At 35.3% G+C, this 57,671-nt stretch carries 42 protein-coding genes, 1 tRNA gene and 1 pseudogene (2 of these 44 cut by a window edge); 18 read left to right on the forward strand and 26 right to left on the reverse strand.

Annotated elements, in window-relative coordinates; genetic code table 11:
- From fabF to ASE21_RS15015, 7 genes are all read left to right on the forward strand, one after another.
- Positions 1 to 717, forward strand: partial view of a beta-ketoacyl-ACP synthase II gene (gene fabF / locus ASE21_RS14985; protein ID WP_057123496.1) — the 3' portion only. 528 nt of this gene lie to the left of the window's left edge; the window shows 717 of its 1,245 coding nt (coding positions 529-1,245); its start codon lies beyond the left edge, outside the window; its stop codon occupies positions 715 to 717.
- A 263-nt stretch (positions 718 to 980) separates the two neighbouring features.
- Positions 981 to 1,745 (forward strand): MlaE family ABC transporter permease, encoded by a 765-nt coding sequence (locus ASE21_RS14990; protein ID WP_057123497.1) that lies wholly within the window; start codon positions 981 to 983, stop codon positions 1,743 to 1,745.
- Positions 1,742 to 2,521 carry an ABC transporter ATP-binding protein gene (locus ASE21_RS14995; protein ID WP_057123498.1) on the forward strand — a complete coding sequence of 260 codons (780 nt, stop codon included), beginning with the start codon at positions 1,742 to 1,744 and terminating at the stop codon, positions 2,519 to 2,521. Before ASE21_RS14990 ends, ASE21_RS14995 begins: the two co-directional genes overlap by 4 nt.
- Positions 2,522 to 2,544: 23 nt before the next feature.
- The gene (locus ASE21_RS15000; protein WP_057123499.1) at positions 2,545 to 3,384 is read left to right on the forward strand and encodes an MlaD family protein; all 840 of its coding nucleotides are present in this window, start codon (positions 2,545 to 2,547) and stop codon (positions 3,382 to 3,384) included.
- Positions 3,385 to 3,398: 14 nt separating this feature from the next.
- Positions 3,399 to 6,233: an AsmA family protein gene (locus ASE21_RS15005; protein WP_057123500.1), complete on the forward strand. Its 2,835-nt coding sequence runs from the start codon at positions 3,399 to 3,401 to the stop codon at positions 6,231 to 6,233.
- An 11-nt stretch (positions 6,234 to 6,244) separates the two neighbouring features.
- Positions 6,245 to 6,736, forward strand: a complete 492-nt coding sequence (locus ASE21_RS15010) for a low affinity iron permease family protein (RefSeq protein ID WP_057123501.1) — start codon at positions 6,245 to 6,247, stop codon at positions 6,734 to 6,736.
- A complete protein-coding gene (locus ASE21_RS15015; RefSeq protein WP_057123502.1) occupies positions 6,733 to 7,932 on the forward strand; it encodes an NAD(P)/FAD-dependent oxidoreductase in 1,200 nt (399 codons plus the stop codon). The genes ASE21_RS15010 and ASE21_RS15015 overlap by 4 nt, the downstream gene beginning before the upstream one ends.
- A gap of 162 nt (positions 7,933 to 8,094) precedes the next feature.
- On the opposite strand, the gene ASE21_RS15020 is transcribed toward ASE21_RS15015, so the two are convergent.
- Entirely contained in the window at positions 8,095 to 9,045 is a 951-nt protein-coding gene (locus ASE21_RS15020) for a bifunctional helix-turn-helix transcriptional regulator/GNAT family N-acetyltransferase (RefSeq protein WP_057123503.1), read from the reverse strand.
- Positions 9,046 to 9,376: 331 nt separating this feature from the next.
- A complete protein-coding gene (locus tag ASE21_RS15025) occupies positions 9,377 to 10,399 on the reverse strand; it encodes a helix-turn-helix domain-containing protein (RefSeq protein ID WP_057123504.1) in 1,023 nt (340 codons plus the stop codon).
- 181 nt (positions 10,400 to 10,580) lie between these two features.
- Here ASE21_RS15025 and ASE21_RS15030 point away from each other — a divergent pair, with 181 nt between their 5' ends.
- Both ASE21_RS15030 and ASE21_RS15035 read left to right on the forward strand, forming a co-directional pair.
- On the forward strand, positions 10,581 to 11,063 hold the full coding sequence (locus ASE21_RS15030; RefSeq protein WP_057123505.1) for a DNA-deoxyinosine glycosylase: 483 nt from the start codon (positions 10,581 to 10,583) through the stop codon (positions 11,061 to 11,063).
- Between the two features lie 290 nt (positions 11,064 to 11,353).
- Positions 11,354 to 11,788 carry a DUF6526 family protein gene (locus ASE21_RS15035; RefSeq protein WP_057123506.1) on the forward strand — a complete coding sequence of 145 codons (435 nt, stop codon included), beginning with the start codon at positions 11,354 to 11,356 and terminating at the stop codon, positions 11,786 to 11,788.
- A 39-nt stretch (positions 11,789 to 11,827) separates the two neighbouring features.
- Here the strand turns inward: ASE21_RS15035 and ASE21_RS15040 are convergent, their stop codons facing one another.
- Positions 11,828 to 13,003, reverse strand: a complete 1,176-nt coding sequence (locus tag ASE21_RS15040) for a hypothetical protein (protein ID WP_057123597.1) — start codon at positions 13,001 to 13,003, stop codon at positions 11,828 to 11,830.
- A gap of 326 nt (positions 13,004 to 13,329) precedes the next feature.
- Here ASE21_RS15040 and ASE21_RS15045 point away from each other — a divergent pair, with 326 nt between their 5' ends.
- The gene (locus tag ASE21_RS15045) at positions 13,330 to 14,244 is read left to right on the forward strand and encodes a hypothetical protein (protein ID WP_057123507.1); all 915 of its coding nucleotides are present in this window, start codon (positions 13,330 to 13,332) and stop codon (positions 14,242 to 14,244) included.
- A gap of 158 nt (positions 14,245 to 14,402) precedes the next feature.
- Here the strand turns inward: ASE21_RS15045 and ASE21_RS15050 are convergent, their stop codons facing one another.
- The 6 genes from ASE21_RS15050 to ASE21_RS15075 all read right to left on the reverse strand — a co-directional run bounded on the left by ASE21_RS15050 (position 14,403) and on the right by ASE21_RS15075 (position 24,183).
- On the reverse strand, positions 14,403 to 16,427 hold the full coding sequence (locus ASE21_RS15050; protein WP_057123508.1) for a glycoside hydrolase family 97 protein: 2,025 nt from the start codon (positions 16,425 to 16,427) through the stop codon (positions 14,403 to 14,405).
- A 25-nt stretch (positions 16,428 to 16,452) separates the two neighbouring features.
- Positions 16,453 to 17,697, reverse strand: coding sequence for a glycoside hydrolase family 71/99-like protein (locus ASE21_RS15055; protein ID WP_057123509.1), 1,245 nt, complete (start codon positions 17,695 to 17,697; stop codon positions 16,453 to 16,455).
- A 224-nt stretch (positions 17,698 to 17,921) separates the two neighbouring features.
- The gene (locus tag ASE21_RS15060) at positions 17,922 to 19,427 is read right to left on the reverse strand and encodes a RagB/SusD family nutrient uptake outer membrane protein (protein ID WP_057123510.1); all 1,506 of its coding nucleotides are present in this window, start codon (positions 19,425 to 19,427) and stop codon (positions 17,922 to 17,924) included.
- A gap of 24 nt (positions 19,428 to 19,451) precedes the next feature.
- A complete protein-coding gene (locus tag ASE21_RS15065) occupies positions 19,452 to 22,451 on the reverse strand; it encodes a SusC/RagA family TonB-linked outer membrane protein (RefSeq protein WP_082603486.1) in 3,000 nt (999 codons plus the stop codon).
- A 119-nt stretch (positions 22,452 to 22,570) separates the two neighbouring features.
- The gene (locus ASE21_RS15070; protein WP_057123512.1) at positions 22,571 to 23,653 is read right to left on the reverse strand and encodes a hypothetical protein; all 1,083 of its coding nucleotides are present in this window, start codon (positions 23,651 to 23,653) and stop codon (positions 22,571 to 22,573) included.
- 8 nt (positions 23,654 to 23,661) lie between these two features.
- A complete protein-coding gene (locus tag ASE21_RS15075; protein ID WP_057123513.1) occupies positions 23,662 to 24,183 on the reverse strand; it encodes a DUF5004 domain-containing protein in 522 nt (173 codons plus the stop codon).
- A gap of 474 nt (positions 24,184 to 24,657) precedes the next feature.
- Between ASE21_RS15075 and ASE21_RS15080 the strand changes: the two genes are divergently transcribed.
- On the forward strand, positions 24,658 to 26,256 hold the full coding sequence (locus tag ASE21_RS15080) for a DUF6377 domain-containing protein (protein ID WP_057123514.1): 1,599 nt from the start codon (positions 24,658 to 24,660) through the stop codon (positions 26,254 to 26,256).
- A gap of 214 nt (positions 26,257 to 26,470) precedes the next feature.
- Here the strand turns inward: ASE21_RS15080 and ASE21_RS15085 are convergent, their stop codons facing one another.
- The 9 genes from ASE21_RS15085 to ASE21_RS15120 form a co-directional block, all read right to left on the reverse strand.
- Positions 26,471 to 27,694 carry a sterol desaturase family protein gene (locus ASE21_RS15085; protein WP_057123515.1) on the reverse strand — a complete coding sequence of 408 codons (1,224 nt, stop codon included), beginning with the start codon at positions 27,692 to 27,694 and terminating at the stop codon, positions 26,471 to 26,473.
- A gap of 133 nt (positions 27,695 to 27,827) precedes the next feature.
- A complete protein-coding gene (locus tag ASE21_RS15090; protein WP_242410284.1) occupies positions 27,828 to 29,114 on the reverse strand; it encodes a Glu/Leu/Phe/Val family dehydrogenase in 1,287 nt (428 codons plus the stop codon).
- Positions 29,115 to 29,558: 444 nt separating this feature from the next.
- Complete coding sequence (locus ASE21_RS15095) at positions 29,559 to 30,410, reverse strand: DMT family transporter (protein WP_057123517.1); 852 nt, start codon at positions 30,408 to 30,410, stop codon at positions 29,559 to 29,561.
- A 164-nt stretch (positions 30,411 to 30,574) separates the two neighbouring features.
- The gene (locus tag ASE21_RS15100) at positions 30,575 to 32,038 is read right to left on the reverse strand and encodes an AAA family ATPase (RefSeq protein ID WP_057123518.1); all 1,464 of its coding nucleotides are present in this window, start codon (positions 32,036 to 32,038) and stop codon (positions 30,575 to 30,577) included.
- 88 nt (positions 32,039 to 32,126) lie between these two features.
- Positions 32,127 to 33,245: a vWA domain-containing protein gene (locus ASE21_RS15105; protein ID WP_057123519.1), complete on the reverse strand. Its 1,119-nt coding sequence runs from the start codon at positions 33,243 to 33,245 to the stop codon at positions 32,127 to 32,129.
- 106 nt (positions 33,246 to 33,351) lie between these two features.
- Positions 33,352 to 33,726, reverse strand: a complete 375-nt coding sequence (locus ASE21_RS15110) for a YchJ family protein (protein WP_057123520.1) — start codon at positions 33,724 to 33,726, stop codon at positions 33,352 to 33,354.
- Positions 33,719 to 33,958 carry a hypothetical protein gene (locus ASE21_RS15115; RefSeq protein WP_057123521.1) on the reverse strand — a complete coding sequence of 80 codons (240 nt, stop codon included), beginning with the start codon at positions 33,956 to 33,958 and terminating at the stop codon, positions 33,719 to 33,721. Before ASE21_RS15115 ends, ASE21_RS15110 begins: the two co-directional genes overlap by 8 nt.
- Before the next feature lie 71 nt (positions 33,959 to 34,029).
- Positions 34,030 to 34,179: a hypothetical protein gene (locus tag ASE21_RS22045; RefSeq protein ID WP_165871962.1), complete on the reverse strand. Its 150-nt coding sequence runs from the start codon at positions 34,177 to 34,179 to the stop codon at positions 34,030 to 34,032.
- Positions 34,179 to 34,721 carry a hypothetical protein gene (locus ASE21_RS15120; protein WP_057123522.1) on the reverse strand — a complete coding sequence of 181 codons (543 nt, stop codon included), beginning with the start codon at positions 34,719 to 34,721 and terminating at the stop codon, positions 34,179 to 34,181. The genes ASE21_RS22045 and ASE21_RS15120 overlap by 1 nt, the downstream gene beginning before the upstream one ends.
- Before the next feature lie 84 nt (positions 34,722 to 34,805).
- On the opposite strand from ASE21_RS15120, the gene ASE21_RS15125 reads away from it, so the two are divergent.
- The 6 genes and pseudogenes from ASE21_RS15125 (at position 34,806) to ASE21_RS15145 (ending at position 38,954) form a co-directional block, all read left to right on the forward strand.
- Positions 34,806 to 35,054: a hypothetical protein gene (locus ASE21_RS15125; protein WP_057123523.1), complete on the forward strand. Its 249-nt coding sequence runs from the start codon at positions 34,806 to 34,808 to the stop codon at positions 35,052 to 35,054.
- 165 nt (positions 35,055 to 35,219) lie between these two features.
- Positions 35,220 to 35,660: a KTSC domain-containing protein gene (locus ASE21_RS15130; protein ID WP_057123524.1), complete on the forward strand. Its 441-nt coding sequence runs from the start codon at positions 35,220 to 35,222 to the stop codon at positions 35,658 to 35,660.
- Between the two features lie 259 nt (positions 35,661 to 35,919).
- Positions 35,920 to 36,681: a DUF4369 domain-containing protein gene (locus tag ASE21_RS15135; protein ID WP_057123525.1), complete on the forward strand. Its 762-nt coding sequence runs from the start codon at positions 35,920 to 35,922 to the stop codon at positions 36,679 to 36,681.
- An 18-nt stretch (positions 36,682 to 36,699) separates the two neighbouring features.
- Positions 36,700 to 37,086 (forward strand): annotated as a pseudogene (locus ASE21_RS22470) (peroxiredoxin family protein); the annotation flags it as partial.
- 186 nt (positions 37,087 to 37,272) lie between these two features.
- Positions 37,273 to 37,356 (forward strand) — tRNA-Tyr (locus tag ASE21_RS15140).
- Between the two features lie 290 nt (positions 37,357 to 37,646).
- The gene (locus ASE21_RS15145) at positions 37,647 to 38,954 is read left to right on the forward strand and encodes a site-specific integrase (protein WP_057123526.1); all 1,308 of its coding nucleotides are present in this window, start codon (positions 37,647 to 37,649) and stop codon (positions 38,952 to 38,954) included.
- A gap of 351 nt (positions 38,955 to 39,305) precedes the next feature.
- Here ASE21_RS15145 and ASE21_RS15155 read toward each other — a convergent pair whose 3' ends face one another.
- From ASE21_RS15155 to ASE21_RS15165, 3 genes are all read right to left on the reverse strand, one after another.
- Positions 39,306 to 39,578, reverse strand: coding sequence for a helix-turn-helix domain-containing protein (locus ASE21_RS15155; protein WP_057123598.1), 273 nt, complete (start codon positions 39,576 to 39,578; stop codon positions 39,306 to 39,308).
- A 376-nt stretch (positions 39,579 to 39,954) separates the two neighbouring features.
- Positions 39,955 to 42,447: a S8 family peptidase gene (locus tag ASE21_RS15160; RefSeq protein WP_057123528.1), complete on the reverse strand. Its 2,493-nt coding sequence runs from the start codon at positions 42,445 to 42,447 to the stop codon at positions 39,955 to 39,957.
- A 5-nt stretch (positions 42,448 to 42,452) separates the two neighbouring features.
- Positions 42,453 to 43,406: an AAA family ATPase gene (locus tag ASE21_RS15165; RefSeq protein WP_057123529.1), complete on the reverse strand. Its 954-nt coding sequence runs from the start codon at positions 43,404 to 43,406 to the stop codon at positions 42,453 to 42,455.
- A 217-nt stretch (positions 43,407 to 43,623) separates the two neighbouring features.
- Here ASE21_RS15165 and ASE21_RS15170 point away from each other — a divergent pair, with 217 nt between their 5' ends.
- The gene (locus tag ASE21_RS15170; protein ID WP_057123530.1) at positions 43,624 to 46,503 is read left to right on the forward strand and encodes a hypothetical protein; all 2,880 of its coding nucleotides are present in this window, start codon (positions 43,624 to 43,626) and stop codon (positions 46,501 to 46,503) included.
- A gap of 373 nt (positions 46,504 to 46,876) precedes the next feature.
- On the opposite strand, the gene ASE21_RS15175 is transcribed toward ASE21_RS15170, so the two are convergent.
- From ASE21_RS15175 to ASE21_RS15195, 5 genes are all read right to left on the reverse strand, one after another.
- The gene (locus ASE21_RS15175; RefSeq protein ID WP_057123531.1) at positions 46,877 to 47,164 is read right to left on the reverse strand and encodes a putative PEP-binding protein; all 288 of its coding nucleotides are present in this window, start codon (positions 47,162 to 47,164) and stop codon (positions 46,877 to 46,879) included.
- Entirely contained in the window at positions 47,161 to 52,491 is a 5,331-nt protein-coding gene (locus tag ASE21_RS15180) for an NACHT domain-containing protein (protein ID WP_057123532.1), read from the reverse strand. Before ASE21_RS15180 ends, ASE21_RS15175 begins: the two co-directional genes overlap by 4 nt.
- A 213-nt stretch (positions 52,492 to 52,704) precedes the next feature.
- Positions 52,705 to 54,546 (reverse strand): UvrD-helicase domain-containing protein, encoded by a 1,842-nt coding sequence (locus ASE21_RS15185; protein ID WP_057123533.1) that lies wholly within the window; start codon positions 54,544 to 54,546, stop codon positions 52,705 to 52,707.
- A gap of 4 nt (positions 54,547 to 54,550) precedes the next feature.
- The gene (locus tag ASE21_RS15190) at positions 54,551 to 56,551 is read right to left on the reverse strand and encodes an ATP-dependent nuclease (protein ID WP_057123534.1); all 2,001 of its coding nucleotides are present in this window, start codon (positions 56,549 to 56,551) and stop codon (positions 54,551 to 54,553) included.
- A gap of 252 nt (positions 56,552 to 56,803) precedes the next feature.
- A protein-coding gene (locus ASE21_RS15195; RefSeq protein WP_057123535.1) for a YaaC family protein crosses the window boundary here: on the reverse strand, positions 56,804 to 57,671 show its 3' portion. 242 nt of this gene lie beyond the right edge of the window; only the last 868 of its 1,110 coding nucleotides appear in the window; the start codon falls outside the window, past its right edge — the gene reads right to left on this strand; its stop codon occupies positions 56,804 to 56,806.

The following is a 57,671-nucleotide window of genomic DNA, read 5'->3' on the forward strand; positions in this document are numbered from 1 at the left end:
ATTCGCTGGGGCAAAGCAGATATGATCATCAGCGGTGGTTCTGAGGCTTCTGTTACAGAATCTTCAATTGGCGGTTTCAATGCGTCAAAAGCACTTTCTACATCAAATGATGATTACAGTACGGCTTCACGTCCTTTTGATATTACAAGAGACGGATTTGTTTTGGGCGAAGGTGCCGGTGTTATTATATTAGAAAGCTATGAGCATGCTGTAAAAAGAAATGCTGTAATATTGGCTGAAATTGTAGGCGGAGGATTAGCTGCAGATGCTTATCATTTAACAGGGACACATCCGGAAGGCGAAGGTGCAGTTTTAGGAATGGAACTTGCTCTTGAAGAAGCTGAAATTACACCAGATAAAATTGACTATATCAATGCGCACGCCACTTCTACTCCAACTGGCGATTTAAGCGAACTTAAGGCAATGGAAAAAGTTTTTGGTCCGCATTCAAATGCCAATATCAGTTCTACAAAATCAATGACCGGACATTTACTCGGGGGTGCCGGAGCCATAGAAGCCATTGCGTGTATAAAAGCGGTACAGGAAAATATAGTCCCGCCAACAATAAACACTAAAACAGTCGAACCTGAATTTGCAGATAAATTTAACCTAACACTTGAAAAAGCCCAATCGAGAATTGTTAACTATGCCATGAGCAATACTTTTGGTTTTGGAGGTCATGTTGCAAGCTCGATTTTTAAAAAATTTAAAGAGTAAAAAAATAAAGAATAAAGCGCCATAATTGAGCTGTTTTTCAAAATCCCTTTTCGCAATGAAAAGGGATTTTTTTGTGTAGGGAAAAGCCTAACGTCAATGTTAAAATTATATTGTGCTTTTATGAAAATTATATAAGGCTCAAAAAAAGTTCTGTAAAGTATTTTAACAAGTATAGAAGTAACTTTCAGTTATAATTTAAAAACTGACATCAATTGTTAAATAATTGATTTTCAAATTACACCTAACCTAAAAACGAAAACATTTTGATTCTCACCATTAAAAATACATTCGCACAAATTGGAGATGCAGCACTGTTTGCCAAGAGGTTTTTTAAGGAAGTCTTTGTTCCTCCTTATGAGGTAAAAGAGTTTTTGAAACAATGTTACATCATTGGATACAAATCACTGCCCTTGGTCGCTATTACAGGTTTTATCATGGGATTGGTACTTACACTTCAGTCAAGACCAACTTTGGTAAAATTTGGTGCAGAAAGCTGGCTTCCCGGAATGGTGGCACTTTCTTTAATTAGAGAGATCGCTCCCGTTATTACGGCATTAATTTGTGCCGGAAAAATTTCATCAGGAATTGGTGCCGAATTAGGTTCCATGAAAGTGACAGAGCAAATCGACGCTATGGAAGTTTCTGCCATCAATCCTTATAATTATTTAGTCGTAACCAGAATATTAGCCTGCACCTTAATGGTTCCTATTTTAGTATTCTTTGCAGATGCTATTGGAATTGTTGGCGGGTATGTTGGCATAAATATTCATGGAGATGTTAATTTCTACCGTTATTTAAACCAGATTATTCAGTCTCTGGAATTTTCAGATCTTATTCCGGCAACGATCAAAACTTTCTTCTTTGGTTATTTCATTGGAATGATTGGATGCTATAAAGGATTCAATGCCGCAAACGGAACAGAAAGTGTAGGACGAGCTGCAAACTCAGCAGTAGTTACAGCCTCTTTAAGCATATTTATTATCGATATGGTCGCAGTACAATTAACCGATTTAATTTATTTAAAATGATTAAAGAAGACAAAAATACCGAACCAAAATCAAAAGATACAAAAAAGACTCCAATCATTGAGATTAAGGACCTGCGCAAAACTTTTGGTAAAGATAATGAGGTTTTAAAGGGCGTTAACCTAAGCGTAAATAAAGGAGAAGATTTAGTGATTTTAGGCCGTTCCGGTTCTGGAAAATCAGTAACGATAAAATGCATTGTCGGGTTAATTGAACCGGATCAGGGTGAAATAACTGTTTTTGGAGAAAATGTACTGAATCTACCAAAAAATCAATTAAACGAGATAAGAGTCAAAATTGGTTTTTTATTTCAAAGCGGGGCGTTATACGATTCAATGTCTGTTAGAGAAAACCTAGCTTTTACATTAAAAGCACACAAGAGGGAGTTAAGTGAAGAAGAAGTTCAGACAGAAGTGGTCGAAGCACTTGAAAGTGTTGGTCTTGCCGATGCAATAGACAAAATGCCATCTGAGTTATCCGGAGGTATGAGAAAGAGAATCGGCTTAGCCAGAACCTTAATATTGAAACCGGAAATCATTTTATATGACGAACCCACAACAGGATTGGATACGATTACTTCGAGAGAAATCAGTGAATTAATTCTTGATATAAAAAACAAACAAAAAACATCATCGATCATTATTACTCATGATATGGCCTGCGCCAAAATGACGGCAGACAGGATCATGGTTTTAAAAGACGGCGTAATTCACGCTGAAGGAACATACGAAGAATTAGAAAAAGACGAAGACGAATGGGTACGCTCATTTTTTGAATAAAGCAAAATAAAATATTAGAAATCATGGAGAAGCAATCTGGATATACTTGGAAATTAGGAATGTTTGTAACAATTGGGCTGCTGCTTTTTATAATAGCCGTTTATTTTATCGGAAAACAAAAAAACTTATTTGGTTCGACATTTCACATTACCTCAAAATTTAAAACGGTCAGTGGTTTAGAAGTTGGAAACAATGTCCGTTTTTCAGGTATCAATATTGGTACAGTTGAAGAAATCAGGTTAATAAATGATTCTTCTGTAGTGGTATCGATGGTGATAAAAGATGAAGTACGCGAATTCATTAAAACAGATGCCCGCGCCAGCATTGGCTCTGACGGATTAATGGGAGATAAAGTACTGACTATTACACCCGGCGTAAAATCTACAAAAGTAATTGAGGACAACGGCGCCATCGCTTCTATCAACGGAATAGAAATGAACGATATCATGAAAAGTGTCAAGAAAAGTGTTGATAATGTCGGCGTAATTTCTGAAGAGCTGGCTATTTTCAGCCACAGTATGAATAACGGAAACGGAGCCTTGGCACGATTAGTACGCGACGATAAAATGGCGAACAGCGTTTCGAATACACTTTCGAACCTGGAAACAGGAACAAAAGGTTTCAGTGAAAACATGGAAGCAGCAAAAAGCAATTTCCTTTTCAGAGGTTATTTTAAGAAAAAAGAAAAGGAAAAAGAGAAAAAGAAGGAAGAGCTAAAAGAGAAAAAAGAAGAACAGCAGGAAAAAGCCGCTAAAGAAAAAGAGGCCAAAGCCAAAGAAGAAAAAGAAAAACAGGAAAAAGCTAAAGAAGAAAAAGAAAAGCAAAAAGCTGAAGATGCCAAAAAAGAAGCTGACAAGAAATAATGTAACGCTGCGCCATGAAAACTTCATTTAAAAATATAAGCCTTAAAATACTAAAATGGACAGGAATTGTAATAGCAGGAATCCTGCTGTTACTTTTTTTGATTCCGCTACTATTTCCCGGAAAAGTCGCTTCAGAAGTTAAAAAAATTGCAAACGAACGTCTGGACACCAAATTAGATTTTTCGAAGTCCAGACTTTCATTTTTTACCCATTTTCCTTCTCTTACTGTTTCGCTTGATGATTTGTCCATGACTGGTTCTAAACCTTTTAGCAACGATACTTTGTTAAAGGCCGAGCAGGTTGCTTTTGGAATAAATTTAAAAAGACTGATTTTTGACAGCGAAGTCAAAATCAATAAATTATACGTTTCAGATGCTTTAATAAATGTAATGGTAAACGAAAAAGGACAGGCCAATTACAATATTTATATCGCACCGGAAGATCGAAAAGACGAAAAAAAAGATCCTAATGCACCAGAAGAAGGTACAGCAATAAAACTGGAACAAATCGATCTTGAAAATTGCCATGTTAAATACAATGACCGTTCGGCTAAGATTTTAGTCGATGCAAAAGGTTTTAATTATGTTGGAAAAGGAAATCTTAGCGATGATATTTTTGACCTGAATACAGATGCCAGAATTGATACGGTAGATTTTTATTATAACAGAACAGCATATCTTAGAAAAAAAGCCCTTCGTGCCGATTTGATTACCAGAATCAACACCCATGCACTTTCTTTCATTCTTCAAAAAAATGAATTGCAGATCAATAAACTTCCTTTAAAATTTACCGGTTTATTTACTATTTTAAGAGACGGTTACAAGATTAATATCAAAGCTGCTTCACAAAATACAACCGTTAAAGATTTACTTTCTGTTATGCCGCCGGAATATTTAACGTGGCTTGATGAAACGGAAATTTCCGGAAAAAGTGATTTAGTTCTTTCTTTTAAAGGAGATTATAATGTCTCCAAAAAGCAAAAACCAAATTTGGCTTTCAATTTAAAAGTTAAAGACGGCGCAATTAATTACCAAAACGCACCGGTTCCTTTAACCGATTTTCAAATGGATTTAAATGCAATCCTTCCGTCGCTTGATACAGAACAATTATTGGTAAACCTGAGAACAATGCGATTTAAAGTTGGCGAAAAAGATTATTTCAACGCTTATCTGCATAGTAAAGGTTTAAGTGAAATGACGATTGACGCCAGTGTAAAAGGCGCTTTAGATCTTGCTGTTGTTGATGCTGCAATAGGGCTGGAAAAAATCGATTTAAAAGGAATTTTAAAAACTAATATTCAGGCAAAAGGAATTTTCAGCACTTCAAAAAAATTGTTTCCTAAAACAATTGGCGGTATTTCGCTTAGAAACGGATCGCTGAAAACAGATTACTACCCTAACCCGATTACAGATATTACTTTTATCGCCAATGTGCTGAACAAAGCCGGAACTTATGAGGATTTAATTGTGGCTGTTGCGCCTGCATCTTTTGTTTTTGAAGGAAATCCAATGTACATAAATGCTGCTTTATCTGATTTTAATGATCTGTCTTACAATGCAAAGATTAAAGGCGAACTTAATGTGGGCAGAATTTATCAGGTTTTTTCTCAAAAAGGCCTTGATATCACCGGATACGCAAAAGCCGATTTGTCCCTGAAAGGAAAACAAAGCTATGCTGCAAACGGACAGTATAATAAACTTGATAATCGCGGTACAATTCTGCTGAAAAACATTAAAGCCACTTCAGAATTATTTCCGAAATCATTTTTTATCAAACAGGGAAATTTCCGTTTTCAGAATGAAAAAATGTGGTTTGAAAAATTTTATGCTTCTTATGGAAAATCAGATTTTGATATTAACGGCTATCTTTTAAATACAATCAATTATTTTCTGGAATCACACGGAACACTTAGCGGAAATTTCAACATGAAATCTAAACTGATTAATGTAGATGAATTTATGGCGCTTGAAAAAGGTGAAAATAAAGACCGAAAACTGGAAGTGGAATATGCCAAAGAAGATCATCCAAAAATGAGCGGAGTTGTGATGGTTCCTAAAAATTTAAATGTTTCGCTTAACGCAAATGCAGATAAAGTACAATATAACGGATTAAACTTAAACAAACTTTCAGGAAAAATCGGAATTGCAAAAGGCGGTTTCTATTTAGAAAATACCACATTTAATATAATTGACTGCATCCTAGGAATTGATGCCACTTATAAAGATGAATCTCCGACATCTGCGCATTTTGATGCTCACTTTACAGCTAAAGATTTCAGCGTACAGCGTGCGTATAAAGAAATCCCGATGTTTCATGATATGGTTACGGCAGCAGAAAAAGCAGAAGGAATTATTGGTGTTGATTACAAAATAAAAGGTGATTTAAATGGAAATATGGGGCCAATTTACGAATCACTTGAAGGAGACGGGACAATTAACCTTCGTGATGTAAAAGTTAAAGGCCTAAAATTATTTGAAAGCGTAAGCTCCCATACCGGACAAAAAGGTCTTGATGATCCTAAAATGGAAGGAATTGAAATTAAATCGAATATAGATAATAATTTAATTCACATTCAGCCATTTACTTTTAGCGTAGCAAGTTTTAAACCCACAATAAAAGGCACAACCAGTTTTGACGGCTTATTGGATTTACGTATGCGTCTTGGGCTTCCTCCGGGCGGAATCATTGGTTTTCCAATTGTAATAACCGGAACGCACGAAGACCCGAAAATTAAAATTTTCAGTAAAACCGGTCAAAAAATTGAAGACGCCGTTTATGATGAGAAAAACAATAAAGTCATAAAAAAAGAAAAAGTAGAAAAGAAAAAAGAAGAAAAGAAGAAATCCTAATTTATACTGCAATGAAAAAGAAAAAACAAAATGGCGGAAGTGCATTTGAAAGATTTGCTTCAAAAGTTTCAAAAGCCGCAGGAAGTACTACAGCTTTTATAGGTGCTTTTGCAATTGTGGTGGCATGGGCAGTTTCAGGGCCAATTTTCGATTATTCTGAAACCTGGCAATTGGTTATTAATACCGGAACAACCATTATTACTTTTTTAATGGTGTTTTTAATTCAGAAAGCCCAAAATAAAGATTCACTGGCAATACAATTAAAACTAAACGAGCTGGTTGCTTCAAACGAGCTCTCCAGCAACAGTCTTGTTGATATTGAAAACATGACTGAAGAAGAAATGATTATTGTTCAAAAATACTATCATCACTTAGCAGAACTCGCTAAAAAAGATGAAACCATACGAACTTCTCATTCTGTTGCCGAAGCACACTCACAGCATGAGTATAAAGATAAAAATAGAAACAAACATCGTGCAGAACGAAATACAGGTAAAAAATGAAATTACGCTCTACAGAAACTTTCTGGCCATTGATCAGTGCCATGAATACCAGTTATCCATCTATTGATGCTGATATTAAAACTGAAATTTTAATTATTGGCGGAGGAATAACAGGCGCTTTAATGGCTTTTAAATTAATTACACAAGGAAAAAAAATAGTACTCGTTGACAGACGGGACGTATGCAACGGAAGTACTGCCGCAAGTACCGCTTTACTTCAATATGAAATTGATGTGCCGCTCCATGAACTAATAAAACTTAGAGGAGAAAAATGTGCCGTTGACAGTTATAGAAACGGTAAAAAAGCAATTTTTGACATCAGAAATATTATTGATACAGTAGAAAGTGACTGTGGATTTGAATTTAAAAAAAGCATTTATTTTACAAATTATAAAAAAGATATTCCGTTTTTAAAGAACGAATTTAAAACCAGAAAACAGCATGATTTTGATGTAACCTGGCTCAATAAATACGATTTGGAAAAAATGGGACTAAACGCCATTGCTGCAATCGAATCTAAAACAGCAGCTGTAATGGATCCGTTTAGACTGGCAGGCGATTTATTAAAATACTGTCACGAAAACGGCATGCAGATTTTTGACAGAACCAACATTACATCTGTTGAAAATCAAAAAGGAAAATGCATTGCCCATACTGAAAATAAATTTACCATAACGGCCGATCATATAGTACATTGCAGTGGTTATGAAAGCGTAGAAACTGTTCAGGAAAAAATTGTGGACTTAAAAAGTACTTATGCAATTGCATCTGAAAGTATTCCTGAAATACCTGTAATTTTAAAAAATGCTGTTATGTGGGATACTTCTTCTCCTTACTATTATTATCGCGCCACGACAGATAACCGAATTATTATGGGCGGAGGTGATGAAGATTTTATAGATGCTAAGAAAAGAGATAAATTAATCCCTAAAAAAGAAGCATCTTTAATGCGCCAGTTTAAAAGAAGATTTCCCAGCATAAACTTCAAATTAGATTATTCCTGGGCCGGAACTTTTGGAGAGACAAAAGACGGACTTCCCTATTTTGGAAAACCAAATCCCAAAAAAAATGAGCATTATGTTTTAGGCTTTGGAGGAAACGGCATAACTTTCAGCGTTATGGCAATGAACTCCATAGTGGATTCCATAAAAAATAAAAAAAATCAAGATCTGGAGTACTATCGGTTTGGGCGTTGAAATTCTGAGATACTAAGATTCTGAGGTACTAAGGTTCTGAGACTCTAAAGTGCTAAGATTCTAAGGCTCTGAGATTCTAAGACTCTAAGTGCTAAGTACAAAGTTTTTTTCTCAGTATCATAAATCTTAGCACCTTAGTACCTTAGAATCTTAGTCTCTTTTTTAAAGAACCAACTCCATCTGTATATTACAACGTTTGTAAGGAGTTTCTAACCCAAAAACCTTTTCAAAGCCCAGTTTGTAATACAAATTTATAGCTGGTTTTAAGATCGTGTTACTTTCCAGATATATTTTTTTTGCGCCGAGTTCTTTGGCAGAAGCCACAATAGCCTGACCTAACAACCAGCCAATATTTTTCCCCTGAGCTTTTGGTGAAACGGCCATTTTTGCCATTTCAAAATCATACTCTGGATTGTTCGTTTTTATGAGAGCACACACACCAACAGGTTCGCTTTCATATAAAGCAACAAGGATTTTTCCACCTTTTTTTAAAATATAATCTTCCGGATTGTCGAGTGCTTTATAATCGGCTTCTTCCATTTCAAAATAGGTCGAAATCCATTCTTCGTTTAAAGCTTTAAAAGCTTCTTTGTATTGAGGCGTGTACTCGACAATTTTAACGTCTTTGCTTTCGCGAAGCTTTTTCTGATCGCTTACTCTTTTAAACATTGATTTTTGTTGCAATAAAAATTCCCATTCTTCAAGCGCGGCCCAAAGATTATGTTTTGATTCAGAAATTAAATCATCTATCGCAATATCAATGTCTTTGAGCTGGTGCTGGATATTTTTTGCCAGCAAAAGTCCTTTTTGCGATAAAACAACATTGTTTTTTCGCTTATCATCTGTTTTTAGATTTTCCTCCACTAGTCCCGCTGCCATCATTTCCCGAATAATTTTACTCACAGACGGCTGAGAATGACCAATTTCATTCGCAATTTCAGTAATTGTTAATTCTCTGTCTTCCGTCAATGTATAAAATACAGGAAACCATTTTGGTACAAAATCTGCACCATACAATTCGTATATTTTTGAAGCATCATCTGTTATAACTGCTGTCATTAAACGCAAACGGCTTCCTAAAGCTGCTTTGCCTACTTTGTTAAAAAAATCCATAATATAATTAATTATATAACCAGTTATACAAATGTATAAAAAAAATCTTTTTTGCAAAATTTTTTTTAAGGTGAACTGATTGTTTCAAACGAACAAAGTTCAAAACTTTAAATTTACTTATAAGAGTTTTACTCTAACCTCCACCCTTTGTTCATAAAAAAACTAAGATTCTAAGTTTGGAGCTTCTATTTAATAGAACCTCAGCGACTCAGAATCTTAGCATTTTGGTATATATCTTGCTTAAAGCTAACGACATTATTTTTTAGAGATTCTAAGATTCTAAGTTTTCTTCTTAGCTTCTTAATATCTCAGTATCTCAGCAGCTTAGAAATCAAGCTGTAATAGCCAGTGGATTTAAATTGAATTTATATTCTTTAGGACTGCAGTTAAATTTTTGTTTGAATATTTTAGAAAAATAACTTCTGCTGGTAAAACCAATACAATAAACAATTTCAGAAATATTTAAATCAGATGTTCTAATTAAAATTTCGGCTTTTAAAACACGCATGTGCGTAATATAATCGTTTACAGTTCTGTTGTGGATCATTTTAAAACCTTCCTGAAGTTTATTTGGAGAAAGACCTGATTTTTTACTTAGCGATTTGATTGTAAAAGGCTCTTCCGGATTTGCTTTTATGGCTTCTGAAAGTTCTTTTATTTCTTCCATTTCCCTTAAAGTTAAGCAGTTTGCTTCTTTAGAAAATGAATTCAAATCATCTGTATGCTGCTGGATTTCCATTGCCAGGATAATTCTCAAAATTCCTTCTTTTAATAAATTTCTAACAATTCCGGTTTGTGTCACGGCATTTAACTGCTCGATTTTTTCACCAATTTTTAAATTATATGAACCGGCATAAAAGAATTCTTCGTTAAGGTTTTCCTGAAAAAATGTTTCGCGAACCATTTTGTTTAAAGAATTAGCATGATCTGGTTCGGTTTGAGTTCCAACAATTATTAAAGTAAATTTTGTCTTTTTATCTTTTTCAAAATACAAAACATTATCTTGTTTTAATTTTGAAGTCACAATAGCAGTTTGAAACGTTTTTAATTTTCTTTGTTCACCATGAATTCCAAAACTGTGTGAAAGATTACCTTTAGAACAATATGCAAAATACAAAGGCGATGAAATTCCGTTAATAATATTCAGTTTTAAATCTACTGAAAAAGTCATATCAAACTGAACATAAGAAATATTATCATTAAACGATGCCCCGCTTATAGATCCTTTTGCAAAATTATTATTTACTTCAAGTTTATATTCATCAACGTCAAAAGTTACTTGTCCGCCGAAGTTTTTATTCAATTCTTCAAATATGTTTTGAATTTTCTCTGTATGTATAGTAACTATTTTCATTTTTTTTCGATTTAAATTCTGTAATTTTAATGAGATTCTTAAACCGCATTATTACGTTTAAAATGTAGATTCAAAGTTCGCTTAATCGTAAACCAAAAATGTTATATAATTTTCTGCAATTGTTTTATAATTACTTATCACTATAATTTTAACTCAAATAAAATATTTCTTGATTCAATAAATGAAAAGCTACTCTTTCTCCCCAATAAGTTCAGAAGACTCTAATGTGTTGATTTTAGGCACGATGCCCGGAACAAAATCATTAGAATTGAATCAATATTACGGGCACAATCAAAATAACTTCTGGAAGTTTTTGTTTACAATTTTCAACGAAGAATTCTCAACCGATTATGAAACCAGAAAAACGCTTTTACTTAAAAATAAAATTGCGCTTTGGGATGTTTTACAATATTGTGACAGAGTGGGAAGTTTAGACAGTGCGATCAAAAATGAAATTGCAAATGATTTTGAAACTTTTCTAAAACTTCATCCAAAAATAAATACCATTTTATTTAACGGACAAAAGGCTGCGGCATTTTTTAAAAAATATGTTCACTTAAAAAAATCCTATACATTAATTACACTGCCGTCTACAAGTCCCGCAAATGCTGGCAAAACATTCCAGTCCAAATTGGATGAATGGAAAATTATTGGCACTTTATAATATAAAAAAAGCGAAATATTGAAATAATGTAAATTTTGAACTTTAAAATATAACACGAAATTTCTCAACTTAGTATAATTTTACAATCAAGAAATCAAAGCCAGATTTAGGAAGGTTGCAATAAAATGAAGAGGAGGCTTTTTTAAATTACAAATACTACTAAGACAAACTTTTTAGAAGTTTATATTATAAAGAGAACATTGGTTATGTTAGTTTATTTTTGAGAAAAAAGCTATTCTAAATTATTAGGGTAGCTTTCTTTTTTTAGCTTTAACTTAAATATTCCAATTATGAAAATCCAGACTTACTATAATCACATTCGATTTTACACACCTCACCACTTTGTATATTATCCGGTTTTAACGGCCTTTTTAGCATTCAGTATTTACTTTGCGTGGACAACAAACCAATGGCTTATCTGGTCTTTTATCAGCGTTGTTTTTGTGTTTTTGTTTGCTCTTGCTTTTATGCTCCGACAACATTATGCGCTTACTCTACAAAACCGAATAGTGCGTTTAGAACTCCGTTACCGCTACTTCACCCTGACCGGAAAAAGATTAGAAGAATTTGAACACAAATTAACCGATGATCAAATCTTTGCCTTACGATTTGCACCAGACGATGAAATTCTCCCTTTGCTCGAAGATGCATTAAAAAACAACCTCACCGGAGACGCTATAAAAAAAGCGATCGTACACTGGCGCGCTGATTATAACAGAGTTTAGTGCAAAGTTTAATAACCTTGCAGAAAAGGCTGAGTACTATTAATCAGGTTTATTTTTCTTATAATTAAATAAGATATAAAACAAGAATAAATCTAGCCACACCAGAGCCAATACAACAAAAAATACCAAAGTAATATTTGGATGCAGGTAATTTGGATTGTAAAAATAACGATCAAGCGCTTCAAATTTTTCGTTCAGGGCTTTTCTGTCAAAGTAATTTTCGATTCCGTTTAAAGACCTTTCCTGATTCTTAGCATAATAAAAAACCTGCGAAGTCAGTTTCTGCGGAACAATTCGAGATTCAATATTGTATTTCTTTAATAAAGTATCCAATTTTTGAAACCTGCTTTTCAGCGAATCCTGTTTAAATTTATACAACAGATTATAGCGTTTTACTGCAGCCTCATATTGTTGTTTAGCAACTGGTTCGCCAATTACAGGTTTATAAAGCGATTTATTTTCAAGAAAAACACAAATATCTTTATCGTATTCCGGACTTACTTCGAGACCTTTAAAAACGATTTGCGTGCTGTCTCCAATAATTGTTTTTTTAATGATTCTTTCTTTAAGAATATTGACATCCAATCCTGTAAAATCAAAAACCGAATCTGTTTTTTGAGAAACTTTGTTATACGTTTCAGTCAAAACTTTCAGTGTATCAATGCTGTAGTAAGTCGTTTCGGTATTAAATTGATCGTGAAAAATTAAAACCTGTTTTTCTTCCTTAATTACAGGATACGGTTTTGGATATAAAATATTCTCATAATTAAACAGTTTTTCAGAATAGTATGAAGTATAATTATACAAAAACGGATTCAATACATTCAACAATTCCTTGTCGTCATTATATTTTTTTTGAGACAATTCTCCTCTTAATTTTGCATTCTGCCCAAAACTAAAGCTGATAAAAAAAGTTAAGGAGGCAAAAGAAATAAGCAGCAGAAAAAAGCCAATCTGAATAATTTTAGAGAATGAATATTGCTGTCTGGCGTGGTTCTTCAATAAAAAAAACAAAAAGAAAAACAAAAATATACAGCTTACAAAAAAGTGCGAAATCGAAACATCATCATAAAACTTAAACCTGTAAAACTCCGAGTAAATATCAATATTCTTAATTCCTTCAAAAGTAAAATAGCCATACAAAAAATAAGCTAAATGAATAAATGCCAAAACAATAAAAGACTTAATGAGGTATTTTTTCAGGTTTTTGTTCATAGTAAAAGGTTTATATTCAAATATAACAATATCAATTTGAGGATGAAAATAAATTCCTTCATTTTTACATTTACATTCAGGGCGTGCCACCATTTAAAAAAATCCCCGATGCATCTTTGCGTTCATTGGGGATTTTTTTAAATGCTGTCGGGCTATCCGCGCTGCTTCGGCAGCCTGCTCCTATCCCTCACGCAGGAAGACTTAAACAAAAAACAACCATATCTTATTGAAAATCAAAATAATAAACTAAACAAAGTCAATTTTGAGTGATTTTTTTTGTTAACTTTAAGTATCAAAATTCATTAATAAACCTAAACATCAATTCCATGAAAAAATTAGTTTATTTATTGATAATTCCCTTCTCCTATTTATCGGCAAATGCACAGACAACAGCCGAAATAACAGCTGAAAATCCCGTAATGAATGCAAAAAATAATTCAGATGAACTGCAGAATTATATCGCTGAGGATCTGCCCTGGCGCGGAAGAAGGTTTAAAGTAACAGCCGGTGCTTTTTTTCCTTTCAACAATACCGAAGTTGAAGTTAACGGAACAAATGGAAACATTGGAACTGACATTGACTTTGAGCGGGACTTAGGTTTTCAAAGCAATACTGTTTCCTTTTTTGGAGCATTTGAATGGCGCGCTTCCCGAAGATCGCGTTTTAATCTGGAATATTTTTATTTAAAAAGAAATTCAGAAAAAATACTCCAAAAAGAAATTGAATTCCAAGATCATACTTATCCGGTCGATGCCAGGATTTCGGCTTTTATGAATAACGAAATTATTCGGTTTGCATACGGATATGCAATAGTTTCCAAACCTAAATACGAATTAGGTTTACTAATAGGTGCGCACGTCATGCTTGCTGATGTCGGAATCAGATTTGTAGCCAATACAGCGGAGGCAGAATATCATGACAATGTAGACTTTACCGCTCCTTTACCAGATATTGGAATCTGGGGCGAGTTTGTTCTCGGAAAAAAAGTAGGTTTGTATGCAAATGTAAATTACTTCGCACTCAAAATAAACGACATCGACGGCCGGATTATCAGCTATAATTTATCGATTTTATATAATGTTTATAAAGATTTCAGCCTAACGGCCGGATACACAGGCTTAAACTTCAGACTTGACGCAACCAGACCCCGACTCGACGGTTACTTCAAATGGGGATACAATGGACCTAGTCTGGCAGCAACTTACAGTTTTGGAAATCATGTGAAGTTTTACAGACATTGAGTTTTTGGTTTTTTGTTTCAGGTTTCAGGTTTAACTCTAACGTTTAATTCAACCGCAAACCATTTAAAGTTTATAAAACCTGAAACAAAATTAAAAAACAAACCCGACATCTTTTTGAGGATATCGGGTTCATTCAAGCAAACTTAACTCAAACTAACTTATTTTTCGATTGGAGTAAATTTTACAGCTGTTCCTCCGCCAGCTGCCAATTTGATATTTAAAACGGTTTGGTTATTTACCTTTTGTTTTGAAATCGTAACAGGATATGGATTGGTTTTATAGTTGGCTCCGGCTCCATCGGCATAAATTTCGGCTTCATATTCTTTCCCTTTATCCAGGAAAGATAAAGTTACTTTAAGATCTCTTGCGTCTTTGTTTGTGATAGAACCTAAGTACCAGTTTTTCTCGTCCCAGTCTTTACGAACAATGGTAGTATATTCTCCAATTTTAGAATCCAAAACCTTAGTATCAGACCAAGTGCACGGAACATTTTTAATGAATTGAAATTCTGGTTTATCAACATAATTTTCCGGTAAATCTGAAGCCATTTGCAGCGGACTAAAAATAATGACATACAAAGCAAGCTGATTGGCCAAAGTAGTTTGTACACGTGCGCCCGAAGGCGTTTTATAATCAAAATTGAAATTTCCGGGTGTGTAATCAAATGGTCCGGAAAGCATTCTTGTAAAAGGCAGAGTCGTTAAATGCTGCGGTGTATTTCCGCCGTCTACAGACCACGCATTATATTCCTGACCTCTTCCGCCTTCCTGAGACATAAAGTTTGGATAAGTACGCTGAATTCCTGTACCTTTTATCGGCTCATGGTTATCAATCATAATATGATATTTGGCGGCCGTTTCGATTACTTTTCTGTAATGACGGGATGCGTACTGGCTGTCGTGCCATTCTTTTTTATCCAGATACTTGTTTACATAACCCGTTTTAACAGAATTAACTCCCATTTTCTGATACAATTTAAATGCATCTTCAAGCTGGCTTTCATAATGTTTAGAAGCGCCGGCAGTTTCGTGATGTCCAATTAAGCGGACATTTTTCATTGCTGCATATTTTGTAATTTCTTCCAGATTAAAATCGGGATAAGCTTTTACAAAGCTAAAAGCATTTCCGTCAGCGGTCCAGTCACCGTCCCAGCCCTCGTTCCAGCCTTCAACCAGAACGCCGTCAAAATTGTTTTTCGCAGCAAAATCAATATATTCTTTTGTGTTTTTTGTTGTAGCACCATGTTTTGGGCCTTGTCCCCAAGTGAATTTTTCCAAATGCATTCCCCACCAGATTCCGATATATTTAGAAGGTGTAATCCAGGAAAGGTCTTCAATTTTTGAAGGTTCGTTCAAATTCAGCATAATGGTTGAAGTCGCAACATCGCCGGGCGTTTTTCCTACAACAACTGTTCTCCAAGGTGTTTTAAAAGGTGTTTCTGCATATACTTTTACACCATCTGCCCAAGGCACTAAATCACTTTTGTATTGTTTATCACTTGTTTTTAAAAGTGTCATTGAAGCAAAATCAGTTAAATTGGCTTCGTGAATCGCAACGTATAAATTCTCTTTTGTTTCAAAAGTTGCCGGAGTATTTATGGTATCGGTTTTGCTGATTGATGTTTTGCGGTATTCACTTTCGTAATAACTGTTTTCGCGGTGCACCGGAATCCACCAGACATCATTATTAGATTTAAAAGTAAACTGAGTAATTTCGTTTGAGATTTTCACTTTTCCTAAATGCGGCTGTTTTGGAAATTCATATCTAAATCCTAAACCGTCATCAAAAACCCTGAAAATAATATCAACCAAACGTTCTTCTCCCTTTGATTCTTTTAAGTGAACAATCAATTCGTTATGATGATCGCGGACTTTTTTGAATTCTCCCCAAGGCTGTTCCCAAGTTTCATCAGCCGATTTTTCTTCGGTGGAAACCACTTCAAAACCATCTGTCATTTTTTGAATTCCCTGAAATTCAAATCCTAACAGAGAAGGTTCTATAACAGATTTTCCATTAGAAGTAAAACTGTATTGAGGCTGCCCTGAAACAGTTAATTCAAAAACTAATTCAGCTTTTTTTCCGGGAGAAGTAATTTTGTATGTTTTTTTAGTACCAGCACTGCAGGCGTAAATTAATATTGACGCTAAAGCAATTATACAGTATCTATATCTTATGTTTTTCATTATTTAATTGTATTAATTACAACTCTTATTTTATTTCGTTTATTAACTGTTTTGCTTTTGCGGGCTGCATGGAAACAAAATAATTAAAAGCCTGATCCAGTTTATTCTGAGCATCTGCATTGCCTTTCTTTTCTATACGCAGATTATACATTTTGCTGATATCCGGAAACACAGATTCGGTACTTTTTACTCCGGCAAATGCTTTTACTTTTTCGATATACGTGTAACCAAATTCAACTGTTGGTTCAAACATTGTTCCTTCACCAAAGTCGTTCCAGGTAATTAACTGCAGGTAATTTAAATTGGCATTTTTAGCTAAAGAAAGTGTTTCATCAAGCGTTGCTCCATTGTTATGGTCAATAGTCCAGCCAATTGCCGCTCCGCCTCCGCCTTCGGCATAAAAATCTTTAAACCCGGGATAAGCACTTCCAATTGCTGCAGAAAGTTTTGGTTTTGTATTGGTATAAAAATTCGTTAGATAGGTACTGTTTTTATAAACCCAGGCATATTCTCCGGATGCATTTGCTCCGGCTTCTACAGACTGGTCCCAAAGTGTCAGGAAAGTTGGTTTTGTAGTAATACTGCTAAAAACATTTGTCCATTCGGCTGGTGTCTGCAATACAATTGGACCAAAATTTAGCAACAGCGGTTTTCCATTTACTTTGATGTAGTTTTTATCATCAAAATAATTCTTTTCCATATACGCTAAATCGGTTTTCGCAGCGCTGGTTACAGAAATTGCTTTTCCGGCGTTTACCACATTAGTTGTTACTCTGTCTTCGTAAACAATGGCATATTCCAGTCCAACTTTATCCAGCATTGCTATAATTTGTTCTGTGTTTTCTTTTACCATTCTGTAATCGTTAACATCGTAAGTTCCGTACCAATCGATCAAAACACCATCAATTCCTGAATATTTCATCAATAATAAATGATTTTCAATCACATTTTTATCTCCGGAATGATATGGCCCAATAAGAGGATAATAATACGAAGCGATTTCCCTGCGGTTATTTGCGCCTATAGTATTCGGATTTTTGTTTGCCATTGTCCAGTGGTATCCCCATTTTTTATCGGCACTGCTTTCATTGGTTTCAAACCAGGGCATGTAATGAACATAAATTTTGGTGCTGTTTGTTTTTTCAACTGCAACAGGCGCAAGCACTTCTGGTTTTACAGGTTCTTCGGGACTTTTGTCATCGCTGCTGCATCCGGAAACGACTACAATGCTCATTATCCCAAAAAACAATAATGTGATATATCTTTTCATATTGATGTTTTGTTATTTTATTTTTTGCCACAGATAAAAGCAATTAAAAATTGAGAATTAAAAATTAAAAATCTGCTGTATTTGCATAAAAAAATTACTCAGAATATTATGATTCTTAAAATATTTTTAATTTTTAATTCTCAATTTTTAATTTAAAAAGTTTCTATGTTATAAATATGCCAGCCTTCCACGACTAACCAACATGGAAGACTGACATTGAGAACCTAATACCCAGGATTTTGTACCAGGTTTTTATTTGTTGTTAAAACTGTGCTCGGAATTGGGAAAATTGCTCTGTAGGCAGGAGTTGTTCCTTTTTCCCACCATGGCTGGAAGAATGTTCCAAAACGGATATTGTCTGTTCTTCTTCTTCCTTCAAAAGTAAATTCCTTAAGCAGTTCCTGATCGATAAAGTTCAGGTCGATTACTGCCGGCATTTCTTCTCCGGCACGTGCAGTTACCTGCTGTACAAATGGTTTTGCTAAATCTGCAGACCCTAAACGAACATAACATTCTGCCTGCATCATTAAAATTTCGGCATAACGAATTACTACTAAATCGTGATCACGCTCCCATGTTTCTCCGGCTTTCATTTCGTATTTACCTAAACGAACACCCTGGTTTTCTTTAGCATCGGCAACACTTGTAACTTCTTCTGTATAGGTTAATGGCTCTCCGTTATCCATTGTAATTACAGTTCCGGTTGCTAAATTGATCTGATCTCCGGCGATCATGCATTTTTTTCTTTTGTCTGTATCGGCAAAAGCAGAATAAACTCCCGGCTGTGCACACATTCCGTTTGCACTCCAAGGGTAATCTCCAACTGGAGAAATCGTTAATTTATGAAGATAATGACAAGACATTGAACTCATGTAGTTTCCAACAGTTCCTGCTTTTGAATCGTAAGGAATAGCGAAAATAATTTCAGGTGATTTCTCATTTTGAGTGGCAAAATTGGCAAAGAAATCCGGAGCCAGTGTATAACCTGAAATTTTTTGGCACATGTCGATACAATCCTGCCAGCGAGCTGTTCCTATAAAAGCTTGTGAGTTAAGATATAATCTTGCCAAAAGTGCGTATGCTACATTTTTTGTCATTTTAGAATACACCACATTTGAGGTTAAATGCGGAATGGCGTCTTTTAATTCTTTTTCAACAAAATCATAAACTTGTTTTCTTGTAGAATTGGAAGGCAGCGCTGTATCTGCAAAATCTATAACAATTGGCACATTTCCGAATAAATCTAAAAGATTATAATAGTAATAGGCTCTTAAGGCTTTCAACTCAGCATAAATGGGTGCTTTTGCATTATCAGTCAATGACGATTTATCAATTTGATAAATGATGGAGTTGATTTTTGCAATTCCGGTATAGTTGTAACGCCACGCCGAAAGAATCATACGGTTATCTGCTTTCCAGGTATGTTTTTGTGCATCCTGATATTGCCCGCCATCGTACCAGTTTGTTCCTCTGGTAGGGATTGTAGCTTCATCAGAAACGGTTTCATTCAAAAAGAATACGTATTCGCAGGTTGGATAATTGTTTGAAATTCCATCGGCGAAACCTCTTAACGATGAATACGCCCCGCCAACTAATGCATCAATTTCTTTTGGAGTATTTCCAAAATTTCCATCTTCTACTCTATCATATAACTGTTCGTCCAAATCGGTACATGATGATATCGTAAAAAGCATGCTTACTAATATTGCTGCTGTTATTTTGATTTTCATTTTTTATATTTTTGAGTTAATCGCTTAGTTATTCAGCGTGAAATTTAATCCAACAGAAATTGTTGTCGGACGAGGATAATTGTTGTACTTATCGATACCAGGCGCTGCTAATCCTGTCTGGTCAACACCGTCTTGTGCATTTAAACCAATCTCCGGATCTACTCCTTTGTATTTTGTAAATACAGCAAGGTTTTCTCCCATGATGTACATTCTCAATTTTGAATTTTTAAAGCCTAATGGCATTGTGTATCCAAGTGAAAGTGTCTGTAATCTAAAGAAAGACGCATCTTCGATCCAGTAATCTGAATATTTTGGAGAAGACGTAATTCCGCTTCCTAAGAAATCATCCGGTACATTGTAAGATGGTAATCTTGTAGGATCGTTCAGCATCATGTTTGTGGCGTTTAAAGCTTTTTGTCCAAACATTCCGTAACCTGTAACACCAAGATCAAAATTTCCGTAAGTAAAATTCATTCCAATACCCATAGTCAAATCTGGCTGAATGTTTCCTAAATCTGTTTTATCAGCATCGACTAAAGCACTTTCTGCTACAACATTTCCTGCTGCATTATAGTACTGAATTTTCCCGTTTTCATCAAGACCTGCATTTCTGAATCCCCAGAAAGTTCCCACCGGATATCCTTCGGCAATAACCTGAGAATATTGTCCTGACATACCTGCTAAACCGTGCAATGAACCACTGTAAATAACATCTGTTTTATAGGTTGGATTTGATAATTTTTCAATTTTCTGAACGTTGTGTCCTAGTGTTAAATTAGCATTCCAGGTAAATTTATCTCCTCTTACAATATCAGCATTTAAAGTAAGTTCAACTCCTTTGTTAGACATTTCTCCAACGTTTGCCAGCATAGTTCCAACCAGGTATGGCGGCTGAGGAACTTCATAAGTATATAATAAATCGTGTGTATTTTTTTGGTACCATTCAAATGAACCTGTGATTCTGTCAAAAAGACCAAAGTCAATACCAATGTTCAATTGTCTTGTAGATTCCCATTTTAAATCCGGATTTGGGTTTTGTTTTGGAGAATAAGCCAAACTCCACGTTCCTGTAACCGGATCGTAGTAACTGTCGTTTCCAACTCCTAAAATAGAAAGTGATTTGTATTCACCAATTCCGTCCTGATTACCCGTAACTCCGTAACCCACTCTTAATTTTAAAGATCCTAACCAGTCTTTTGTACCGCTCATAAAATCTTCGCTAGAAATTTTCCATGCTGCAGAGGCAGATGGGAAAGTTCCCCATTTATTATTTTCTCCAAAACGGCTAGAACCATCACGTCTTACTGTCGCTGTAAGCAGATATTTTCCGTCGTAATTGTAATTGGCACGAGCATAAAAAGAAACAAGGTTTGATTTTCCTTTATAAGAATAAACATCTCCTAAACGATAATTGTAACCTGCACCTAAGTTATTGTATCCAAAAGCATCTGTTACGAAACCGCTTCTTTGTGCTCCAAATCCCTGATAAATATTTTCAAGATAAGAATAACCGGCAAGTGCACTGATTGTATGTTTATCAATTACTTTAGAATAATTTACATAAAGTTCTCCTTGTGCATTTGTATATTCTGCATATGTTCTCTGTGCATATCCTGCCTCCGTTCTTCCTTCCATAATAGCATAAGTTGGTTTGTAAGTTCCGCCTGCTACTGCATTATGTTCTAACGAAATATTGGCAACTGCCTGAAAATCGTTTAAGAATTTAACCTCCGTTTTAAAATAACCTAAAAGTCTGTGTCTTTCGTTATCAACTGTTCTGTTTGTCAAAATTTCAACCGGGTTTTCATAGATATTTCCTCCTACAGAAGTAAAATTTCCATTAGCATCATAAACCGGAATTGTTGGGTTTAAGTTGTATGCACGTTCAAAAATTCTGTAATCAATTGGATGCCATTTATCGATATTGGCAAATAAACCCATATCAAATTTTACATCTTTGTTGTCTCCAAGATATTGATAAGCGCTAACATTTCCGCTGATTCTTTCTAAACCGGATTTTTTAATAACGCCTTCATTATTTAAATATGCGATTGAAGCTCTAAAACCGCTGTCTGCTTTTCCAGAATTAATACTTAAAGTATGTGATTGTGAAATTGCAGTCTGCTCGATTGCTTTCTGCCAGTTTGTGTTTCCGCCGTAGTCAACAGCGTCCATGTTTCCTGACTGACGAACGTAACCTCTCCATTGATTGGCAGATAAAAGATCTAAATTATCAGCCACATAACCCACGCTTGATAAACCGCTGTAAACAACAGAAACTCCTTTTGTCCCAGATTTTGTTGTAATAATGATAACTCCGTTTGCTCCTCTCGAACCATAAATAGCTGTCGCAGAAGCATCTTTAAGAACGTCAATTGATTTAATATCTGAAGGCTGAACCACATTAATATCTACACCTGCAATTCCGTCAACTACAATAAGCGGACTATTGCTTGCTGTTAATGACGTTCCTCCACGTAAACGAAGTGTTGCACCCGCAGCAGGATCACCTGAAGGACGAATGATATTTAATCCGGCCACTTTTCCCTGTAAAACCTGTTCAGTAGAAGAAATTGTTCCTTTTACTAAATTATCTGCCGTAACAGTTGAGATAGCTCCGGTTAAATCAGATTTCTTCTGCGTTCCGTATCCAACGGAAACCACCTGAACTTCTGCCAATTGATAACCGTCGTTCTGCAAACGAACTTCTAATTTTGAAGAAGCAGCTGTTATCTGTACTTTTTGAGTTGTTGATCCGATGAAAGAAACTTCGATTGAACTTCCTACGGCTACCTCAAGACTGAATTTCCCGTCAAAATCTGTAGTCGTTGCATTTCTTGTTCCGGATTCAATTACCGATGCGCCCGGCAACACCGTACCAGAATTGTCGTAAACGGTACCTGTTACCAGCTTTTTTCCCTGAGCAAACATTCCTGCCGAAAGAAAAAGCATGAAAATCATGAATACCAGCGATTTAGTAGTCCACATTTGATGCAGGACTATTTTTTTATTTTTACTATTCATATGTAGTTATTTATTGTTTTTCTATCAGTCATATGTAATTCGCATATCCAATATTTGTTCAACGACTAATTTAGGATTATGCTTATTTCATTAGAATGATGTTTTAATTTGATAGTGAATTATTTGTCTAAGGTTTTAAGAGGAATTGTCGTGTCTGAAATCGTTTTGTCTTTATTGTCTTTTACCAAAACATGAATTTCACTTAAAACAGGAGAATCCTTAAGTTCTGAAACCAAATTCACAAATCCTTTTATCTCTGCAGTTCCTCCGCTAAATTCACCAGAAATTGTTTTTGCACCGGCTGTAATAGTGTAAATTAATTTGTTTACTCCCGGTTCGTTGTTTTTTCTGGACATTCCTAAGAAGTCTTTCTGGCTGATTTGCAAAGGGAAAAATCCAAATACCGGTGCTGGCGGCGGTTCGTAAGCTCCAGCATATAAAACCTGATCCGGAATTGTTCCTGCCCAGTCATCTTTTACCATAAGGAAAACTAAATTTTCCATTACATAACCGTCTGGTGCATTGTAGTATGTTTTTGGAACTAAATCCATTTTGTAGAATCCGTTTCCTAAATCTTTTAATTTGGTTTTTTCAACAATATCCGGTAACCATGACTGGTATTCTTGTTTAATATCCCAATTATTCAATCCGCTATGAATATGCACACTCGTTGCACCCGCAAATCCAGGAGCTAAATTGGCATTAAATAAGATACTTACTCCTTTATCTAAAGTTGGTTTTGTCGGATAAGCCCTGATTAATTCATTTGCAGTGTAGAAAGAAGAAAAATCAGTATATGGCATATTCGCCACATCACTTTGTTTAGAACCGTTTTTGTTTTTCAGACGAAACCAAAATCCTGCGCTTGCTGCAATTTCTTCCGGAGTTTTAGAAAAATATAAAGTTGGAGTTAAAGTAAAGCTCCACATTTTGTTTCCTTCATATTTTAGTTTGGCAAAATCAGATGAGTTTTCCCAGTTTCCTGCATCCGGCTCAGACGGAGACCAGATCCAGATGTATAAATCTTCGTTTTCTGCAAACGTAGTTCCGGAAAGATCAAAGTACCATGTAACTTTTTCATCATATTTGTAAACAACCGGAAATGATGACATAGGTCCCACAGCTCCTGCGGCTTCTTGTGCCTTAGTAAAATTAGGAGCCATCAAAAGGGCAAGTAAAATTGTATATAGAAATTTTTTCATATTACTTTTTAATTAATAGCATTTAATTTGAATACATAAGTCACAAATGGAGTTCCTCCTGAAGAATGCACTAACTGAAATTCCATTTCGTCATTACTTCCCGGAACTGATGTTACTCTAAGTTCGTCTGTTTTTTGAGTTTTTGCAGCGTCGCTGTACAGGTAGATTCTTACTGCGCTGGCATTTGTCTGTTGAAAATCTGAGCTTAATTCCCAGTAGCCTTTTGGAGCAAATAAAGGAGGAACATTGCCTGTCACTTCATAACTTGTAGGTCTGTTTTTTTCGTCTACGCTGAAATTGATTTTAAAATCTTCGTAGTTAAAAAAAGTACTCAGGTTTTCTTCGCTTGGTTCGATCTTATTTGCTTTTGCAAATTCGTCAACCATTTTCAGATTTGTTAATCCCCAATTTCCATTTACTTTTTCATAAATCGTAATCGGATCAACGTAGCTTCCGTCTTCTGTATTGTCGCAGCTAATCGCGAAAAAACACATCAATAGAGCTAACCAATAATAACTTTTACTTCTCATAAATTTTTGGTTTTTGTTAGTTTTTCATCCTCTAAAAAGGACAGTACGAAACTAGATGTTAAATAAATCTAAAAAAAAATATCTGCTAAAAATCAAGATATAATTCAAACGTTTTCGTAATTAAATAATTGATTATCAATTCATTAAATTTTAATAAAAAAGATAAAAATCAAGGTCTTGTTTAGATCAAAATACGCTATTAATAATGGTAAATATGACAATATGAAAATTTTATGTGATTATTTTTTCACTATATATATATATAATTGCTTTTTATTGTATAATTGCAAATTAATAGAGTACTTTTAACATTTTAAGACTGCTTAAAGACTTACACAGCAGGATTATAGATGAAACCGTAAAAATCTGCTCTCAATATTCTTAAAAACCGCTAATCATCATTTTTAAGTAATTTTGCTTTAAACGAATTAACTCAAAACCATAATTATCTTACCCTAAAACCACATTACAACCATGCAAAAAATATTTGTTCTATATTTTTTCATTGCGGGTTTTTCTCTAACTGCGAAAGAGACAAATCCAATTCTTGAAGAATTAGATAATGTACTGCTAAAAAAAGAAGTTTACTTAAAACAGAAATATCGCAAAATTGAAGCTTTAAAAAGAAACGTTTCAAAATATACGGTCAGCCAGAATAATGAAGAGCTGTACAATACTTATATGGCATTATTTGAGGAATATAAATCATTCAAATACGACTCGGCTTATTATTATTTAGAAGAATCAAAAATCAAGGCCAAAGTTTTAAAAGATCCAAAATATTTAGCCAAAAGCCGAATCAAAGAAGGTTTCGTTTTACTTTCTTCAGGACTTTTTAAGGAAGCAATTGATACTTTGAATGTAATTGACGATCAAAAACTGGATCAAAAAAACAAATTTGAATATTATAATATAAAAGCCCGAGCGTATTATGATCTTGCCGATTATAACCGTGACCAGCGTTTTAATATTCATTATGTGCAGCAGGGAAATCATTTTCTAAAAAAGGCTTTAGAATTAATTGGAACCAATACCAATGAATATTGGGCTGCCGAAAGCTTAAAACGTCTAAAACAGCAAGACTGGCGCGGTGCCGAATTTGCTTTTAGCTACTGGATCAACAATTACAATTTACCTCCTGATTATTACGGAATTGCAACCTCAAGTCTTGGTTATATTTATTCTGAAAGAGGTTATACAAAAAAAGCGATTCAATATCTCGCACTCGCCGCTATAGCCGATGTTAAAAACGCAACGAAAGAAACTGTTGCCCTTCGAAATCTGGCCAATGAACTCTTTAAAATGGGATATCTGGACAAAGCAAACGAATATATTAATATCGCAATGGACGACGCCACTTTTTACAACGCCAGACATCGCAAAATTGAAATTTCGTCTATATTGCCTATTATCGAAAAAGCGCAGTTAAATAACGTAAAAGATAAAAATGATAAACTGGAAAGGATTATTATTTTGCTGACCATTTTAACGCTTATTATTATTTTGTTTTCGATTATTATTTTCAAGCAATTAAAAGAGAAAAACAAAGCGAGAAAAATAATGGCGTCGTCGTATGCGCAGCTTCAGGAAATGAATATTAGCCTGAGCGAAGCAAATGCTATTAAAGAGGAATATATTACGTATTTTATTAAAGCGACTTCGGCTTTCATTAATAAGATTGACCATATTCAGAAAAGTACGCTTCATAAAATCATTACTAAAAAAACAGATGAAGTTATTGCGAGCCTCAAACGCTACAATGTAAAGGAAGAAAGGGAAAATCTTTTTCACCAGTTTGATGAAATCTTCCTGAAATTGTTTCCCACTTTTGTGACGGATTTTAATAATTTATTTCCAAACGATCATAAATGTATTGTAAAAAAAGGGGAACTTTTAAATACAGAATTACGCATTTTTGCCCTTTACCGACTGGGAATTCAGGACAGCAGCCAAATGGCTGAATTTCTGGAACTTTCTGTAGCTACCATTTACACCTACAAAACCAGAATTAAAAGTAAATCAGACTTTAAAGATACTTTTGAAGAGAAAATTATGGCGATTAAAACTATATAAGGTGCTAAGGTGCTAAGGTGCTAAGGTGCTAAGGTTCTAAGATGCTAAGGTTCTAAGTTTTTTTATATTTTGCACAATCTTGTCATTTCGACGAAGGAGAAATCTCCGTAAGTAGCTCTGCAACGAGAATCTAATCTTTGTAGAGTTTGTTGCGGAGATTTCTCCCTCGTCGAAATGACAAACAGGCGTTAAATCACTATTAAATATTGTCTTTTTATTCTGCAGACTCCAATTGTAAAATCATATTTTGATAATATCTGCTCAACGAAAATAATTGTTCTGCAAAAATCATAACCGCAAGCGGAACAAAGAAAAATATGGCTAAGTCTCTTTCGTAAAGAAAATAAGTGGTAATCATAAAAATGCGGGTATATTCAAGATAATAAATCCAATTTCGCTGCTCTAGTATTGCGCCGCAATTTATTAAAGTGATTATAATAACTGATAAAACAAAGACTTTATCGTAAGTTTCCAGAATATCAAAATAATACGTAAAAACAGTTAATAATAAGGTACAAATTCCCAATTGTATATAAAGATAGTTTCGAAAGCGAAGTCTTTGATGCGGATTGCATTTGTCCTGAAGAAAACGTTTTTCTAATGTAGGCCGGATATCCTGATCCATATTTGCAGGACTTCCAAAAACGGCTTTCCATCTTGCTTTAAAACCTTTTGAGCGTCTCCACAATTCGTATATTTCAAAATAATAATGAAAATGCTGCCAAAGAAAACTGTAGCTTTTTAAAGGATGTGTCAATCCGTATTTGGGTTTTTCTTCCTCTTCCTGGAAAGTTCCAAAAAGACGATCCCAAAATGTAAACATATCGCCGTAATTTTTATCGAGGTATTTTTCGTCAGATGCGTGATGAACACCATGCACTGAAGGTGTTACAAAAACATATTCCAGCCATTTTATTTTTCCAACGAGCTGTGTATGAGTAAAGAAAGAATAAGCACCATGAACAACCAGCATTGTGATAACCATTGTAGGATGAAACCCGGCGAGAGGAAGTACACACCAAAATCCAGTCCTTATTATGGCCTGAAAAGTTGTAATTCTGGCTGCGGCCGTAAAATTAAATTCTTCACTATGATGATGCACAATATGTGCTGCCCAGAAAAAATTGACTTCATGTCCTAATCTGTGGTACCAGTACCATACAAAATCTGTGGCGAGAATCAAGGCAATCCAGACTAAAAAATTACTCGGAATATTGAAAATCCTGTAATTATCATAAATCAAATAATACAATTGATAAAAGCTTGCAGCAACAAACAAATTAATCAATCGTTCTGCAATTCCAATACTTATATTAGAAACAGAACTTTCATAATTAAAAATTTCAGGTCTCTTTTTTCGTTGTGCCAGCTTATATTCCAGAAATAAAAAAATAAAAAAAGCGGGCATTGCAAAGGCAAGAAAATTAATATTTTTCATTTTTAAAAATTACTTTTCGATTTAAAAAACTAAATGACAATCAATTAAACTAAAAAAGACATTTTCATCAATCCAATATCAAATAGAAATACATTAATATTAACCGATGAAAATAGTCTGAATTTTTATTAATCTAGTTTTGTTTATAATTATCAGCTTCTAAAGTCACTTCTTTAACAGATTGTGTATCAGCCACTTTTTTCAAAGCGATAATATAAGCAGCAATTCGCGGCGTTACATTGTATTTGGCAGCAGTTCTAAATACCGTTTCAAAACCTTTTTCTAATATGTCTTCTAAACGTTTGTTAATTTGATGAATTCTCCAGGATTCCAATAATGAATTTTGAAGCCATTCAAAATAAGAAACTGTCACACCTCCTGCATTTGCCAGAATATCCGGGACAACTAAAACATTATTGTCATGCAGAATTTTATCAGCATCTGAAGATACCGGGCCATTTGCAGCTTCAATAATTATTTTAGCGCGAATGTCTTTTGCATTTTTCTGCGTAATAACATCTTCTTTTGCAGCCGGAATTAAAACATCAACATCCAAAAGCAATAAATCTTCATGTTTGATGGCAACAGAATTTGGATAACCTTTAATGTTTTTGTTATTCAGATTGTAATATAAAATCAACTCCGGAATATTAATTCCGTCCGGATTATAAAATGCTTCAGAAACATCACTTACGGCAACTATCTTAACTCCTTTTTCATATAAAAACAAGGCCGAATGCAAGCCAACATTTCCAAATCCCTGAATGGCAGCTGTAGATCTTGCCGCTCTGATTTTTAACTTTTCAAGTGCAAGCAGAGTAATAATGCTCACTCCTCTTCCTGTTGCTTCTACTCTGCCCAATGAACCTCCTGAATGCAGGTGTTTTCCGGTTACAACAGCATGAATTGTTTTGCCGTGAACCAATGAAAACTCATCCATCAGCCAGCCCATTTCATCAGGGCCTGTTCCCATATCCGGTGCCGGAACATCTTTTTCAGGACCAAAAATATCAGCCAGTGCTTTTGTGTAAGCTCTGGTAATTTTTTCTAATTCTGTTTTGGAAAGTTTTTTCGGGTCACAAATAATGCCGCCTTTTGCTCCTCCAAAAGGAATTCCTGTTACGGCAGATTTCCAGGTCATCCAGGCTGCCAATGCTTTTACTTCATCAAGATTAACAGCATTGTCGTAACGAATTCCGCCTTTTGAGGGACCTAAAGCCGTGTTGTGAATTACGCGATATCCTTCAAAATTTTGCTCGGTTCCGTTATCTAATGTTATAGAAAAATTGACCACAATTTGTTTTTCAGGACGCTGCAGCTTTTGCCTGATAGATTCATCTAATTTCAGAATATCGGCTGCTATATTAAACCTGTCAATCATCGATTGAAAAGGATTCTGTTTTATAATTTCTGCACTCATAGTATTTACTTTTTATTTTTTTGGTTTATCGATTTGGACTTAATGAAATGTATTTCTGAATAAAAATCAGCAGCAGCACATGCAACACGGAATTTTCATCTGGCAGCAATGCATCATGCTATGTGTGTTTCTATTCGATCTCATTTTTATTTATTTTTAAATAGTTCCTAAAAAAAGCCTTTCATGGTGCATGAAAGGCTAAAAAAAAAATAACTAACAAGTACTTTCTCTATTAACGCCATTTCATCGCATTGTTTGAAATGCAGCACATCGTCAGACTGCACATAAACGGGATGATATTTAGACTATAGTTTTTCATTGTTATTGCAAATCTATAAAATATTATTTATAAATTCTATAGAATTAGTAGAGTTTATTTTCAGAAATATAAATTTAATATTAAAAACCCTTGTAAATTAATGAATTAAGAGATTTAAAAAAACATCAAAATTGAGATTTCACGATAAAAACAATGGCAATTAAAGCTAAAACGAGCCCTAAAACATTGATTTTGGATAATTTTTCTTTGAAAAAAAGCAAACCAATAAGACTTCCTAAAACAATCACACCCATGTTCATTCCGGCAAAAACAGTAGATGGATTTTCAGCGAAAGCTTTATGTGCTTTTAGGTAAAATAATATATTTCCGAAGTTGAAAATCCCCACTAAGCTTCCAAAAAGAATATTTATGGAATTCAGTTTTACTTTTTTTATTACCACATGATAAACAACTACCAGTAAAGAAACCGCCAGTGAAATATCGAAAACTATAAATAATGAGGTTGTATAAGGCAAAGCTGTAAAAAGCGCAATTTGTTTAAAGAGAATATCAATAATTCCAAAACCTAAAAATACAGCTGCCGGATAAATCCAGTTGTTTTTCTCGTTTCCCGATTGCTTTTTTAAGATGAATAAAAGCGCGGCAAATCCTATAATTAATCCGATAACTTTATATGAATTGAATTCTTCCTTAAAAATCAGCCAGGCCGCAATTATTGGAATAAAGAGAGAAAGTCGCTGCGCGGCATCTGTTTTTACGATTCCCATATGTTTTATGGAGGCAAACAAAAAAAGAAAAACAACAGGCAGTAAAATACCAACTGCAGTATAAATATTCCATGGCGCATCTGAATGTACAACATGCAAATCCGGGCTAAAAGTGAAATAGCAAAGCAATATTGCCATTATATAATTGAAAGCTATAATTTGAATTGGATCTGCATTGTATTTTCGCGTTATTTTAAAAATCACGCCAACTGTTACACTGCACAAAATGCTTAAAACAAGAAATAACATAGAATTAAATTTTAGCTGTAAAAATAGGTTTTAAATATTTCTGATTCCATATAAATCTTTGTCAAAGTTTAAAACTTTGACAAAGATCGCTGAACATAAAAAAACCGGCAGATTTTAAAAATCTGCCGGGTTTAAACGAAATAATAATCATAACAATTAACCATTTATAATTTACTGATATAACTTCCGTACATATCTTTAAACTGGTGTCCCTGTGCAAAACGATCTTTACTTAATTTTTTATATTCTACCAAAGCCCACAAAATGAACTCTTTTACAAAATACTGATCATTTTTATCCAATTGCGGCTGGTATTTTTTTAAGAGAATATCCAAAGGAGCAACTTCATCTAAAACGGCCTGATATTCAGCATCTGAAGCATCATCTAATAATTCGAAGCCGCTTTCTGCAAAAAACCATTCAATTAAATCTGAATAAGGTGTTTTTTCTCCCGGTTTTTCTAATTTTTCAATTTTAGGGAAAAACGATGGGAATAAAGTTCGAATTGCCGAACCTATTAAATGCTGAGCCACAACAGCAGCTCCCTCCTGCTCTCCTTCGTAAACCAATTCTACTTTTCCTGTAATAGCCGGAATTATACCTATAAAATCAGATAAACGAAGATTTGTTTTATCTGCTCCCGATTTTAAAGCGCGGCGTTCTGCTGTACTTATTAAATTTTCAAAAGCCGTAATGCTCATTCTGGCACTTACACCGCTTTTATTATCAATATATTCACTTTCACGCGCTTCAAAACTAATTTGCTCTAAAATGTCTCTGGCTAAATTTGGAACATAAACGATATCACTTTGATTTTGATCTAATTTAGCTTCTTGTTCTGTAATCGTTCTGGCAATTTCTACACTTTCAGGATAATGCGTTAAAATCTGCGAACCAATTCTATCTTTCAGAGGTGTTACGATACTTCCTCTGTTTGTATAATCTTCCGGATTTGCTGTGAAAATAAACTGCATATCAAGCGGCATTCTTAATTTAAATCCACGAATTTGAATATCGCCTTCCTGTAAAATATTAAATAATGCAACCTGAATTCTGGCTTGTAAATCTGGTAACTCGTTGATCACAAAAATACTGCGGTTTGCTCTCGGAATCATTCCGAAATGAATTACACGATCATCTGCATAGGATAATTTTAAATTTGCAGCTTTTATAGGGTCAACATCCCCTATCAAATCTGCAACTGTAACATCCGGAGTCGCCAGTTTTTCAAAGAAACGTTCACCTCTGTGCAGCCATGAAATTGGGGTATCATCACCTTTTTCCCCGATTAAATCTTTTGCAAAACGTGAAATTGGATGAAAAGGATCGTCATTGATTTCTGAGCCTGTTACAAACGGAATATATTCATCCAGTAATTCTACCATTTTACGCGCCAGACGTGTTTTGGCCTGTCCGCGAAGCCCTAACAAATTAATATTATGACGAGAAAGAATAGCACGTTCCAATTCCGGAATTACTGTATTTTCAAATCCGTGAACACCTTCAAAAACTGGTTTTCCCGCTTTTATTTTCTCACGAAGGTTATTTCGCAATTCGTCCTTAATACTAATACTTTTATATCCTGCAGCTTTTAACTGTCCTAATGTTTTTATGTTGTTTATTTCCATTTTATTGAAATATCTATTTTATTGTTTTGATTTGCTTTGTGTTAGACGCACTGCAGTGCGTCTCTACATTGAAAACTGAGACTGAAAACTATCTAACTCTCTTCTTCCTATTTGTTTCATAATCCTCAAAAATCATTTCACCAAGACCTTTTAATCCTGTATAAAATGCTTTACCCTGATTGGCTTCTGTAAAATGATTTACAAAACGCTGCAAATACGGATCGTTTGCAATCATGAAAGTCGTAATGGGAATATGCAATTTTCTGGCTTGTTGTGCCTGTGTATAACATTTATCTACGATATATTCATCGAGACCATTGCTGTTCATGTAGTAGGAACCATCACGTTCACGAACGCAGCTTGGTTTTCCGTCGGTGATCATAAAAATCTGTTTGTTGGTATTTCGTTTTCGACGTAAAATATCCATTGCCAATTGAAGTCCGGCCACTGTATTGGTATGATAAGGTCCAACTTGCAGATAAGGCAGATCCTTAATAGGAATTGTCCAGGCATCATTTCCAAACACCAAAATATCCAGCGTATCTTTTGGATAACGGGTTGTAATCAATTCGGCCAAAGCCATTGCCACTTTCTTGGCAGGCGTGATTCGGTCTTCACCGTACAAAATCATACTATGGCTTATATCAATCATTAAAACAGTACTCATTTGTGCTTTGTACTGTGTTTCTTCAACAATCAAATCATTTTCAGTCAGCATGAAACTTTCGACACCATTATTAATCTGGGCATTTCGCAGACTTTCAGTTAACGAAATACGTTCTAAGCCATCACCAAAATTAAATTCACGAAATTCTCCGGTATGTTCGTCACCATTTCCGGCATGTTTTGTTTTGTGATTTCCGTTACCGGAACGTTTAAGATTTCCAAAAATCTGATCCAAAGCCTGCTGACGAATCGCACGTTCTGTTTTGGCAGTAATTCCAAGACCATTTGTTCCGTCTTCTTTGACTTCGTCTTTTATATAACCTTTCTTTTTTAAATCTTCGATAAAATCATCGATTGTGTAATTTTCGTCGGTTAGTTTATATTCAATATCCAGCTCCCGAAGCCAGCTTATTGCTTCGTCAAAATCTCCCGAAGTATGAGTGATCAGCTCTTTGAAAATACCAAAAAGTTTTTCAAACGGAGACTGAAACGGAGCTTCGTATGACTTGAAATAAAATCCTTTTTTAAACTCGTTTTTCATAATTTTAAAATTACGTTTTTTTAGAATTATGAAAAACGAAACGTTTATTAATTTTTAGTTAAAATATTTAACCAAAAACTTGAACTAACAGTGTTAGATATAATAATTATTCAAACTTTCCGTCAACATAAAACCATTCTTTATTTTCCAATTTAAAAGTCGAAAATTCATAATGTATTGTTGGTTCATTACTTGAATTTAAAAAATAAGCTTTAAACTCAACTGTATTTTCTGTAAAGCTTAAAATTTCTAATTTCTGCCATTTATTAGCCTGTGCCCAATTTAAAATTTCAGCTTTTGAATAATATTTTCTTTCAGAAATATAAGTAGTTTCTAAAAGATAATTGGCATTATGAGTCGCGTAAGCAGAATATCTTGAACGCATTAAAGCCAGAGCCGTTGGTGCTTTTTGTTTTTTTTGAAGATATAATCCACAGCAGTCTTCAAACTCCAATCCTGTATCACAAAAGCATTTATGCATCGCCGCCACCTACTTCTTCCTCTCCATTAATCTTTACATGAAGCTGATTTAACAAAACCTGATATCTGCTGATTTCTCTTAACTCTTCATCTTCTTCGGCAAAATCCAGCATTTCGTCTAAAACCTCACTTACTTCAAGTAATTTATTATTGGCTTCTCTATCATTTTTTACAGCAATCAAATCAATGATTTCCTGTACACTGGCTTTTAAAGTCTCAAATTTTGAATTCATATATTTTTGTTTTTGTTTTTTTTGTTTCAGGTTTAAGGTTAGGGTTCAAACTTGAAACCTAAAACATTATTTTATTCCTCAGGATTTTTATTTTCGTTGAATTTCTTCACAATTTCTTTTAATTTTTCTTTGCGTGAAACCTCAGCTTGTTTTTTCTTAGCCTGGGCTTTATGCAATTTGTCATTGTGAATTTTAATATTTCGTTCGTTATTGCGTCCCATTATATTTCTCTTTTAATTTCTTCTAAACTTTTTTCCGTAAAAATCAATTCGTTGATAATCTGTTTCCTTAAATCGGCTATATCATCATAATCAAAATATTTTGCCCATGATGTCAGTTGCTGCAGATTTCTAATTTGTTTTAAACGCTTTGCAGTTTCAAAACTGGTTCTTAAAACAGCTTTCCCATCATATTCCGGATTATTTTTATGCTGATAATTGGCAAGATTTTTATCAAAATCGGCTTCTATATAATACAGCTTCTCTTCGGCATTATCAGGATAAAATTCATTCCATGCCGCAAAACCAATCTTTGTTTTTGATTCGGTTTCAGGCTCAAGCACAATCAGGCGCCACTTACTGTTGGCGAGTCTTCCCCAATGATTGGATACGCGATACATTCCATTTTGTGTGTAATAATAAGAACTCCCGGCCTTACTTTCGAACTGTTTTTTTAAACCTTCAATTTCATTTGCCGGCACTTCTTTAAAAACACAAAAGGTATTTTTAAAAGAATTTGGATGCGGCTTAAAATTTTTCTGCATATGCAAATATACTCAGATTGTCGGGAACTCCCTAAAACAAACCTAAATTGATTAACTTTGCATTTAAATTTTAAATTAAAAACTATGTCTAAGAATTCACAAGAAAAAATGCCTCAAAAAGGAGTTTACACCGGAATTATCGAAAAAGATGAAAACAACAATTATTTCTGTGGTGAATATCTTTTAGATTATAAGATTGCAGATGCCAATTTTAAGGTTGGAGACTGGATCACCATTAAATCTGTAATCGAAAACCCAAGCGACATCAGCTATAATAAATATCCTAAGAAATCTAAAAATTTTGACAAGGCTAATCATAAGCCGGAAAATTAATTATATTAAGTGAGTTGTCATTTTCTTACGTATAATGTAATCATAGCTCAGATTTTTTTTAGATGAAAACTGAAAAGTTAAAAAAAAGTGTACCTTTGCAAAAAATTTGTCGTTTTGAAGTAAAAACACTCATTTCGAACTAATAGACAAGAAGTTACCTTATTTATGAAAAAAATAGTTGAATACCGTAAATTACTGAATGTAGAAAAAACTGCAGAGTTAAAAGATTTAAAAACAATTTATCGTAATGCGATGAAAGAATCTCATCCTGATAAATTTGTAGGTGATGAAGCTGGTTTGAAAGCTGCAGAAGAAAAAAGTAAAACAATTATTGAAGCTTACCATTTTTTAGTAAGTATTCATCCTGATACAATCAAACTTAATTTACCAGAATACACAGAAACAATCTCAACTTGTACTATTACAGATTATAAATTTGTAGAAGGACGTTTGATTATTGATTTCTCTAACGGAAGTGTTTACGAATACATCAGCGTTCCTAAAGCAACTTACGTAAAAATGGTAAACGCTGATTCTCCGGGAAGATTTGCAAAAAGACATATTCTAAACACTTTTACATGGAGAAAGAAAACAAATCAGGAATAAAACTATTCTAAAATAATTCAAAAAGCACTCTTCTTACAGAGTGCTTTTTTTATGCCCAACTATGAAAAAAATCCTATATTAGCCTTAGAAACAAAAACAGAACAAGAGTTTTAAATGAAATAAATACTTCAAAACCCTTGATTACAGGACAATTAGACATAAAAAAACTATAACAAAATTTTAGGTTACAAAATTCTATATGTTTTATAATTTTAGATACTTTTGTTGCACAAATCAATTAACTAATTAATTTTTTATAATGAAAAAAATACTTTTTTTACTTACAGCTTCTGCAGCTATCATTTCTTGCAGCAAAGTTAAAGACGGAGAATACCTAATTACAGGTACTGCAAAAGGAATTGAAAACGGAAAAACAATCATTCTTCAAGGTCAGGATCCAACAACAAGAATGGCAGTTCCGCTTGATACAGTAAAAGTTGAAAATGGAAAATTTGAAATAAAAGGAAAAGTTACAGAACCAGCTTTCCATACCTTAATCATTCAGGGTGCAAACCAGCCATTCCCTTTTATCCTAGAAACGGGAGAAATCAATATCGAAATAGACAAAGACAGTATTCATAAATCTAAAGTTTCAGGAACTTACAATAATGAAGAGTATTCAAAATTCAATGAGGATTTAACAAAAACTCAAAAAAGCTTAATTGATTTCCAGAAAAAGAATACAACAAAAATGCAGGATGCTCAAAAAGCTCAGGATACGGCAACTATCAACGGCTTGATGAAACAATACATGCAAATTCAGACAGAAGTTCAAGCTAACACTAAAAAGAAATATGTAGCTTACGCTGAAACACATCCAAAATCTTATATTTCTGCATTGATTATTCAGAGTATGATTAATGATCCAAGCAACGATATTAAAAAAACAGAGAGTTTATACAATGCTTTAGACGAATCTGTTAAAAACACAACTCCTGGTAAAGAAATCAAAACAAGACTAGGACAAGCAAAAATGCCTGCAGTTGGTGCATCAGCTCCTCCGGTTGGCAGCGCTAAATGAAGAGCAGATTTTTCTGCGCCTAATCCGGAAGGAAAATTAGTTTCGCTTAAAGAAAGTTTAGGCAAAGTAACTATCGTTGATTTTTGGGCTTCATGGTGCGGACCATGCAGAAAAGAAAACCCAAATGTTGTAGCTATTTATAAAGAGCTACATGCAAAAGGATTAAACATCGTTGGAGTTTCTTTAGATAAAGATGCTGAAAACTGGAAAGATGCTATCGAAAAAGATGGTTTAACATGGACACATGTTTCCAATCTTAAATTCTGGGACGAGCCAATTGCGAAACAATATAATGTTGAATCTATTCCGGCAACTTTTATTCTTGACGCATCAGGAAAAGTGGTTGCTCAGGACTTAAGAGGTCCGGAATTGAAAGCAAAAATTATAGAACTGCTCGCAAAATAATCCTACATTTTAAAATAAATAAAAAAATCTCCCTAGTGGAGATTTTTTTATTTTATTCAATTCCAACGAATTAAAAAATAACTTTAAAATAACTTAAAATTAAGTTCGATTTTTGTTTGCAAACATGAAAAACGTTACTATATTTGCAACCGCTTAGAACAACAAAGCGCAACAAAGCTGAGATCTGGGGAGATACTCAAGCGGCCAACGAGGGCAGACTGTAAATCTGCTGTGAAAACTTCGCAGGTTCGAATCCTGCTCTCCCCACCAAAAGGGTAAAAGAAGCGAAAACAAAAGTTTTTCAATCTTTTCAAAAACCCGCAAAAAACGTGGTAAAGCCTGCAAATCGTAAGATTCGCAGGCTTTTTTGATTTTACGGCATTTTCAATTTTTATAAAAGTACCCAAAATTTCTATGGCAAAATCGTGGCACATTCAGGTGTCGCCAAAATGTGCCACAGAATTTGGGTTAATCCCTTTTAAACAGAGGGGTTAAGGAGGTTAACGACTTGTTTTTTTGACGCTATAATTCTACATTTATTAATCCTAAAACATTGAATTATGTTAGAAAGCAGTTTTGGGTTGGTTTTCTTCTTGAAAATCCCCCGCAATGACAGTAAGATTAGAACCGTTTACTTTAGAATTACAGTAGACGGGACTCCAAAGGAGGCATCAACCAAAAGAAAATGGGATATGACCCGGTGGGATCAGAAAATGGAAAGAGCAGTCGGCAGCAAGGAAGATGCGAAATCGCTGAACTTCTTTTTGGATTCATTGACCCTTAAAATTAATGAAATCAAAACGGAAATGATGTATGGCGGCACATCCATCACAGCCGAAAAAGTGATGGATAAGGTTCTGGGAAGAACTGCACCAAAGGTGAAAGTGCTTGAAGAATTCCAAAAGCACAACGATGAGATGGAAGCGCTGCTTGGAAAAGGATATGCAAAAGGCACGCTTGAACGCTTTACAATTACCAAAAACCATCTTACATCCTTCATCAAGGTTAAATTTAAAACAGCAGATATAGAATTTGCTGAATTAAATCTGGAATTTATAAAGGATTTCGAGTTTTATCTGAGAACAGTCCGTGACTGCAGCAATAATACAACCCTTAAATACATTGCCAACTTCAAGAAAATTGTTATCCGAGCCATTGACAATGAAATTATCAGTAAAGATCCGTTCAAAAACTTTAAGGGACGCAAAACAAAACTGGTAAAGAAACCTATTACAACGCAGGAATTATATGAACTGGAGAAACATTATTTCAGCACAGACAGACTTGATGTAGTAAGAGATGTGTTTGTATTCCAATGCTATACAGGACTGGCTTATATTGATGCGTATCAATTAAAGAAAACTGATATTAAGAAAGGAATTGACGGCAACCTATGGATAATGTCGGAAAGACAAAAAACCAATTCTTCATTTAATGTACCTCTGCTTCCTCAGGCACTAAAAATAATTGAAAAGTATAAAGACCACCCCCTCTGTGTTCAACGTGGCACCGTACTGCCGGTTTCTTCCAATCAGAAAATGAACGAGTATCTGAAAGAAGTTGCAAACTTATGCGGTTTTCCTTTTACTCTAAACACTCATATGGCCCGCCGGACTTTCGGAAGTACGGTGACTCTTAATAACAATGTCCCAATTAATGTTGTAAAGGAACTTCTTGGACATTCCTCTGTCAAACAGACTGAAGCGTACGCTATCACGGAACAGGCGACAATTGGACGTGAAATGTCTATACTGAATAAAAAGCTCAACAAGGCTGAATCCAAAATATCCAAACCGGACTTGGCTGTTCTCACAAGACTGGAAAAAGAAATAGAGGCCATCAAAAAGAAATACAATATTTCTTCTTGATCTATAATTTCAAGATATATTCAAATAAAAAAGAGGTTATCTCAAATATTTTGAGATAACCTCTTCTTGCATAGTTTTACTTCACTTTTATAACCTGGATGGTAAGACGGCGTGTATTTAATGTATCCTAAATCTTGAAGCTGCTTAAAGTACTTGTGATAAGTAGGCAGAGTGTTCACATGCGACAACTGCATAATTTTGCTGCGGCTTACTTTTATCTTCCTTCTCTCCCCTTGCCTATACCCCAATCCAAGTATCGCTGTCAAAATTGACAAATGCCAGACATTAAGCACAGGATCATTAATATAAATTGACAAGTACCACATAATCTGCTTTTCTTTTAATCGATTATTATTCTTCATCGTCAAAAAGTTTTTGAAGATCTTCCCTGTTATAATAATACGATCCAAGAACCTTCCTAAAACGCACTTTATGGGATATCCTAAGATTCTGGACTGATCCAGCAGAAATATCAAGTAATTTTCTGACCGCCTTGCTTTTAAGCCATTGAGGCTCCACAGATTCATTCTGACTGCAATTCAATTGCAGAAATAATTGCTGCATCTTATCCTGTAGAAGAAGTCCAAATTGCCTTAAATCTTCCTTTGTAATATTTTCTTCCATAATCATCTTCATTTAAATAAAACAAACAACAACCAAAGATAGGATTGATTTCTGGAATTTTCATGGACATAATATGTCCATATTATAGACCATTTTATAATTTAAGGCGTTAGTTTCCTTATTCAAAAGTAACAATCATTATAAATCAATACTTTACAACGTAATGGTACAAATATGATACAAATAAAATGAATAAAAATGATCAAAAAAAGGTAGAAACAATAAAGTTCAAAAAACAAAAACCGCTGAAAAACTACGTTTTCAGCGGTTTAGCACTTATTAGTAAATAATATTAATCAGTACTTAATTGACTATTGCAAAACGATACTATCATATTCTCCGAAATTCAACTTTAGTTTTCAGCATCGCGTATACATTAACTAAGATCTAATATAATTTGAACTTCGTTCTGAACGGCCAATTGTGCAGCTACAGTTGTATATATGTCAGCCACGTTCTCCGGTGTTTCAATAGAAACAATTAAAGAATAACGCAGTTCTGAATTGTATTTTTCCTGTTTTTTAAGTTCTTTCCACCACCCAGAGGCCATCGGAAATACAGCCAATTTGTTACAAGAAGCAATTTCGGCTGCAGAACCTTTCCAATAATTGCTGTGTACAGATCCCTTAAAAACAGTATCTGCCCCAAGAGCCCATCTGCTGGATCCTGTAGCTTTTTCAATCAACCCATCTTCTAATCTATCAACTCCCAGATTTTCTTTTAAAATATCTTGATTGACTTTGTTAGTCCTTAATTTAAAATTATCAAAATCTTCTCCAGGATTTATTAGCGCAAACTTCAATGCGGTTGATTGATACGCATACTTTGTAGTATAACCTCTATCCCCCGGATTGGGTTCAACAAAATAAGACAACGTTACTTTTAAAGTTACATCTGTGGCGCCTAAATTCTCTAAAATCTCTTTAGGCCAGGGAAACTCGTAATAGTGTATCTGATTAGTTTTTACTTTTCCGTCTTCGAGCTTATATGGCGTTATTTTTTCTTCAGATATGAAGGTGAGATAATTACTCTGACACTCTATTGCTTTTTGAAGATTAGGAACACCGTATCCTACAGTTCTAAGAAGTCTTAAAACGTCACTTACTTTATTAACATCAATATTAAATTGATCAATCATTTCCTGAGTCCATGAAGAAGAATGTATCATTAATGCTCTAAGGGTTTCTTCCCAAGCTTCCGGATATACGTCCCTTATTTTAGCCAAAAAGTTTGCTGCCAAAGCGGTAGCCGCGCTTGTGGCGTTCATTGTCGTAAAATAATTTCTAACATCGCTTCTTGTAACAGTCAAGATATCTAGATCGTCATGACCTTCAACATCTCCATTATCAAGCAGTATCAAGTTACCTGCTTCGAAAACAACTTCAGGCTTAATTGGCCAGCTTGCATCCCAGGAACAGGATGTTCTGCTGTATGGGGAAAGTTCAAATTTTTTGGCAACTGTACCATTATCCGGCAGGGTCTTCTCCGTATAACCTCCAACGCTAATTGCATTCCATGCCTGAGCCGGGCTTTCCACCGAAAGATTTAGATTGCTTTCAGGGTAATTTCTCCAGTTAAATTCTTCTCTTACATTACCTGCACTAACCAGAAATATTTTTTTATCATTCGAATCTTCACCAAAAATTATTCTGTCCAAAACAGAGGAATATGCTGAAGGCTTGCCGAATTCAACCTGAAAGTCCGTTGTAACGGCCATGCAGAATATTCGTTTATTCTCAGGATTATTTACTATCGCACGATTTACCGCGTCAAGAGTGATCAGTGGAAATTTATTGCGCTCATTCGGATGGTCCGGATGCAAAATTTTTATTGATTCCAGCTGATGATGGATGGATAATGAGCTATTATTCTCAAGAATTGCATTTAAATTTCCGTAAAGAGCGACTCCAGCCATATTTGTGCCATGCCCTAAACTGTCATTGACTCCCCAGTTTGGATCAACAGTCAATCTGTTTGCATCATTCAGTGCAGGCGCAATTAAATGAGGACCATTGTTTACGCCTGAGTCCATTATCGAAATAAAATTATTGGTTCTTGTAAAATTAGTCAAACGCAACGCTTCTTGTATCCATGCATTATTTTCAGTCATATTATGGTTAAGCCAGAAACCATTCAACTCTTCGGTTTTACGAATCTCAGCAATTAGTCCAAATGACGCAACTAGTTCATATAACTGTGCATAATCGGCTTTTACAATTACAATGCATCGCTGGGGAAAACTTAAAATTTCATCAAGGATCTCTATACCAAAGAACTCGCATATCTGTTTTAATTCGGGAACGGACGTCTCTAAATCTAAACTCTCAACAGCTAGCCATAACTCACACCATACCGGTGCTTCACGCGGCAGAGTTTCAATAGGGCTGCTCCATAGATTTTCAATTGAAGATCTGGTAACCACCTCTATTTTATCTACTAATGGCTGATTAACGGGTTTACCGTTTTTTTCTAACGCAATATAATCCTCAACTTTTTTGGTAAGCTTCCCTTTTTGGTTTTCTGCAATATAGAGAGTTGCAGTCTGCTGATTCGTTTCTTTTTCTATAGATACGTTTAATAATACAGCTCCGCTGGAGTCCAAAGATTCGATTTTTAAGCTGTCATTAGCAGCACTCTTAAAAGTAAGGTACTCTCCATCTTTGACAGGTATTCCCTGTTCTGTTCTGATTCTTACATCTTCTGCATGTGAGTGCCAGATATCGCTTAAAGAATGTAATAATGAATTGCCATGCGCATTTCTTTGTCTTGGGGGAAGTTCATCTCCACTTCCTCCGCTCGGAGGCGTTGTATAAGTTTGAGCTGTATGCACATCACTCACAAAAAGATGCGGTTTAGAAACTTCACTCATTATTATTATAAATTATAATTGACTTTTCTGTCTTTCATCATTTGAACTAATAATTTTTGAGTAACCAGATTTTTATCCATTAAAATTATCTCTTTCAGAGCATCATTGCAAGCATTAGTAATCTCTGCGTGAGATAACCCTTCTGCCGCCGCAACTATAGATTTTAAGCTAAAATCTCCAAGAAACTTATGGAGTTTTAGTTTAATCAGCTCCTCAATCTCATTTTTATTTGGTAAGGTGTAGCTGATAATATCATCAAAACGTCTAAACAGTGCCGAATCTAATATCTTTATATTATTTGTAGCACCAAAAATGATGCTCTCTGATGAATCCTGTTCGATGAACTGCAAAAATGAATTCAAAACTCTCCGCATTTCCCCAACTTCATTATCCCTTGCCCTTTCTGCTCCAATTGCATCAAATTCATCAAAAAGATAGACGCCCCTGTTGGAAACCATCATGTCGAAAATCTGTCGCAACTTCGAGGCAGTTTCACCCATGTATTTGGTCATTAATTTATCCATCATAACAACATACAATGGAAGCTTTAATTCGCCAGAAATAGCAGAAGCAGTTGCTGTTTTACCTGTTCCTGGAAGACCTGAAAGCAATACTTTCCTGCGGTTATGCAGACCGTGTTTTAGAATTTTATCGCGCTGTTTATACTCCCTGATAATCCTTGCTAGCTTATTGGAAACATCACTGGAAAGTATCAATTCATTTAATCTGTTCTCAGGATAATACACCAGAACTAAATCGCTTAAATCTGGATTGATGCGGATCACTTTAAAACCATCGGTCTTTGATCGGTCAACTAAATCTTGTATTTCCTTTGCGATAGACATATGTCCTTGTCTTGCTTCATGTGCAGCCACCTGAAGTGCAATAGAAGTGAATCTCTCATTATCATTCTTATAATGGGACTGTAATAAAGATTTTAATTGTTCTGCTGTTGCCATATCGCAAAAGTAATGAAAAAAGTCTTCAAATAAATTTAATTATTTGTAGGTAATTTTTTATTTTATCCGCCTTATTAGGAAAAACAGTCTACTTGCCTCTTATAGCAGCAGAAAAGAATTAAAAAAATAATGCAAGGGAGTGGATTCAAAAAATCTGAAATTATCTTTTTAAATTATTATGCTTATAATTCTTAGATTTGAAATTAAACTTTTCTTTATGAATATATCTCCCACACCTATTTTTTCAAAAGAATTTATAGAGCATTATAATTCTGGGTTTCTGCTTAATAATTTCCCTAACATCCGTGCAAAAAGAGAAATCATTGCGCGTTGGATCAAGGAACTAAATTCTGGAAAATTAGACAGCCTTAAAGAGGAGGAAGTGAAATCAAGATTTGTAATTGACATTTTCGGCAGGGTGCTTGATTTCAAGTTTGATCATTCTAAAAACTGGTTTTTGAAGGAAGAAGCCAAAATGGTTAGCAGCGGCAAAAAATCAGATGCAGCACTGGGGTATTTCGGAATTAACAAGAGCAGTGATGATGTCCGTGCAGTTATAGAAATTAAGGATGCCAAAACAGACTTGGAAAAAAAACAGAATAGAAAAATAAAGATAAGCGCAATTGAGCAGGCATTCGAATACGGAGAAAACATAGGAGAGAAATGCAGATGGGTTATCGTTTCAAATTTTAAGGAAATCCGATTCTATAATCGAAACAGTCCGGAAATATATCAGAACTATAATCTGGAAGACTTAGCAGATGAATCTGTGTTGAAAGAATTCATACTTCTTTTTCATAAGGATCGTTTTATCTCTTTTAATAAAGACTCGCAAACCGATAAGCTACATTCTGTATCGTTTAAACCAATAACAAAAAAAGAAAAAAATATGCATATTTTAGATCAGATGTACCACTGTGTATCAAAGTTTGACGGACTGGTTTTTGTAGATCCTAATTATATTGCATCCCTTTCTCCTTTTAATATCCTCAATACACAGGTTTGGCATTATGAATACAATTCCTTATTTACTCTGAACAATGCCATTTACAGCCTCTTAGAAGAGATTTCAATTGAAAATAACGAAATCAAACTCAGTAAAGTTTTAGAGCGAGAACTTTCTAAAGAAAAAATTTCGGAGCCGTTAGTAAAACTTAGAAAGATTTTCAGGTTTTTAAATAAATGCATGATCTCCACCATAACAGCGGTCAAAGACTATAAAACACTTCAAGAAGCACTTGATTATCCTATCCAGCATTTCTTTAATGCGCCAGAGGATCAAAAAATCAATCTTAATATATCTATAAACGCGGGAGACACCTGCGATTGCCTGAATTGCAATTTCAGAAATTTTGAATTCGCAAAACTGCTGACTAAACTAAAATCAAACAACGGCAGTGTTGATTTTTTCGATTCTGAATATGCCTATGGCAATTACATGACAGCTACGAATGATTACAAAACATCCTTTCAAATATACAAGCATCTGGAAAATCTCAAAGGAAAAGAAGATAAAGCTGTCGAATATTTTCTAACCAGGCTTAACATGAAATATCTTCATAATCTGATCCGAAGCAACTATGAGGGCGAAGATAATGAGAATATCATTGAAAACATTCGTTTTATAGATCTTGATGATGTTATCTTCAATGAACTTGAATACGAAATTGATAACGATGTAAAAAAATACCTGATCCAGATAAAAGAAGAGAAATTATTAAACAAGGTAAGGGAACAGATCAGGAAAAACAGTGCGGAAATACAAAAGTTAAAAAGCCTGTATGATAGGGGTGGAGGACAATACGGAGGAACCGACATAGTTGCCAGGCTAAAAAAAAGTTATCTTCTCCTGCATGAACATGTAAACAAAAATTTTATCATTCAGAATATTTTCACAGACTATAGAAATATTTCAAAAGAGCTTTTTGCGGGCCTTATTGAAAGCTACAAGACCAAAGAAGTTGGAATGCAGGAATTTCATGGTTTTTTTATTCGTGATGCTGTAATTCATCTGGGGATTGAAGATCTGAAAGAAATTTTGAAGGATGTGGCGATTCTAAATATTGAACGGGACAGCATAAAGAATTTGATTGATTTATTCTCCAATTTCTTTACTTCTTTTTATAAAGGAAATGCTTCTTTTTCAGGTCTGCTTCCAAATACCCTATTAGCGGAATCTTCCATAAGCTATGACTTGAGGAACAATCTAAGCAGGATTTTCAGCAATATTTTTATTATGCTTTTGAAAAGCAATATTAAAAAAGAAGATTTTAAGGTTATTCAAACCCCGATACTATCTTTTTTAAAAACAGAAAATATCCTGTACCACAGCAATCTGGATGCTCTTAGCCGTTTCTTGGAAAAGAAGGGAGATTTCTTTGAATTGGATAACTTGGTTGCCATACTTAAAACTGCAGTATACAATGACGATTCTCAGAGCCATAAATATGAACGCCTTGTCAGCAGCTGCAGCAGGTCAATACGATTTTATTACCCAGAGTTTAAAATTGAAGACGAGGCATTAATAAAAAAAGCCGTATCAAACTGCTCTGCGTTATCTTATGGAAGACCTAAAATTCAGGACTATGTGCATCTTTCTAAAATCTGCAGTGCGGAACTTCAAAGGCAGCTTTTAGATGTGACAGATCAATATCTTGATACGTATTTTAATGATCGATTTTACTGGGAACTTCTAAATTTTGAAATATATCAATACACTTATAAAAACTATTTTGAAAAATTTTTGGATGAAATTTGTAAGTATGGCGGAAGCATAGAATTTAAGGACGGAGAAAGCACAGTGCACAATTTCACGTTTTTAAACTTCATTTGGCTGATCCATTCAATTGACATTCAACTTACAATAGAACAGAAAAATAAATTCCAAAGATTAAATAAGTTTGAAGAATGGCTTCTTGACCCTTTTGATTTCGACTACACCTTATTTGAAAGTTGCTGGCTTGTTCATATTTTAAACAACAGAAAATTTGCGGCTTCAATAAAGAATATTAGTGAGATAAAAGTCTCACTGGAAAAGGAATTAAAAGAAAAATTTGACCAGAAGCTATCCAATTTTTATGTACAGCACTTCATTTAATGACCATTTTTATTGATCTAAATCTCACAGTCAATTAACAAGCAAGGAGCTTCAAGCTACTAAATTTATATAATGTGGCATAAAAAACCTGCGGGTTAAAAAAAATATTTTGTACTTCAAAAAAAAACGACGGAGAGCTGTACTAAAGCACTTACGAATATAAAAAATATAGGTAATGCTTATCTATGTGCATGGATAATAAATTTAATATCAGCTTTTTTGAAAGCAGTGCTTTATCAGCAGTGCTCTTTTTTGAAACAAGAAGTGTAAAAACTCAATGCTGATGTAACAAATCTGCTGTTTAAAGATAAAAACTCTTAACGCCTCAACATTTTTTCAGGACGAGGCAAAAGGCTATATAAAAAAAACGCTTCTACAGCAGTCCTTCTCCAAAGTTCAAAATAAAAGTTAAATATTCTACTTCAATTAAGACTTTGTGCTTCGCATCAGCGTGCAGCTCCACTGCATTTAATCGTGTATTTTTTTCCCAATCTGAGATTGCGCGACAGCAGGACGTGCAATAGGAATCCGAAAAGGATACATAATCCATTCCTAACTCGTGGCAGAATTCAATTGATGATGGCTCTCCTCCATGCTCCCCGCAGATTCCTATCTTAAAAGCCTTATTGACCGACCTTCCTTTTTCAGCCGCTGCTTTCATAAGTGCTCCCCACCCGATAAGGCAGACAGAGCATGGCATGTTGCCCTGACCTCAGCTATGTTGCTATGCTTTCCATAGTGTATTATTTCCGAAATAAGGGCAGGATCAATCTTTTCTAAAAGAATACCTGAGACCCTTAAAAGTGAACCTGCTTGGAAAAAATAATCAGGCTTTTCAAATGCATAACGCTGAAGGGAATTTTTTTCAAGAAAACAGCTCTGCAATCCCAATAGAAAACCAAATTTCGCTTCCTCACTGACTTTTTCTTCCAGAAAAAGCACTACTAAGGAAAGCACCCATGATACAATGTTTACTTGCGGATCCATATCATATTTTGAAAACTGTCCTCTATTTGAGCTTAAAAACTTTTTAAAATTTTCAATATAATAATCTTTGTCTTCCAAATTCAATTGGCTGGCAAAGTATCTGCTAATTCCAAAGACCAGACCTGGTTTGAAATAATAGGGTTTATCGTCAAGAAAAGCAAATAGCCTGACAACCTGTTCTTTCTTAAATCTATAACCAAGTTCTAAAAGCTGCTGAAAATGCACCGTATAATTTTCAGAATTTTCGTTTTCAAGCTCCGCTTCAATTCCGATAATTAAATTCTGCTCGAATTCCTCTTTTGAAAGCAGCACCTTATAAATGCCATACAGAATAGTTTTGTGATAGGTGCTTAAATCCCTCTGGGATCTGCTAAACCCTCCAATGTCGAAACTTCTTGAAAATAAGGCAGCATTTACATTGACTCCTCGACAGAACTTTATAACCGTTGCGCAATAGCTGCCCAATTCACCTTTATTTTCAATTTTGCCAAGCTCCTCCCCACTAAAATTTCCAAAGAGCAATACATTGAGAATTTTACTTCCCAGTTCAGCAGGAATCTGCTCTGCAGAAAATAAATACCTCTCCATATCGTTCTCAGAAATTTCCTCAACATACTCAGATCGGTTATTGGCAAAAACACGATAGTATGCAGGCTCAACGGGAATTACATCCTTTAAATTCTTTTTATACGCATCTCGGGTATAAAGCGCAATATAAAGCTCCTCCGCCCGATTTGGCAGAAGTTCCGCCAACTTGTCCGGGTCCGTATCAGAACCGGGGTTGAACTCATGCTCCATCAGCTTGAGCCATGCAAAATTATCTGTATCCGCCTCTATGATTGCCGGAATCTGCATAAGTTCGCCTACAGCAAATGAAATACCACTCTTTATATCAGGAAAACGGCGTTCAAGATTTAAAAGCCATTCATAGGTAGAATCCCATTCATTATTAATGGACAGCCTTTCCTTCTTTAAAAGCGTTTTCATTACCTCTTCAAATCCAGCATTTGTTTTTAAAGCTTTACAAAACAGCCATAATAAAGGCTCTTTTGCATGCTTTGCTTTATATTCATCAGCATCCTTTTGCATCTGTTCTACAATCCTATCATCCAGCAGATCCACTTCTGAATCAACTGTGAACTCAAAAAAAGCACGTTCGTACTTTTCACAGTAGAGCATGTATATTTTCGCTTTTTTAGAATCATCAACCTTGCTTAAATGATATTGGTATAACATATCTGCGGACCGCTGTGCAAGAAGATTATTTTCACTATCCATAAAGCCTACCAGCGCTCTCACATACTCTGGCCTTGATAAAATAATATTGTACTTAGTTTTTACCCCTGAACCTTGAATGTCTAAAAAATATCCTTCCAGAAGAAGCCCCTGTGTCAGGTTATCCATTTGCCCGGCGGTAAGCTGCACATTATTTCGTTTAAGCAGCAATAGCACAAAAATTCTGGCTATACCCAGAAAGCTGTCAGCTTGCTGATGCAGTTTTTTAAGAACAGCCCCGCTATAATGGAGTCCGAGACAGAATCTCTCCCATTCGCTCATATCTGATTTGTTTCCAATTCCATACAATATAGCTTCAAGGGCCTCGAATTCATCTCCGGGATTTGTGGTCAGAAGAATCGCAGCAGAAAGATACCGCACTTTCGAGTCAAGCCCCAGAATTCCTTCTCTTAGCACCTCTTGATAAATATTTTTCGCATTTAAAAGATGTGAAAAGGCAATTCGGATTTCGGGATATCGCGTTAAGGTAAGAAGGCTCATATGCTTAACGGCTTTTCTGAACTGTCCTTCATGGTCTGTTTCGCTCTGCTGAAGTGCCGCCAAAAAAACGCGCCAGAATGCAGGAGGTATGCCTAAGTGGTTGTCAACCGGTACCTGATGTATGATTGATGACAGAGTCGAAATTTCCTGTATCTTTACAAGCTGCTCTATCTTCTGGACAACAGCATAATTCTTTACGTCAAGCCAGTCAATGCTTCTCAATAAAGAAACTCCTATAAGTTTAAAGTCCTTCTCTCCGTTGAGAAATAAAAATAGTGCCGCCGCATCTGTGAACTCATTCTCACTAAGGACACAGTACTTCAAAAAGGCGACAAAATCTTCCTCTTTTATAAAAGCCGATATTTTTTTCTTAAAGTCGTTAAAATTCTCAAAATTAATACCTTTAAGCAGCACACCTATTATGCCTTTGGTAATTTTTCGGTCTGTATTCAACTCAAGCCAGAGTTCAGCAGGTTTTGAATCATTGTCAGCCTGGCGGTTTGATACAGTCTCCAGAGCATCCAGGACTTGAGCTTTTGAACTTTTGAACTCTTCAATAAGAATCGCTCTTGCCTTTGCTCCCAATGCCGGTTTTGAAAGGTTTCCACAAAGCAGCTGCAAACGCTGTTTTGCTGTAATTTCTTTATCGGTAATCATTGCTATTACCGGCAGCAGCTCATAGCAGAAACTGCTGGGGAATGTTAAATTGGGCATGATGAGGCTTTCAAGCATCACCTTTTCAGAGTCTTTGATTTCATAGTTCTGCAGTACCAAATACTGGGAGAGAATATCAGAAGCAAGCTTTCCTTCGTAATGCATCAATGGATTTCTGAGATTGAGATAATTATCCCAAAACCAGCCAAAACCTTTTTCTTTGGCTAGAATCATGCAGCTAGCATATGCACTGGTAGATGCTGTATCATTGTCATATTCAATTCGTATCGGCCTGTACTGCATAGAGTCCAGCATTTCAAAGTATGCTGCGCAGAGGTTCTCCGACTTAAATTCAGCCGCCAGCATTGCACCTTGCAGCACAAAATTCCGGGGCCAGGTTAAGTTTTCCCCAAGCAGGTCTGCAGCTCTTTTTTCAAGTTCGCCTGCCATACCCTTCTGTCTGGCAATTGCCAACGCAAAGGAAACCGGCCTCCAATAAGCGGCCATATCTGGGCTGAATGCTTCCTCTTTAAGCTTTTCAACCAAGTACAGCCCAGCAGCGCATTCCAGTAAGGGAGCTGATATAAATGCAAAACTTTCTCCGGTAGATTTTTCCAGAAAATTGTTTTTAAAAAATTTGACTGCCTGAGCCGCAATTTTAGGTTTATTTGCCCCTTCGGCTACACTGGAAAAAATGACTGTCTCCAACTGATCCTCCATAAGCGCTTTACGCGGGGAGGAAAGAATTTTCCAAGCCAGATTTGCCAATAACGGTTCTTTAGTTAAACTGTTTGGATAAGCTGCCGCAAAATCTGAATATTCATCTATCTTGCCATCAGCGCTGTTCCATTTTAACTTCTTTTTAAGTGTATCATATAAGATTGCCCCTAAGGTCTTATCGGAAATTCCGGCGTCAAGGCTATCCCTGATTGAGCAGATTATCAAGGGCGTAGTTGAAATGGCATAAAGCTCAGGCCTGCCTTTAAGGAACGACAATCGGTTTTTGCAGTCCTGCTCACTTTGAGCAACCGAAAATCCCCTATTTAGCGCTTCAGTATACAGAACCCTTGAAATGTCATTTTCTTCCAGTGGCACTATGCCCAAATTATGCCATCCCGACGGAACTACACCTTCAAGTTCTATTGGCCTTCCTGTGGCAATTATTTGTAAAAATTCATTCTCAAGTTTTAGGCTTTTCAGAAGAATGACCAGCTGCCTTGATGTTTTCAGCTCCAGCTCATCAAGTCCGTCCACAACAAGCACACATTCCTTTTTTGTTTTAAACACGGTATCCAGGTCAAATATCCCTTCCTTAATCCGCAATTCTTTATTGACGTAGGCATTTATTGTTTTTTTGAGCCCTTCTATGTTTAGGGCATTATCTTGTTCAAAATAATTAGATGGTATAAACAAAGGAATAATTTCATGCTGCTCTTCAATCAATTCAAGCAAATAATTTGCCACTATCGAACTTTTACCTGTTCCTAGTTCACCAAAAAGAAAAACCGGTTTATTGGTTTGGATCAGATTTGAAAAAAAACCTTTCACTGATTGAGATTTTATCCCGTCGTAATTCTCGGCATCCGATGCTGTAATTTTTATGCTGTCATCAAGAAGCATTACTTCTCGGTGCAGGAGCCCCGGCGATTTTCGAATTCCGGATATGGCAAAATACTTAAGGTCAATCAGCTCTTTTAAATATTTCTTAGTATTTGCGGCGATCTCACTATAGTCTATTGAAAGGTATTTATAGCTTTCCTCATCTATCTGTTGGAAAACAGCCTTATAAAATATATTTTCAACTGCTGTCCTGCTCAAAAGACGGTCCTCCAGATTCTTCTTGGTCTGCCTGATCTCCAACTGATAAAAAAGCTCTGCCCTGATAAGAGGTGCTTTATATATTAAATTGGGAGATTCTATAAGTCCTGAAGTTATAATCTTATCAAACACCTCTTTTTCCAGCTCTTCAGATGAAGTAGTGCTGAAAACCCACTGGATGGAGCTGAAAAATATCTTCCAGTCTTCGTCATTGAAGGCCTCTAAAACCGGGAAATTGCTTTTCTCAACCGTTACAAATTTATTTTTCTCATACTGCCTTTTATATTCATCCAGAATTAAAGCTTTTACCGCCTTAAGGGTCAACGGATTGGAATAGTCACCTCTGTAAAGCGATTCTATTATTTTCTCCTCAGGAAGTTCAATGCCTAACTTTTGGACTCTGCCAGAATTTATTTCCTTTGCTATCTTGTTTGTTGCGTAAATTCCAAATTTTATTTTTTTATCCCTGCTGTTTGCCAGCCAGTGATCCAGAAAATAAACCATTGTGTTCTTAATGGCGCTGCTTGCGAATGAAAAATTTGACGAATCATAATCCTTATTTTCCTCAATATAGATATATTGTTTATCTGCAACATAAACATCTCCGCTGTACTCAATTGCCGCAACAAAATCACTTTCACTGCCTTTAGCAAGTTCATCCAGCAATAAGGAAATGGTTCTTAATTTTTGTAATGTAAACCCCTTAGAAGTATTTCCAGCCTCCCTGGATATTGTTTTAATCTTATCTGACATTTTTAAAGCACAATTGGTTGGTTATTTTTGAATCTAAATATAGGAAACAATTAAAAAAAACAATCTTACTAATTGCAGTTTTCTATCCATTTCTTATGGTGTTTCCATCTGTAAGAAGACTAATATTCCTAATTGATTTTTTTACAAACTTAAATTTCAGCTGCGCCGCAAATTCTGAATTTGCCAAATTCTCCGCAAACATCACTAAAACAATTATTTCCTTTCGACTATCTGCACAATTCCTGAATTCTGCAATTCATCAAAAATGACTTTAATCTTATTTATAAATTGCTTCTGCTCTCCAAATCTGACCGTTCTTTTCTTGCTTAAGGTAAACATTACCTTTTCTTTCGCTCTTGAGAGGGCGACAAAAAAAGCGCATTTATCTTCGTCAGGCTGTCGGTCGAATGACCAGAATGCACCATCTTCCAAACCTATAAATACAACGGTATGATATTCGAGTCCTTTGCTTTTGTGGATTGTCATAACAGGTATGGTATCTTTTCCCATCACCATGTCTAAGGCTTCACCCATATCATTTACTGTAAAGTAATCTTTGATCAGTTCATTTTTCAATAGTCCTGTAATCCGGTTAAATTCGGTTATGCTTTTATAATGGGGATAGTTGGCCCTTATGCGGTCAATGCCTGCAAAGCCGATAATTTCATCAATCAGGCCTTTTATCTGTTCTTCGGAAAGTCTTGTTTTTTTCCATTTCTGCCTTAGCCCGGCAATAAAACCTGAAATGGATATTTCCAGCTTAAGGAGCTGCTGATCATCAAGTTCCGTATGCAGGTTTTTCAAAAAGTTAAAGGCATTTTCTTTGGAATTCCCTGATTTGCTATTGAATATCAGGTACAGCACATCGATGGCATAATTGCATAATTCCTGAGTTAGCACATCCTGCAGAACGTTTTCGTCACGGGCTTTTATTCCGTTCTGATTAAAAAAATCAATAAGCTGCCCTGCATAAACGTCAAGCTGCTGCTTTACCAATATGCATATGTCTCGCGGATCAATTCCATCCTCATTGATCCACTTTTGAATATCCGTGAACAGTATTTTCATTTCGGATTCAGGATCCTCGAATATCCAGACCTGGCATTCACCCTGATCTTCATGCCATTTAGGAGATGGCATGGCTAGATCATCTTTACCCAGCAGGTGTTTGGTAAGATGGTTCAGCAGGGCAACGAGTCTGGGGGCGCACCGGAAATTCATATCCAGAGGTATCCTTTCCGCCCCCATTTCAGCCATAAAATCTTCAAATACAGTTTTGCGGGCTCCCGCCCAGATCATAATACGCTGTTTGTCGTCTCCGACTGCTGTAAAAAAACTGCTGCTGTCCAAAAAACAGCTTTTAAAAAAATCATACTGAACCTCAGTGGTATCCTGAAATTCATCCAGAAAAACGAATTGATAGGTGGTCTGCAGGTATGACCTGATTTTAGGATTACTGGCCATAATATATTGTGCTAAACGCATCACCATTATAAATGAGAGCTTTCCCTCCCGCATCATACTGCCCCATACCCTACCCTTCAAAATTTCTTCTGAACTGTCCGTTGAAAACGGCAGCTGCATATTGTGCAGTTTTATGATTTTATCTTTATTGGCAGAACCGTAAAAATCAGCATCTTCATCCCTGTAATATTCCAATACAGACTTTTCATTTAAGAGCATTTCGTATTCGGGGACCAATCTGAATGTATCTGGAAGCGCTGAGTGAAAACGATCAAGAATCTGCTTGGCAAATGAATCAAATGTCAGAGAATCAAATCGTTTTGACAGTTCGTCACCGCAGCGCAGCCTCACTCGCTCCTTTAGATTGCTGGCCGCATCCCTTTTGAAACTTATAGCAAGGATTTTATGCGGATAATCACAGGTGTTGGTCTGCAGCAAAAAGCAGGCTTTTTGTGCTAAAAGTTCTGTTTTGCCGGCTCCCGGACCAGCCACCACCAGACTATTTTTAACTTCTGTTGCGACATTATGCGCATTCTTTTCGAGCTCAAGTCCGTCTGCAGGAATCCACTCGTCAGCTTTAATGGGCTTCATCCGCTTATTGTTTATCTAAAATTTCTTTTATTCTTGTAAAAAATTCTCTAAAAACCGGCGGTAGATTCCCTCTGATCTCTCTGGGTTTCATTGAAGACAGTACCTGAATATGAGTTACGGGTTTTCCCCTTCCCAAGAAATGATAATTGTACCAGATCATCAGCTGCTTTTCTTCTTCGGAATAGTTATAGCCGATGGCTTTTTCAGATTTTAGGACTGCCTGAACTGCTAAGGAAACTTTTTTAGCAAATTTCTCTTCTTCGGTTTGCTTATCAGGAATCTGCGGTCCGCCATTTTCCGGCACTGCCCTTTTATAAAATTCAGGATAGTGCGTAAGCATTAAAAAATCAAGATCCAGAGGAGCAGAGTAAAAAACTCTGTACCTTTTTAGTGTGCGCACCCATGAACCCAAGCTTTTCAAATCCTTATCTGTTTTTAACGTTTTTTTATGCATCAATTCCAAGGAAGAATCAGGCAACACCCCTCCCCCTTTTAATTTCAATAGGATATCTCTATCCGCCCCTACTTCAATTAATTGTTTTAAGGCATATTTCACTCTTCCCCATCCCCCGCCGTCTCTTTCGATATCCAGATCAAGCAGTGTCACATAAGGGATATGAAGTGCCTCAAGAAGTTTCCAAATATGGCTTACAAAACGGTGTCCTAAGGGGGCGAATGTTATAATATTATCATCGAAATCAATATTCATGACCTCCATCAGGCGGTTAAATATGACCTCTTCGCTATCACCCTCTCCAATAACTACAAGCTTTGCAAAATAAATTTCAGGATAATTGTGTACGGCTTCTTTTATGTACTTATAGGCGTCGTCCTTTCTTTCCGGAAGTAAAATTCTGCTGACTTGAGTTTCATATTTATGGTTAATTCTAAAATGCAGTATGCATTCATGTTTTAATCTTTTAACAATCGCCGGTGTATGGGAGGACATTAAAACCTGTGAGCTGTCATTGCAACTGATTTTTTTTAGAATTTTTATAACCCTGCCGAGCAGCTGGGGCGCAATATGATTTTCAGGTTCTTCCACTGCAAGGATGGTAAGCAGAGGACGGTTTATCCCGATATTCTCCTGATCTTCCTGTTCTGAGAGTTTTTCTTCAATATCTAACAGCGCGCACACCAGGGTAAGGTAAAACAGTGAACGGTAGCCCTCTCCAAGTTCATCAATCTTATAGGATCTATAAGTACCGGTAGGGCTGAACGAAATCTCGATTTTTTTTAATATTGAATCAAGATCGCTGCCTCCAAAGCCAAGCGCAGTATCTTTATAACGTTCATCTTTATGGAACTGCTGCCATAGTTCTGTTATGGATTGCTGAACTGTTCCGAACTCATCGAGCGAATTGAAAAGATTGTTTAATTCAGTCACTTTCTTATCAAAATCCCCTTTAAAAGCTTCGCCCCATTTAATCTTTTTCAGTACACGAAATAAAATTGTGCCCGAAGAATACCGCAGCTGTTCAGAAGGTCTTCTAATCGCGGGAACATACAGCAATTGAATCAAACTTCTAAAATGGCTGGGAAAAAGCTTTTTGCTGTCTTCAGTTTCCTGAAATCCCTGCGCCGTTTTTATAAAATACGTTTTGGAATCGATCTCCCCGTCAGGAATAAAATTCGATTTTTTCCAATAAGCTTCCAATCTTATCCGTAGATAAGGATCCCCGTCTTGTTCATCTACAACCATTTCAGAAAAAAAATGCGGTATGGCCTGTTTTTCTTCCTCAGAAAAATCAATTACAGCTTCAATGGATATATGTTTCTCTTCGGCAAAATCAGGATCCTCATCCTTACCGACATGAAAATCCTGACGGAAAAGCTCCCGATCTGCAGAGGTCTGCCCAAACATTTTTTTTAATGCTTCAAGACAAGTTGTTTTGCCCGCACTGTTCAGGCCTATCAGCCCAACCAGATTATCTTCAATTGGAATCAAAACTTCATTGGGTCCAAATGATCTGAAACCTTTAATCTTTAAAGTGCTTATTTTCATACTTCCTTTTTTGATAATCCAAATATCTTCTATTCCAGCAGACTTTTTTTACGGAAAACCATATTCACATCAAATATAAGGATGAGAAAAAAATGAAAACTAAGTATTTACACGTGTTTTAGTCATACTTTATGATCTATAAAACATTTAATGAACAGCAATCTATAAAGGATGCATTAAAATGATTTGGATTTTGCGTCTCAGGACTGCAGGCGAAATCCTAAATGCAATAAAAAACAACCCTTTCAAATCTTACGACCAATACGAATGGCCAGCAAAAATGAAATCCCGGCCATAGAACCTATTCAAAAATAAATTGGGAATTATCCTTTCTGTCGAATCGGCAAAAATACTGAACAGCGAGCGGAACTGATCATGCTGGCCTTCGGAGATTTCCCGCCAAAGATTTGGACGATATCTGGTCCAGATACTTAAGATGTAGAGCAATTTAAAGTATAACAATAAAGTGTCATCTATTGTCACTAATGGTTTTATTACACATTCGCTTGCGATAGGAGATCTATACACGGACTTGGCCTCTAGGACCTCTATGGGAAACTTATCGCATATAAATTTTTCTTTTGCATTTGGTGCAGAATTTTCTTTTTTGTATTCGAAAATGAAATTATGGGTAAGGCCTAAAATATCATTGATCTTTTCCACAGTTAGATAGTCAGAATTTTGCTGTTCACCTATTACAACGCTAGAATATCCTTTATCCTTGGCCAATAAATCACTTGCATAGAAATTTATATAATTCGGCTGTTCCCTGAAAATTTCAATATAAATATTTTTAAGTTCCGGAATTCGGGACAATAGATCTTTCAACGAAATTAATTTTTCTGTTTCGTCTGCTGGAACATCGGCCACTTTCTTATAATTCTTGGACATAGCTGCCTGGTCAATATTATATCCAAAAATTTTGAGTATTTCACGATAAAAACCATTGTTACAGCAGTAAATAAACTCATTATTTTCTATATCTGCCATTCCTGAATTATAAATTGTTTTTAATCCATGACCACCATTTTTTGAAAAGTTCTCAATGTCAGCAAGTGTAAGTTCATTGCGGACATCACCAATTAGCAATGCGCTTAAAAGGTTATAGGTGCCATAGTAA

The organism is Flavobacterium sp. Root901 (assembly GCF_001429765.1).
Lineage (GTDB): Bacteria > Bacteroidota > Bacteroidia > Flavobacteriales > Flavobacteriaceae > Flavobacterium.

Coding starts and splice junctions, on each gene's coding strand:
- ASE21_RS14995 (WP_057123498.1), top strand. CDS start 1,742: ATGATTAAAGAAGACAAAAATACCGAACCAAAATCAAAAGATACAAAA.
- ASE21_RS15000 (WP_057123499.1), top strand. CDS start 2,545: ATGGAGAAGCAATCTGGATATACTTGGAAATTAGGAATGTTTGTAACA.
- ASE21_RS15005 (WP_057123500.1), top strand. CDS start 3,399: ATGAAAACTTCATTTAAAAATATAAGCCTTAAAATACTAAAATGGACA.
- ASE21_RS15010 (WP_057123501.1), top strand. CDS start 6,245: ATGAAAAAGAAAAAACAAAATGGCGGAAGTGCATTTGAAAGATTTGCT.
- ASE21_RS15015 (WP_057123502.1), top strand. CDS start 6,733: ATGAAATTACGCTCTACAGAAACTTTCTGGCCATTGATCAGTGCCATG.
- ASE21_RS15020 (WP_057123503.1), bottom strand. CDS start 9,045: ATGGATTTTTTTAACAAAGTAGGCAAAGCAGCTTTAGGAAGCCGTTTG.
- ASE21_RS15025 (WP_057123504.1), bottom strand. CDS start 10,399: ATGAAAATAGTTACTATACATACAGAGAAAATTCAAAACATATTTGAA.
- ASE21_RS15030 (WP_057123505.1), top strand. CDS start 10,581: ATGAAAAGCTACTCTTTCTCCCCAATAAGTTCAGAAGACTCTAATGTG.
- ASE21_RS15035 (WP_057123506.1), top strand. CDS start 11,354: ATGAAAATCCAGACTTACTATAATCACATTCGATTTTACACACCTCAC.
- ASE21_RS15040 (WP_057123597.1), bottom strand. CDS start 13,003: ATGAACAAAAACCTGAAAAAATACCTCATTAAGTCTTTTATTGTTTTG.
- ASE21_RS15045 (WP_057123507.1), top strand. CDS start 13,330: ATGAAAAAATTAGTTTATTTATTGATAATTCCCTTCTCCTATTTATCG.
- ASE21_RS15050 (WP_057123508.1), bottom strand. CDS start 16,427: ATGAAAAACATAAGATATAGATACTGTATAATTGCTTTAGCGTCAATA.
- ASE21_RS15055 (WP_057123509.1), bottom strand. CDS start 17,697: ATGAAAAGATATATCACATTATTGTTTTTTGGGATAATGAGCATTGTA.
- ASE21_RS15060 (WP_057123510.1), bottom strand. CDS start 19,427: ATGAAAATCAAAATAACAGCAGCAATATTAGTAAGCATGCTTTTTACG.
- ASE21_RS15065 (WP_082603486.1), bottom strand. CDS start 22,451: ATGAATAGTAAAAATAAAAAAATAGTCCTGCATCAAATGTGGACTACT.
- ASE21_RS15070 (WP_057123512.1), bottom strand. CDS start 23,653: ATGAAAAAATTTCTATATACAATTTTACTTGCCCTTTTGATGGCTCCT.
- ASE21_RS15075 (WP_057123513.1), bottom strand. CDS start 24,183: ATGAGAAGTAAAAGTTATTATTGGTTAGCTCTATTGATGTGTTTTTTC.
- ASE21_RS15080 (WP_057123514.1), top strand. CDS start 24,658: ATGCAAAAAATATTTGTTCTATATTTTTTCATTGCGGGTTTTTCTCTA.
- ASE21_RS15085 (WP_057123515.1), bottom strand. CDS start 27,694: ATGAAAAATATTAATTTTCTTGCCTTTGCAATGCCCGCTTTTTTTATT.
- ASE21_RS15090 (WP_242410284.1), bottom strand. CDS start 29,114: ATGAGTGCAGAAATTATAAAACAGAATCCTTTTCAATCGATGATTGAC.
- ASE21_RS15095 (WP_057123517.1), bottom strand. CDS start 30,410: ATGTTATTTCTTGTTTTAAGCATTTTGTGCAGTGTAACAGTTGGCGTG.
- ASE21_RS15100 (WP_057123518.1), bottom strand. CDS start 32,038: ATGGAAATAAACAACATAAAAACATTAGGACAGTTAAAAGCTGCAGGA.
- ASE21_RS15105 (WP_057123519.1), bottom strand. CDS start 33,245: ATGAAAAACGAGTTTAAAAAAGGATTTTATTTCAAGTCATACGAAGCT.
- ASE21_RS15110 (WP_057123520.1), bottom strand. CDS start 33,726: ATGCATAAATGCTTTTGTGATACAGGATTGGAGTTTGAAGACTGCTGT.
- ASE21_RS15115 (WP_057123521.1), bottom strand. CDS start 33,958: ATGAATTCAAAATTTGAGACTTTAAAAGCCAGTGTACAGGAAATCATT.
- ASE21_RS22045 (WP_165871962.1), bottom strand. CDS start 34,179: ATGGGACGCAATAACGAACGAAATATTAAAATTCACAATGACAAATTG.
- ASE21_RS15120 (WP_057123522.1), bottom strand. CDS start 34,721: ATGCAGAAAAATTTTAAGCCGCATCCAAATTCTTTTAAAAATACCTTT.
- ASE21_RS15125 (WP_057123523.1), top strand. CDS start 34,806: ATGTCTAAGAATTCACAAGAAAAAATGCCTCAAAAAGGAGTTTACACC.
- ASE21_RS15130 (WP_057123524.1), top strand. CDS start 35,220: ATGAAAAAAATAGTTGAATACCGTAAATTACTGAATGTAGAAAAAACT.
- ASE21_RS15135 (WP_057123525.1), top strand. CDS start 35,920: ATGAAAAAAATACTTTTTTTACTTACAGCTTCTGCAGCTATCATTTCT.
- ASE21_RS15145 (WP_057123526.1), top strand. CDS start 37,647: ATGTTAGAAAGCAGTTTTGGGTTGGTTTTCTTCTTGAAAATCCCCCGC.
- ASE21_RS15155 (WP_057123598.1), bottom strand. CDS start 39,578: ATGGAAGAAAATATTACAAAGGAAGATTTAAGGCAATTTGGACTTCTT.
- ASE21_RS15160 (WP_057123528.1), bottom strand. CDS start 42,447: ATGAGTGAAGTTTCTAAACCGCATCTTTTTGTGAGTGATGTGCATACA.
- ASE21_RS15165 (WP_057123529.1), bottom strand. CDS start 43,406: ATGGCAACAGCAGAACAATTAAAATCTTTATTACAGTCCCATTATAAG.
- ASE21_RS15170 (WP_057123530.1), top strand. CDS start 43,624: ATGAATATATCTCCCACACCTATTTTTTCAAAAGAATTTATAGAGCAT.
- ASE21_RS15175 (WP_057123531.1), bottom strand. CDS start 47,164: ATGAAAGCAGCGGCTGAAAAAGGAAGGTCGGTCAATAAGGCTTTTAAG.
- ASE21_RS15180 (WP_057123532.1), bottom strand. CDS start 52,491: ATGTCAGATAAGATTAAAACAATATCCAGGGAGGCTGGAAATACTTCT.
- ASE21_RS15185 (WP_057123533.1), bottom strand. CDS start 54,546: ATGAAGCCCATTAAAGCTGACGAGTGGATTCCTGCAGACGGACTTGAG.
- ASE21_RS15190 (WP_057123534.1), bottom strand. CDS start 56,551: ATGAAAATAAGCACTTTAAAGATTAAAGGTTTCAGATCATTTGGACCC.